Origin of the sequence: Candidatus Merdisoma sp. JLR.KK006 (assembly GCF_036941035.1) — a bacterium.
Lineage (GTDB): Bacteria > Bacillota > Clostridia > Lachnospirales > Lachnospiraceae > Laedolimicola.
Genome location: NZ_JAYMNS010000013.1, coordinates 57672 through 109876 on the forward strand (window position 1 = coordinate 57672; position 52205 = coordinate 109876).

Annotated in this window: 45 protein-coding genes, 2 pseudogenes, 1 riboswitch and 1 other annotated feature (1 of these 49 only partly in view); of the genes and pseudogenes, 41 read left to right on the forward strand and 6 right to left on the reverse strand. The window is 46.0% G+C overall.

What is annotated here, in order from left to right:
• Positions 1-177, reverse strand: partial view of an amidophosphoribosyltransferase gene (gene purF, locus VSQ61_RS11765; RefSeq protein ID WP_334344616.1) — the start only. Its footprint begins 1239 nt before the window's first position; the window shows 177 of its 1416 coding nt (coding positions 1-177); its start codon is at positions 175-177; its stop codon lies beyond the left edge, outside the window.
• Between the two features lie 114 nt (positions 178-291).
• Complete coding sequence (locus VSQ61_RS11770) at positions 292-2391, reverse strand: glutamine synthetase III family protein (protein WP_334344617.1); 2100 nt, start codon at positions 2389-2391, stop codon at positions 292-294.
• A gap of 266 nt (positions 2392-2657) precedes the next feature.
• On the opposite strand from VSQ61_RS11770, the gene VSQ61_RS11775 reads away from it, so the two are divergent.
• The 13 genes from VSQ61_RS11775 (at position 2658) to thiC (ending at position 16697) form a co-directional block, all read left to right on the forward strand.
• Entirely contained in the window at positions 2658-2963 is a 306-nt protein-coding gene (locus tag VSQ61_RS11775) for a hypothetical protein (RefSeq protein WP_334344618.1), read from the forward strand.
• A 56-nt stretch (positions 2964-3019) separates the two neighbouring features.
• Positions 3020-3601 carry an RNA 2'-phosphotransferase gene (locus VSQ61_RS11780; RefSeq protein ID WP_334344619.1) on the forward strand — a complete coding sequence of 194 codons (582 nt, stop codon included), beginning with the start codon at positions 3020-3022 and terminating at the stop codon, positions 3599-3601.
• A gap of 637 nt (positions 3602-4238) precedes the next feature.
• Positions 4239-4676, forward strand: a complete 438-nt coding sequence (locus VSQ61_RS11785; protein WP_334344620.1) for a hypothetical protein — start codon at positions 4239-4241, stop codon at positions 4674-4676.
• A 179-nt stretch (positions 4677-4855) separates the two neighbouring features.
• Positions 4856-5869: a YdcF family protein gene (locus VSQ61_RS11790; RefSeq protein WP_334344621.1), complete on the forward strand. Its 1014-nt coding sequence runs from the start codon at positions 4856-4858 to the stop codon at positions 5867-5869.
• Positions 5870-6049: 180 nt separating this feature from the next.
• Positions 6050-7996, forward strand: coding sequence for a methyl-accepting chemotaxis protein (locus VSQ61_RS11795; RefSeq protein ID WP_334344622.1), 1947 nt, complete (start codon positions 6050-6052; stop codon positions 7994-7996).
• 56 nt (positions 7997-8052) lie between these two features.
• Positions 8053-8305: a binding site (T-box leader), on the forward strand.
• A gap of 261 nt (positions 8306-8566) precedes the next feature.
• Positions 8567-9649 carry a TRAP transporter substrate-binding protein gene (locus VSQ61_RS11800; protein ID WP_334344623.1) on the forward strand — a complete coding sequence of 361 codons (1083 nt, stop codon included), beginning with the start codon at positions 8567-8569 and terminating at the stop codon, positions 9647-9649.
• Between the two features lie 238 nt (positions 9650-9887).
• Entirely contained in the window at positions 9888-10385 is a 498-nt protein-coding gene (locus VSQ61_RS11805; RefSeq protein ID WP_334344624.1) for a TRAP transporter small permease, read from the forward strand.
• Between the two features lies 1 nt (position 10386).
• On the forward strand, positions 10387-11646 hold the full coding sequence (locus VSQ61_RS11810; protein ID WP_334344625.1) for a TRAP transporter large permease: 1260 nt from the start codon (positions 10387-10389) through the stop codon (positions 11644-11646).
• Between the two features lie 82 nt (positions 11647-11728).
• Positions 11729-11837: riboswitch (TPP riboswitch) on the forward strand.
• A 298-nt stretch (positions 11838-12135) separates the two neighbouring features.
• Complete coding sequence (thiW, locus tag VSQ61_RS11815) at positions 12136-12645, forward strand: energy coupling factor transporter S component ThiW (protein ID WP_334344626.1); 510 nt, start codon at positions 12136-12138, stop codon at positions 12643-12645.
• Between the two features lie 4 nt (positions 12646-12649).
• A complete protein-coding gene (gene thiM / locus VSQ61_RS11820) occupies positions 12650-13489 on the forward strand; it encodes a hydroxyethylthiazole kinase (RefSeq protein WP_334344627.1) in 840 nt (279 codons plus the stop codon).
• A gap of 365 nt (positions 13490-13854) precedes the next feature.
• Complete coding sequence (gene thiE, locus VSQ61_RS11825) at positions 13855-14484, forward strand: thiamine phosphate synthase (protein ID WP_334344628.1); 630 nt, start codon at positions 13855-13857, stop codon at positions 14482-14484.
• Between the two features lie 85 nt (positions 14485-14569).
• On the forward strand, positions 14570-15364 hold the full coding sequence (gene thiD, locus VSQ61_RS11830; protein WP_334344629.1) for a bifunctional hydroxymethylpyrimidine kinase/phosphomethylpyrimidine kinase: 795 nt from the start codon (positions 14570-14572) through the stop codon (positions 15362-15364).
• 22 nt (positions 15365-15386) lie between these two features.
• The gene (gene thiC, locus VSQ61_RS11835; RefSeq protein ID WP_334344630.1) at positions 15387-16697 is read left to right on the forward strand and encodes a phosphomethylpyrimidine synthase ThiC; all 1311 of its coding nucleotides are present in this window, start codon (positions 15387-15389) and stop codon (positions 16695-16697) included.
• Between the two features lie 224 nt (positions 16698-16921).
• On the opposite strand, the gene VSQ61_RS11840 is transcribed toward thiC, so the two are convergent.
• Positions 16922-17827, reverse strand: a complete 906-nt coding sequence (locus tag VSQ61_RS11840; protein ID WP_334344631.1) for an Imm51 family immunity protein — start codon at positions 17825-17827, stop codon at positions 16922-16924.
• 335 nt (positions 17828-18162) lie between these two features.
• On the opposite strand from VSQ61_RS11840, the gene VSQ61_RS11845 reads away from it, so the two are divergent.
• The 9 genes and pseudogenes from VSQ61_RS11845 (at position 18163) to gatB (ending at position 32589) form a co-directional block, all read left to right on the forward strand.
• Positions 18163-18936, forward strand: a complete 774-nt coding sequence (locus tag VSQ61_RS11845) for a flagellin (protein WP_334344632.1) — start codon at positions 18163-18165, stop codon at positions 18934-18936.
• Positions 18937-19340: 404 nt separating this feature from the next.
• Positions 19341-19646 (forward strand): hypothetical protein, encoded by a 306-nt coding sequence (locus VSQ61_RS11850; RefSeq protein ID WP_334344633.1) that lies wholly within the window; start codon positions 19341-19343, stop codon positions 19644-19646.
• 290 nt (positions 19647-19936) lie between these two features.
• Positions 19937-21544, forward strand: a complete 1608-nt coding sequence (gene pyrG, locus VSQ61_RS11855; protein WP_334344634.1) for a CTP synthase — start codon at positions 19937-19939, stop codon at positions 21542-21544.
• Between the two features lie 114 nt (positions 21545-21658).
• The gene (gene gltB / locus VSQ61_RS11860; RefSeq protein ID WP_334344635.1) at positions 21659-26218 is read left to right on the forward strand and encodes a glutamate synthase large subunit; all 4560 of its coding nucleotides are present in this window, start codon (positions 21659-21661) and stop codon (positions 26216-26218) included.
• 4 nt (positions 26219-26222) lie between these two features.
• A pseudogene (locus VSQ61_RS11865) lies at positions 26223-27708 on the forward strand (glutamate synthase subunit beta).
• Between the two features lie 43 nt (positions 27709-27751).
• Entirely contained in the window at positions 27752-29080 is a 1329-nt protein-coding gene (aspS, locus tag VSQ61_RS11870; protein WP_334344636.1) for an aspartate--tRNA(Asn) ligase, read from the forward strand.
• Positions 29081-29234: 154 nt separating this feature from the next.
• Positions 29235-29525, forward strand: coding sequence for an Asp-tRNA(Asn)/Glu-tRNA(Gln) amidotransferase subunit GatC (gatC, locus tag VSQ61_RS11875; protein ID WP_334344637.1), 291 nt, complete (start codon positions 29235-29237; stop codon positions 29523-29525).
• A gap of 32 nt (positions 29526-29557) precedes the next feature.
• Positions 29558-31027, forward strand: a complete 1470-nt coding sequence (gatA, locus tag VSQ61_RS11880; protein WP_334344638.1) for an Asp-tRNA(Asn)/Glu-tRNA(Gln) amidotransferase subunit GatA — start codon at positions 29558-29560, stop codon at positions 31025-31027.
• A 131-nt stretch (positions 31028-31158) separates the two neighbouring features.
• Positions 31159-32589, forward strand: a complete 1431-nt coding sequence (gene gatB, locus VSQ61_RS11885; protein ID WP_334344639.1) for an Asp-tRNA(Asn)/Glu-tRNA(Gln) amidotransferase subunit GatB — start codon at positions 31159-31161, stop codon at positions 32587-32589.
• Positions 32590-32740: 151 nt separating this feature from the next.
• Here gatB and VSQ61_RS11890 read toward each other — a convergent pair whose 3' ends face one another.
• Complete coding sequence (locus VSQ61_RS11890; RefSeq protein WP_334344640.1) at positions 32741-33535, reverse strand: SDR family NAD(P)-dependent oxidoreductase; 795 nt, start codon at positions 33533-33535, stop codon at positions 32741-32743.
• Between the two features lie 81 nt (positions 33536-33616).
• Between VSQ61_RS11890 and VSQ61_RS11895 the strand changes: the two genes are divergently transcribed.
• Together VSQ61_RS11895 and VSQ61_RS11900 are read left to right on the forward strand one after the other, a co-directional pair.
• On the forward strand, positions 33617-33991 hold the full coding sequence (locus tag VSQ61_RS11895) for a MerR family transcriptional regulator (protein WP_334344641.1): 375 nt from the start codon (positions 33617-33619) through the stop codon (positions 33989-33991).
• Between the two features lie 56 nt (positions 33992-34047).
• Positions 34048-34554 carry a GNAT family N-acetyltransferase gene (locus VSQ61_RS11900; RefSeq protein WP_334344642.1) on the forward strand — a complete coding sequence of 169 codons (507 nt, stop codon included), beginning with the start codon at positions 34048-34050 and terminating at the stop codon, positions 34552-34554.
• A 238-nt stretch (positions 34555-34792) separates the two neighbouring features.
• On the opposite strand, the gene VSQ61_RS11905 is transcribed toward VSQ61_RS11900, so the two are convergent.
• Both VSQ61_RS11905 and VSQ61_RS11910 read right to left on the reverse strand, forming a co-directional pair.
• Positions 34793-35182 (reverse strand): hypothetical protein, encoded by a 390-nt coding sequence (locus VSQ61_RS11905; RefSeq protein ID WP_334344643.1) that lies wholly within the window; start codon positions 35180-35182, stop codon positions 34793-34795.
• 1 nt (position 35183) lies between these two features.
• Complete coding sequence (locus VSQ61_RS11910) at positions 35184-35405, reverse strand: helix-turn-helix transcriptional regulator (protein WP_334344644.1); 222 nt, start codon at positions 35403-35405, stop codon at positions 35184-35186.
• 171 nt (positions 35406-35576) lie between these two features.
• Here VSQ61_RS11910 and VSQ61_RS11915 point away from each other — a divergent pair, with 171 nt between their 5' ends.
• From VSQ61_RS11915 to VSQ61_RS11995, 17 genes and pseudogenes are all read left to right on the forward strand, one after another.
• Positions 35577-35984 carry a BlaI/MecI/CopY family transcriptional regulator gene (locus VSQ61_RS11915; protein ID WP_334344645.1) on the forward strand — a complete coding sequence of 136 codons (408 nt, stop codon included), beginning with the start codon at positions 35577-35579 and terminating at the stop codon, positions 35982-35984.
• Positions 35978-37483 (forward strand): M56 family metallopeptidase, encoded by a 1506-nt coding sequence (locus tag VSQ61_RS11920; RefSeq protein ID WP_334344646.1) that lies wholly within the window; start codon positions 35978-35980, stop codon positions 37481-37483. Before VSQ61_RS11915 ends, VSQ61_RS11920 begins: the two co-directional genes overlap by 7 nt.
• Positions 37484-37640: 157 nt before the next feature.
• Positions 37641-38342 (forward strand): response regulator transcription factor, encoded by a 702-nt coding sequence (locus tag VSQ61_RS11925; protein WP_334344647.1) that lies wholly within the window; start codon positions 37641-37643, stop codon positions 38340-38342.
• Positions 38339-39289 carry a sensor histidine kinase gene (locus VSQ61_RS11930; RefSeq protein ID WP_334344648.1) on the forward strand — a complete coding sequence of 317 codons (951 nt, stop codon included), beginning with the start codon at positions 38339-38341 and terminating at the stop codon, positions 39287-39289. Before VSQ61_RS11925 ends, VSQ61_RS11930 begins: the two co-directional genes overlap by 4 nt.
• 229 nt (positions 39290-39518) lie before the next feature.
• Entirely contained in the window at positions 39519-40451 is a 933-nt protein-coding gene (locus VSQ61_RS11935; RefSeq protein ID WP_334344649.1) for an ABC transporter ATP-binding protein, read from the forward strand.
• A complete protein-coding gene (locus VSQ61_RS11940; protein ID WP_334344650.1) occupies positions 40435-41142 on the forward strand; it encodes an ABC transporter permease in 708 nt (235 codons plus the stop codon). Before VSQ61_RS11935 ends, VSQ61_RS11940 begins: the two co-directional genes overlap by 17 nt.
• 108 nt (positions 41143-41250) lie before the next feature.
• Entirely contained in the window at positions 41251-42144 is an 894-nt protein-coding gene (locus VSQ61_RS11945; RefSeq protein ID WP_334344651.1) for a hypothetical protein, read from the forward strand.
• A gap of 718 nt (positions 42145-42862) precedes the next feature.
• A complete protein-coding gene (locus tag VSQ61_RS11950) occupies positions 42863-43840 on the forward strand; it encodes an Rpn family recombination-promoting nuclease/putative transposase (protein WP_334344652.1) in 978 nt (325 codons plus the stop codon).
• 91 nt (positions 43841-43931) lie between these two features.
• On the forward strand, positions 43932-44636 hold the full coding sequence (locus tag VSQ61_RS11955) for a response regulator transcription factor (RefSeq protein WP_334344653.1): 705 nt from the start codon (positions 43932-43934) through the stop codon (positions 44634-44636).
• On the forward strand, positions 44633-46372 hold the full coding sequence (locus tag VSQ61_RS11960) for a sensor histidine kinase (RefSeq protein WP_334344654.1): 1740 nt from the start codon (positions 44633-44635) through the stop codon (positions 46370-46372). The genes VSQ61_RS11955 and VSQ61_RS11960 overlap by 4 nt, the downstream gene beginning before the upstream one ends.
• 231 nt (positions 46373-46603) lie before the next feature.
• On the forward strand, positions 46604-47134 hold the full coding sequence (locus tag VSQ61_RS11965; protein ID WP_334344655.1) for a GNAT family N-acetyltransferase: 531 nt from the start codon (positions 46604-46606) through the stop codon (positions 47132-47134).
• A gap of 34 nt (positions 47135-47168) precedes the next feature.
• On the forward strand, positions 47169-48602 hold the full coding sequence (locus tag VSQ61_RS11970) for a phospholipase D-like domain-containing protein (RefSeq protein ID WP_334344656.1): 1434 nt from the start codon (positions 47169-47171) through the stop codon (positions 48600-48602).
• Positions 48603-48633: 31 nt separating this feature from the next.
• Entirely contained in the window at positions 48634-49392 is a 759-nt protein-coding gene (locus VSQ61_RS11975) for a hypothetical protein (protein ID WP_334344657.1), read from the forward strand.
• The gene (locus VSQ61_RS11980) at positions 49382-49528 is read left to right on the forward strand and encodes a hypothetical protein (RefSeq protein WP_334344658.1); all 147 of its coding nucleotides are present in this window, start codon (positions 49382-49384) and stop codon (positions 49526-49528) included. The genes VSQ61_RS11975 and VSQ61_RS11980 overlap by 11 nt, the downstream gene beginning before the upstream one ends.
• Positions 49529-49799: 271 nt before the next feature.
• A complete protein-coding gene (locus tag VSQ61_RS11985; RefSeq protein ID WP_334344659.1) occupies positions 49800-50273 on the forward strand; it encodes a PD-(D/E)XK nuclease family transposase in 474 nt (157 codons plus the stop codon).
• A complete protein-coding gene (locus VSQ61_RS11990) occupies positions 50257-51501 on the forward strand; it encodes a MalY/PatB family protein (protein ID WP_334344660.1) in 1245 nt (414 codons plus the stop codon). The genes VSQ61_RS11985 and VSQ61_RS11990 overlap by 17 nt, the downstream gene beginning before the upstream one ends.
• 1 nt (position 51502) lies before the next feature.
• Positions 51503-52205, forward strand: a pseudogene (locus VSQ61_RS11995) (triacylglycerol lipase); the annotation flags it as partial.

Below are 52205 nucleotides of genomic sequence, written 5' to 3' on the forward strand. Positions count from 1 at the left end.
GTCACAGACAGCGATACCGCAGGATTCCTGCCCCCGGTGCTGGAGGGAGGCAAGGCCATAGTAAATGGAGCCGGCCGCATCCGTTCCGTCCGGATTGTAGATTCCAAACACGCCGCATGCTTCCTTGATGCGTGGTTCTTCCATATGGTTTGTTGTTTCACAAAAATGTTCTTTCATATGAATCCTCGTTATGAACAATGTTATATTTCCTTTCTGAATACCTCAAGTGAACATGCATAAGCACGTTCACTTGAGAATAAAAGTAGGAGGTTTTTCAATTTATATATTGTGTTACAGAGAGAATAGAAGCTGATCGTAAGTAGGATAGGGAAGCATCGTATCCGGAATCAGGGCTTCCGCCTTATTTGCAGCTTCTGCCAGCTCATCCATTTTTCCAAGCAGCTCCAGATGACAGATCTGAGCAGCTTTTAAGGTATCCCCTGTGGATACGGCCTTTTCAATCAGAGCCTTCAGCTCCTTAAGCCCATCTGTGAGAGCAGCATAGGTCTTTGTAAGGCCGGATACAAGGGCTTCCTCGGAATCCATGGAAAGTCCGGGCATAAATGCCTTTTTGGAAGCGGCATTTTTGGCGGTCTCTCCTGCATAGGCATTGACTGCCGGCAGGAAATCCTTGGTCAGCATCTCATCTAAGGTACGGGCCTCAATCAGTACGGTCTTTGTATAGTTCTCCAACAGAATCTCATAGCGGGAGAAGATTTCTTCCTTTGTAAAAATGTGATGTCTGGTAAATAGCTCCACATTTTTATCCGCAATAAACCGGGGCAGGCAGTCCGGTGTGGATACCAGATTGTAAAGGCCCCGCTTTTTGGCTTCCTCCACCCATTCTTCTGAATAGCCGTTTCCGTTGAAAATGATCTTCTTATGCTTCTCAATAGCATTTTTCAAAAGTGCATGAACAGCCTGCTCCATGTCTTCCGGCTTTGTGCCCTCAAGCTCCTTGTAGAACTGGGACAGAGCCTCGGCAACGGCAGTGTTCAGTACAATGTTGGGCGTTGCTACGGAAGCGGAGGAACCCAGCATACGGAATTCGAATTTATTTCCGGTAAAGGCAAAAGGCGATGTACGATTCCGGTCGGTATTATCCTTTACAAAATGGGGCAGCACATGGGCGCCGATATCGATTTGGACGGCTTCCTGTTTCCCCATATGGGAATCATTCTCAATGGATTTTAAAACGGCAGTAAGCTCATCTCCAAGGAAAATGGATACGATGGCCGGGGGCGCTTCGTTGCCTCCCAGACGGTGATCGTTTCCTGCGCTGGCGGCGGAGATACGCATCAGGTCCGCATAGTCGTCAACAGCCTTGATAACTGCCATCAAGAATACCAGGAAAGGCAGGTTCTTGGCAGGCGTCCGTCCGGGATTCAGAAGATTTACGCCCTCGTTGGTGACCAGAGACCAGTTGTTGTGCTTGCCGCTTCCGTTGATTCCCTGGAAAGGCTTTTCGTGAAGGAGGCAGACCATGTTGTGCTTTTCGGCTACCTTTTTCATAATTTCCATGGTAAGCTGGTTGTGGTCTACGGCCACATTTGCGGTGTCAAAGACAGGGGCAAGCTCGTGCTGGGCGGGAGCTACCTCGTTGTGCTTGGTTTTTGCCGGAATTCCAAGCTTCCACAGCTCCACATCCAGATCGTGCATGTAAGCGGATACCTTTGGCTTTAAAGCGCCGAAGTAGTGGTCCTCCATCTCCTGGCCCTTGGGAGCCGGAGCGCCGAAGAGGGTTCTTCCGCAGAAAATCAGGTCTTTTCTCTTTTTGTACAGATCCTTGTCTACCAGAAAGTATTCCTGTTCCGGCCCGATGGTGGTGGAAACCCTTGTGACAGTATCATTTCCAAGAAGATGCAGTACCTTTACGGCTTCTTTGCTTAAAGCTTCCATGGAGCGAAGCAGGGGCGTCTTCTTATCCAGAGCTTCTCCGCTGTAGGAGCAGAAGGCTGTGGGGATGTATAGGGTCTTATCCTTGATAAATGCCGGAGAAGTCGGGTCCCAGGCGGTGTAGCCTCTGGCTTCAAAGGTGGCACGCAGGCCTCCGGAGGGGAAGCTTGAAGCGTCAGGCTCGCCCTTTACCAGCTCTTTTCCGGAGAAGTCCATAATAACCTCCCCCTCTCCGGCAGGAGCGATGAAGCTGTCATGCTTTTCCGCCGTGAAGCCGGTCATGGGCTGGAACCAGTGGGTGTAGTGGGTGGCGCCATTTTCTACGGCCCATTCTTTCATGGCTACGGCTACGGAGTTTGCCACGTCCAGCTCCAGATGGGTGCCGTTCTCAATGGTTTTCCGCAGGGCCTTGTACATATCCTTTGGCAGCTTGCTGCGCATGACCTTGTCGCCAAATATCATACTTCCGTATAATTCGGGGATTTCTTTGTTCATAATTTTCTTCTCCTCTCCTTTGGGATTCTGAAACAATCCCGGATCAAAAAAGGAGCCTCGGGCAGATGCCCAAAGCTCCGTTGCTTACGAAATGTAGTATACTCTAAAATTTTAGAATGTCAAGAGGAAATTTGAAAAAATTTTTTTGAATTTGATTTTAAATGCTCTTTGCTTTGCGGTGAATATACCTTGTATTGACGAGATAATTTGTGAATAATATAATGTTTTAAAGAAAGGGAACGATTACAAATAGGGGGGACATTTGCTTGAAAATAAATATTTTAGAAATTAAAGATATTGTCAATTGTGTATGTGACAAATTTATTGAAAATAACGGAAATTACCTTGAAACAGAACAGGATTATTTTTGGTATGTAGATATGGAGCAGGCACTTGATTTTCAAAAGAAACCCAGTTCTTTGTGCGTTGGCTCTTTGGAAGATGATTATAGGGCGTTAAAGGAAATTGTAAAGGATAAAAGAATTATAAATATTCTTGATTTGGACAGAGTATCCGACTTGTTTAAAATCATTTCTTATGAAGTGGAAAAGAGTGGAAGTAAGATGATGTAAAATGTTGCTGGTATAGCAAACAATTGTAAAGAAAAAAGAAAGGATATAGAGTAAATATGGGAAACGATCATTATAAAAAAATAAGCAAATTCATTAGCCTTGTCCTGCGTCACAATCCGGATGCGGCAGGGATCAGCCTGGACGATCATGGCTGGGCGGATGTAAAGGAATTGATTCAGGGGGTTAATGAAACAGGAAGAGCACTGGATTTAGAGACGTTAAAGGAGATTGTCCGCACCAATGATAAGAAGCGGTTCAGCTTTAATGAGGACGGTACAAAAATCAGAGCCAACCAGGGCCACAGCATTCAGGTTGATGTGGAGTTAAAGCAGGCCGTACCTCCAGACGTCCTGTATCATGGTACGGCGACACGATTTTTGGGAAGTATTTTGAATGCAAAGGAGGGACTGAGGGCGGGGAGCAGACTGTATGTTCATTTGTCAAAAGACTACGGTACCGCAGTGAAGGTAGGCATGCGGCATGGGGTTCCCGCAGTGCTTAAGGTTGATGCCAAAAGAATGATGAAAGAGGGATATACGTTTTATCTGTCAGAAAACGGGGTGTGGCTGGTGGAGAAAGTTCCGGTAAAATATTTGGAACGGGCACTGGAACCGGAGGAACCAAAGGCGGAGCCATAAATTTATGGTTTGCCGTGAGTGAAGACATAAATGATATTTTATGGATGGATATTGTTGAAATGGAGTATTATACTTTGGAGGAATGGAGAGCTTCATCAAGTTATAGGAATTTTGAGTGAGTATCTTAAATTATTACAAAAAGCGAGAGCTATAACTAAATGGACAGACGAGGAATTGCAAGGGATTTATGAATTTGAGCAGCCTGTAAACCTGAATACCTGATGTGATTAGATTTTATCACATAGGAAAAATATAAGGGATTATTTATAGTATGGAAAACATAGAACCTATACTGAGAGATTATATTAAAAATGTAGAAGCCGCATGCAGCAGCTTGTTAAAAAGTATCAACCGTTCCGAAAACATTGATTTAAGATTATGAGTGATGAAATATTAAAACATCTTTTTTAGCACAATATTATCAGACAGGATGGCAGTTTGGCTAAGATAAATAGAGATAAGCAATGAAAGAATCATATACAAAAAGAAGCAACTTTAGTTGCTTTTTTCTGCGAAAGTGTTATATTATACTTAGAGAAAGACCACTTTTATACAAAAAAGTAATGATATGGTATTTACGAAAACCGTACATGATGGATAAAAGGTTTGAAATTTAAGCTTTAAGTGGAGGTATTGTATGGAAAATGAATTTACAAAACCTGAGAGTCCCTTTCTGCTGCTGACAGAAGACGCAGATGGAAAGGTATCTTATTGCTGGTGGGATAATGAAGCGGGACTTCAGGAAGATGCGGTCAAAAGAAGAAAAGAGGGGGAACAGATCATCTGTGCAATCGAAATTTCTTCCAGCAGAGATGTAGAAATTCCGCCTGAGTATGGAGCGGCTGATTTTACCAAGGAAGTCAAGCCAGCTTATGATGATGCAAAAGAAAGAGGATTTGACAGCATTATTTTGGCAGTAGATACAGATACGGAACAGACCTATTATTTCTATGATATGGAGGATGGAATTCAGTGCAATGAATTTGATAGCTGCTTTGATGATCTGGATTCTGCCGTAGAAGCGCTATTTAAGGAAAGAATGGTTGGAAAGCCTGTAGATATTCGAATCGAATAGGTAATGTATTGAATATTTATACATAATTGCAGCGATTTTTAGATGACAATATAAGGAATTCTTGAGTGAAATAGAGAAATTTCCAAGTAAAATAGAGTGTAAAGTCTTTTGACGAATGATAAGGGCTTTACACCTTTTTTCATTTACCCCAAAAGCTGCATATGATAAAAGGAGCGATTATGTGGCAACTGACATTTTTAATATTTATACTGTCATTCTGTATTTTTGCAGGAATTATGCTGCGTGAGCCAAGGACCCTGTGGAGCGGCATTTCCTTTTTCCTGATGCTCATGTGGCTGGCGCTTTTTGTGCTTTTCTTTTTCTCGCAATACGCAGACTGGCTGGCAGAGCATAAGGCGGTTCTTACCCTGATGGCTGCTTTGTTCATTTCGGCATCTCTTTTTATTCTGGTTTTTCCGGTGCTTCTTATGATCCTGTTTTTTGTGGAGGGACTTAAAATTATCCGCCATGAGGGAAAGAAACCGTCCAATCTTTTATCTCTGCTGTTTTCTATCCTGCTCTGTGCTTACCTGTTTGTATGGCCGATGGTGGGGACCATGAGGAAAGACGCTTTCAGCACAAGGATCTATATGGCAGTCACGCTTTTCGTGCTGTATCTCTTGGCATTAATGGCCATGTATGCCCTTTCCGCCATTTTGAACCTGATTCATCTGAAAAGGAGGAGACGGTTGGATTATATTGTTGTCCTTGGATGCGGAATCAGAGGGAAGAAAGTAACGCCTCTGCTTGCGGCCCGGATAGACAAGGGCATAAGGCTTTTGCGGTACAATCCCAATGCCCGGATGATCCTCTCCGGCGGACAGGGACCGGGAGAGGAGATACCGGAGAGTGAGGCCATGGCAGTCTATGCAGTCCAAAAAGGCGTGGACAAGGATAGAATGATAATCGAACGGGAATCCGTATCAACAGAGGAGAACCTTTTATTTTCAAAAAGACTCATGGAGAAAGAGAAGCCGAAAATAGCGATTGTCACTACGGCATACCATGTGTTCCGTGCTTTGATCCTTGCCAGAAAGCAGGGAATGAAATGTGTGGGCTTTGGAGCTAAGACGAAATGGTATTTTACGCTAAATGCATGGATTCGTGAGTTTGTGGGGTATTTAAGCCTTACATGGAAAAGACATGCGATTGTCATGGCTGCGCTGGCGTGGTGTGTGCTGATGTTCACATAAAAAATGTCAGCTGCTTATCAGCATTTGCGGTCCTATTTCATAGAAACTAAAAATAGAATTGAATATTTTAAAACTTTGTGATAACCTATCATAGGAAAAAGCAGGATATGATGAATAGCCTGCCCTCAGCGGATTCACTTTTCCTGTTTAAAATATGATTAAACGAGAGGAAGATAAGACATGAAGTCGATCAAATCAAAAATTCAATTTAGTATGCTGTCAGTGGTATTGGTTGGATCAATATTGATCGGAGTAATCACAGCGATTTTAAACGCCAGGGGAATCGATGAGACGATGACCAAGACCCTGGGTCCTGCAACGCAGATGGCTGCGGATGCGGTAGAATGGCGGATGAATAACTATTGGACAGCTCTGCAGGAGGCGGCCGCCTCCGATATTTTCCGGGAGTCTGAGCCTACCGCTTCAGAATTAGTTCCTGTTCGTGATGATATAGCCAGCCGCAATGGCTTTCTCTATACCGGCAAGATGGCTGCGGACGGTTCTTCCTCCACAGGCTACAATTATGCCGAAGAAGATTATTTTAAACAGTGTAAGGAGACTATGAAGCCTTATATATCTGATATTATGAATGATGGCGAGCAGATGATCTTTCTGTTGGAAGTTCCCATTATTACTGACGGTCGTTTTGACGGCATCGTTTATGGCGGCATCGACGCTGACTTTTTGTCAGATATTGTCGTGAATCTGGCCATGGGCAACGACGGGGTGGCTTATGTGCTGGATAATAAGGGCAATGTTATCGGACACCGGGAGAGGTCCGTGGTGGAGGAAGGATCGAATATGATTGAGGCGGCCAAGACGGATTCCAGCGTTGCGGACGTGGCAGCAGTAAATCAGCGTATGATTCAAAGAGAGACCGGCTTTGGCAGTTACAATTTCTACGGAGACAATAAATTCGTGGGTTTTGCACCCATTGGAGGAAATCAGGAATGGAGCATTGCGATTGAGGCCAGCCAGCGGGAATTTAAATCCACGCTGGATCGAAGCATCCTGCTTACGGTGCTGGTAGTGATTCTGGTCGTAATTGCAACTTTCCCGGTGGCGGTAAAGGTTGGAAGATCCATTTCCGGTCCCATAGCAGCCTGCATTAAACGTTTGGAGGAGTTGGCGGACGGCGATTTGCAGACACCGACGCCTGTAGTGAAATCCAAAGACGAGACTGCTGAATTGACAAAAGCTCTGGATGAAACGGTCAGCCGGTTGAATGACATGGTACAGGATGTGTCCTATCATTTAAGCAAAATGGGCCAGGGAGATTTTCGTGAGGATATTACACGTACATATTGGGGAGACTTTATAGCAATTGAAAAATCCATCAAGGCAATCCACAGTTCCCTTAAGGATACGCTTTTCCAGATCAGTCAGTCTGCCGGAATGGTGGCGGACAGTGCCGGGGAGGTATCAAATGGTGCTCAGTCCTTAAGCCAGGGAGCGACCCAGCAGGCAAGTGCCATCCAGGAGCTCTCCACTACGGTTGCCAGCATTGCGGAAAATGCCCGTCAGACTGCGAAAGCGGCTGAGGAAGCGGGAGATTTTGTAAAGCAGGCAGGAGAGCAGCTTGGCATCAGTGTAGATTATGTAAAAGAACTGAATATGGCCATGGAGAAGATTTCCAGTTCATCCACGGAAATCAGCAAGATCATTGATGCCATTGAGAATATTGCTTTCCAGACGAATATTCTGGCTTTGAATGCTGCTGTGGAGGCGGCACGGGCAGGCAGTGCGGGCAAAGGCTTTGCAGTAGTGTCTGATGAAGTCCGCAACCTTGCTTCCAAATCCGATGAGGCAGCCAAGGCTACAAAAGAACTTATTGAAAGCTCTATTGCCGCAGTGATGGAAGGAGATCAGGTGGTGAACAAGGTGACAGATTCACTGGATAGGAGCAACTCGATTTCCCAAAATGTGACCACAAAAATGAATGCTGTCGTGGAAGCGGTAGAGAATCAGACAAATGCGATTTCTCAGGTTACAGAGGGGATTGACCAGATTTCCGCCGTTGTCCAGAGCACCTCGGCCACTTCAGAGAAAAGTGCCACAACTTCACAGGAGCTGTCCGACCAGTCCATACTGATGAATAATCTGGTACGCAAATTCCGGCTGAAATAATGGTTGACAAATAAAAAAGATAGGTATATTATAAATAAAATTGTATATTTGGTATATAAAATGTGTTGACAAGGAAGAGTACCGATTACGAGATCTTCAGAGAGCCATGGGGCGGTGTGACATGGCGGTTGGATTTTCGGGAAAATCCCCTTTGAGCAGTTTGACTGAAGAACAGCGAGGTTTGCGTAGGTCAAAACGGCAGACATCCGTTATCCTGTCGCTCATTAGCCCGTTGGCTGTTGAGACTGAGTGGCTGTTTTTACAGCAAGAAGAGTGGTACCGCAGAAGTTTATGGCTTTTGTCTCTTTGTGGAGACAGGAGCCTTTTTTATATCATAGGAAAGTCATCCGAACTTCCCCTATGATATAAAAAGCCCTCCAGGCAGGATCGCACTGCGGCGGAAAGGTAAAATGTCGCCAGAGCGACCCGCCGCAGGCGGAGAATCCTGCTTTGCAGGATTCTTATTCATGCATGAATATGCAAAAGAAAGTTTTGAGGTCATTTCTGCCGTTCCCTGACGGCAGTTGACATACATAAATAATTACTATTTTTTAAGGAGGAAGAATCGTTATGAAAAAAAATGTAAGATTCGTTGCTTTGGCTCTGTCAGCAGTCATGATGATGAGCCTTGTGGGCTGCGGCGGAAAAGAAGCCAAAGACAGCCAGACACAAGAGACACCTGCAGCTGCTGATGAGAACAGCGAAGCAGAGGGCAGTGACGAGGGGGCTGCAGAAGCCACAGATGCAACCGTACTTCAGCTTGGAACTACCGTAAATGAGCAGGACAGCTTCCAGGTAGCGGCAGAAAAGTTTGCCGAGCTGGTAGCAGAGAGAACGAACGGTGCATACAAGATTGAGATTTATCCCAACGGTACTCTGGGCGGCGAGAGAGATATGCTGGAGAGTATGCAGATGGATACTCTGGATATGGCAATTGTCACCAGCGGTCCTTTCATTAATTTCTCGGATGCAATGGGCGTTCTGGATATGCCTTATCTGTTTGGAAGCAATGAGGAAGCTTATGCGGTACTGGATGGAGAGATTGGCCGTGAGCTTCTTGATACACTGGAGAATTCCGGACTTAAGGGCCTTGCTTATGCAGAGCGTGGATTCCGTAACCTGACCAACAATGTAAAGCCGATTCAGTCTGCGGCAGATCTGAACGGACTGAAGCTTCGTGTTATGGAAAATGATGTGTATACTGCAAGCTTTAAGGCAATGGGTGTCAATGCGGATCCTATGGCATGGGCGGATGCACTGACCGCACTTCAGCAGGGTACCGTAGACGGACAGGAGAACCCCATCAATGTTATTTATTCCTATAAGCTGTGGGAGTCTCAGAAGTATGCAACCCTGGATCGTCATTCCTACTCTACCGCTATTATTACCATGAGTGCAAATATCTTTAATTCCCTGGATGCCGAGACCCAGCAGATTTTCCTGGATGCGGCACAGGAAGCGGCAGAGTTTGAGCGTGCATGGGTGGCTGAGCAGGAAGCGGATCAGCTTCAGGCTATGAAAGACAATGGTATGGAAGTTATTGAAGATCCGGATCTGGATTCCTTTAAGGAAGCCGTACAGCCTGTTTATGAGCAGTATTCCCAGTATGCAGATTATGTGTCAAGAATTCAGGAGGTTATCGCAGGGATGTAAGAAAAGCATCCGAAGCGGCGAACCGGATTTGACAGATCGCAAATCATAAGTAATAAATCATGAGATTGCCTGACCATGGATGAAATATGGTCCATGCTCAGGCAGTCAAAGTGAAAGCCGTATAGCTTACATGAAAGAACCTTATAAACCCGTTCTATGAGGTATTTCATGTGAGTTATATGAGTCCTTAAGGACGATTGGATGCAAAAGAACGAACTGTAAAAGGGGGAGTTTGATTTTGGTTATTGTTCGAGGTATTCATAAATTGAGTGATATTTTGGATAAGATCGCAGAGGTTATGATTGTGGTGATGCTGGGTGCCATGGTAATTATTACCGGTGCACAGATTGTCTGCCGTATCTTTTTTACTGCTCTGGCATGGAGCCAGGAGGCCACACGTTACCTTTTGATCTGGAGTACCCTGTTTGGAGCAGGCTGTGTGTATAAGAGCAGCGGTCATATTTCTATTTCCGTGCTCCAGGATGTTCTTCCGGGAAAGGCAAAAGATGTCCTGCAGATTGTGATACATGTGCTCTGTATGATCTTATTCGGCCTGATTGTGTTTTATGGGATTCAGTATTTTGGAAAGCAGGGGAACCAGCTTTCGGCGGCTATGCGTCTGCCTATGCGGTATGTTTATATCTGCATTCCCATCGGCTCCGGCCTGATGTTCTTTCATGCACTGGATGCGGCTCTTGGCTGTGTCATGCATTTATTGGGAAAGGAGGAAGCGTAAAATGGCGGCTTTACTTTTTATTGCATTTATTGTTCTGCTTATTTTAGGAGTTCCGGTGGCCTTTTCCATTGCACTTTCTTCTGTGGCAGTAATGACTAAGGGAGATGTGCCTCTCTTAATGATTGTGCAGCGTATGTTTACGGCTACGGATTCCTTTTCCCTGATTGCGGTTCCCTTTTTTATTTTTGCGGGGGATTTGATGGCAAAGGGAAAGGTTTCCAAGGTCCTGGTTGAATTTGCAGAGGCGTTGCTTGGCATGATTAAGGGCGGATTGTCCATTGTGTCTGTGCTTGCCGGAATGTTTTTTGCGGCCATCTCCGGCTCCGGTGCGGCGACAACGGCAGCTGTAGGTGCAACTTTGATTCCGGAGTTGAAAGTAAGGGGATACAATGAGTCAAAGGCGGCGGCATTGATTGCTGCGGCAGGAACTATCGGCGTTGTAATTCCACCCTCAGTTCCCATGGTGCTCTATGCGGTCATTGCGGAGGAGAGCGTGAATACCCTCTTTAAAAACGGCTTTGTTCCCGGTGTTTTGATGGGGATCATTTTGATTGCCATTTCTCTTTTTGAAGCTGCAAAGTTTAATTATCCCAAGGGAACGCCATTTTCCCTTAAGAATGTGGTGAAAACATTTCTCAAGGCTATCTGGGGTATTTTGATGCCGCTGATTATCCTGGGCGGTATCTTTTCCGGATACTTTACCCCCTCGGAGGCTGCGGATGTGGCGGTTATCTATGCAATCCTGGTATCCATTTTTGTTTATCGGGATATGGGGCCAAAGGAATTGTTTAACATCATGAAAGGCAGTGCCAAGACCTCTGCCGTTATTATGATTATTATTGCATGCAGCGGCCCCTTTGGATGGGTACTGGCGAACTGGAAGATCCCGGAGGCCATTGCAAATTCGGTTCTGAGCGTGTCCAGCAATCCGTATATTATTATGTTCCTGATTGCCATTATCATTCTGATTGCCGGCGTGTTTATGGAGACATCCTCGGCCATCATTATCTTGACTCCGGTATTTTTGCCCTTGGTTAAGGCTATGAATATCAGTCTGGTGCATTTTGGTATTGTGTTTGTTGTGGGAATTGCCATTGGCATGATCACGCCGCCGGTGGCCATCAACCTGTTTGTGGCTTCGGGCATTACGGGGCTGCCGATTGAAAAGATTGCCAAGTCAATTATTCCTTATCTGATTGGATTGATTTTGGTATTTTTCCTGATATTGTACGTTCCTATGCTGGTACCGGGGTTGATGTAAGTCTTTATACTTTATACTGGCATGATAATTTTAGCCTTGCCAAATCCAGCAAAAGGGTTTATAATGCTTTTTGTCAACAACATATATGGAAATGGGGAGCTGGCTGGAAGCCGGCTGAGAGGGAACTGGATTGTTCCGACCCACAACCTGATTTGGATAATGCCAACGTAGGGATACATAGTTAATGATGTAAGGAGGTGCCTGCGGCACCTCTTTTTATATCACCAGGAAAGGATGCCGTAACAAGGCTCCTTAAAAACAGGCAGTTTCCGAACTGCCTGTTTTTTTCCGGAATTTTGGCAGAACTCCAGTGCCACTTATGTGGTTAAGCGGTATACCTTTATGCACAAAAAGCATGTGCAGATCAGAGAAACACCCTGCGGGTATACCTTTATGCACAAAAAGCATGTGCAGATCAGAGAAACACCCTACGGGTATACCTTTATGCACAAAAAGCGTGTGCAGATCAGAGAAAGGAGTGATTGTATCATGAATCAAAACAATGCAACAAAGAAATTGGCAATGGCAGGCGTTCTGACAGCCCTGGCAGTTGCCGGGAGCCTGGTGAGCTTTCCGGTGGCAGGAAGCAAATGTGCCCCAATCCAGCATATGGTAAATGTACTGGCAGCCATTCTCCTTGGCCCTTGGTGGAGTGTGGGGATTGCCTTTTGTGCAAGCCTGCTTCGGAATCTGATGGGGATCGGAAGCCTGATGGCATTTCCGGGAAGTATGGTGGGAGCTTTCTGCTGCGGCATGGTCTATGGAAGGTTTAAGAATGTTCCTTTCACCTGTCTGGCTGAAGCAGCCGGAACGGGAATTTTGGGAGCCCTGGCAGCCTATCCGGTAGCAAAGCTTCTTATGGGGGCAGAACCGGCGGGATTGTTTGTCTATGTAGTTCCGTTCCTGGTTTCCACGGCAGCCGGAAGCATTCTGGCTTACCTGCTGGTGACTGTATTGGAAAAGGGAAAAGTCCTGGAACAGGTACAGGGGGTACGATAGCAGGATGGATGGGTATAAAGAGAATGGTCCGAAGATCCACTGTCTGACCAATCCGGTTGTGATGCAGGATACGGCCAATCTGCTGTTAGCAGCGGGGGGAAGTGCCATTATGGCTCAGGATCCGGAGGAAGCAGAGGAAATTACATCCTTTTGCCAGGCTACACTTCTCAATATTGGAGTCCCGGATGAGACGAAGTTTAAAGCCTGTATCTTAGCGGGAAAACGTGCAAACGCACTGGGACACCCTGTGGTGCTGGATCCCGTAGGTGCTGGATCCAGCAGATTTCGTCAGAAAGGGCTGGAACGGCTTCTTGCTCAAGTAAAGATCTCGCTCATTCGATGCAATCAGGAAGAGGCCTGTACTTTGCTTCGCATAAAAAACAAGAACTGTAATTCTTTTGGAGAAATGGAAATGTCTGGTGAAGAATCTCCAGAAAGGCTCACAAAAAGAACTGCGGGCGGAGTGGAAAGCCAGATTGCTCTTGAAGATTCAGAGCTTCGGATGCTGGCCGGACAATTGAGTGAAGCTTATTCCTGTGCTGTTCTTATAAGTGGAAAGAAAGATGCGGTTTCGGACGGAAAAGACACTCGCTTGATTGCCGGAGGATCGGAACGGATGAGTCGTCTTACAGGAGGGGGCTGTATGCTGTCAGCCCTGTGTGCTCTGTTTTGCGGTTATGGATATGAGCCCTATGCGGCGGCATGGAGGGCCGGAGAACTGTGGAAAGAGAGTGCCAGGAGGGCAGAAATGCACAGTTTGGGGACAGTTGGAATCGGAAGCTTCCACGCTTATTTGTTTGATGCGGTAGAAGAACTTTGCCATGACAGCAGCTTTACCCTTTAGTGCTGTCATGTGCTGGAAAGGGTATTGCGGAACTTTAAACAGCAATACCCTGACAGCGCCAGAACAATTTAAGGACACATGTTTTTGTGGCCGGAAATTGTTCTAGATAAGAGGTGCTGGAAAGGGTATTGCGGAACTTTAAACAGCAATACCCTGACAGTGCCAGAACAATTTAAGGACACATGTTTTTGTGGCCGGAAATTGTTCTAGATAAGAGGTGCTGGAAAGGGTATTGTGGAACTTTAAACAGCAATACCCTGACAGTGCCAGAACAATTTAAGGACACATGTTTTTGTGGCCGGAAATTGTTCTAGATAAGAGGTGCTGGAAAGGGTATTGCGGAACTTTAAATAGGAGGAAACAATTTGAGATTTGAAGCAGAAACCTTACGCCTGTATGCGGTAACAGATCGCCGCTGGTTAAAACAGGGAGAGACCCTTAAGGATACCCTGGAAGAGTTGCTGAAAGCAGGCGTTACCTGTGTACAGCTTCGGGAAAAAGAGACAGATGAGAGCTTCGTTGTGCAGGAAGCAGGAGAACTAAAAAAGCTGTGTGATCAATATGGCGTACCGCTTATCATCAATGACCGGCCGGATATTGCGAAAGCGGCAGGTGCTTCGGGTGTTCACCTGGGAACAAGCGATATGGATATCCGGCAGACACGGAAGCTGCTGGGCGGGGGATTTATCATTGGAGCCAGTGCTCACAATGTAAAAGAAGCCCTGGAAGCGGAGAATGCCGGAGCCGATTATATTGGCTGCGGAGCCGTATTTGGAAGCAGCACGAAAGAAAATGCAGCATTTCTTTCAAGGGAAGAGCTTGGAAAAATCTGTAGGGCCGTTACAATCCCGGTTGTTGCCATTGGCGGAATTACCAGGGAGAATGCCACCCAGCTTGCAGGAACAGGGATTGCAGGAGTGGCAGTTGTAAGTGCCCTGTTTGCGGCGGAAAACAAAACGGCTGCTGTCAGAGAATTTTTAAATCAAACACTTTAAGTCATAAAACAAAAATAAAGCGGTAGATTGGGGGTACCACTTTTTGTCGCAATAGAAAATCATGTTGTTAGCAAGGAGGATAAAGATGAATACAGCATTGACAATCGCCGGAAGTGATTCCGGAGGAGGTGCTGGTATCCAGGCGGATATTAAGACCATGACAGCCTATGGCGTATATGCCATGAGTGCCATAGGAGCCTTGACTGCCCAGAATACGACCGGCGTATACGGGATGATGGAGACACCTCCGGAGTTTCTTGGCAGCCAGCTGGATGCGATTTTTACCGATATTTATCCGGATGCGGTTAAGATAGGCATGCTGCCCTCGAAAGAAGGAATCCGGGTGGTTGGGGAAAAATTAAGGCAGTATCAGGGGAAGCATATTGTTCTGGATCCGGTCATGGCAGCGACCAGCGGCTTTCGGCTGATGGATGATTCGGCGGTTGCGGCCCTTAAGGAAGAACTATTTCCATTGGCGGAGCTGATTACTCCCAATATTCCGGAGACAGAGGTTTTAACCGGATTAACCGTAAGAACCCACAGGGATATGGAGCAGGCGGCCAGAAAGCTTTATGAGGACTGGCACATAAGCGTCCTCTGCAAAGGAGGGCATCTGTCAGATACGGCGGATGATCTGCTTTATGAAAAAGGACAGGCTTATTGGATTCGGGGCGGGCGGATTGATAATCCCAATACCCACGGAACCGGCTGCACCCTTTCCAGTGCAATTGCAAGCGGACTGGCACTGGGGATGGAGCTTCGGGAGGCGGTGGAGACGGCAAAGGCATATTTGACCGGAGCATTGAAGCACAGTCCGAATCTCGGGATGGGGAACGGCCCTCTAAACCATATGTTTGGAATCACAACATACCACAATTAAAAAGGATAAATGGAGGAAAAAGATGAATTCGTATACGACACAAATGGACGCAGCAAGAAAAGGGATTGTAACTCCGCAGATAGAGAGGGTGGCCCAAAAAGAACAAATGCCTGTAGAACAGCTTATAAAGCTTGTGGCGGAGGGAAAGGCTGCCATTCCGGCAAATAAGCATCATAAGTGTCTGGAACCTGAGGGAATCGGCAGTATGCTCCGCACCAAGATAAATGTAAACCTGGGCGTATCCAGAGATTGTAAGGATTACAAGATTGAGATGGAAAAGGTAATGAGTGCGGTTAAGCTGGGAGCGGAAGCCATCATGGATCTGTCCAGCCACGGCAATACTCAGCCTTTCCGCCAAAAGCTCACCCATGAATGCACCGCCATGATTGGTACGGTTCCGGTCTATGACAGCGTTATCCACTATCAAAGAGATCTGGCAACCTTAACAGCAAAGGACTTTGTAGACGTAGTCCGGCTCCATGCGGAGGATGGGGTGGATTTCGTAACGCTGCACTGCGGCATTACCAGAAAGACCATAGAGCAGATTCGCAGGCACAAGAGGAAGATGAACATTGTAAGCCGGGGAGGAAGCCTGGTATTTGCCTGGATGAGCATGACCGGGGAAGAAAACCCCTTTTACGAGTACTATGATGAAATCCTGGAGATATGCGAAGCCCATAACATAACCATTTCTCTTGGAGACGCCTGCCGTCCCGGGTGCCTGGCGGATGCCACGGATGTATGTCAGATAGAGGAACTGGTGCGTTTAGGAGAGCTGACCAAACGTGCCTGGGATCACAATGTACAGGTTATGGTAGAGGGACCGGGACATGTACCTCTTGATCAGGTAGCAGCCAACATGGAAGTGCAGAAAAGCATCTGCATGGGTGCTCCCTTTTATGTATTGGGACCTTTGGTGACGGATATTGCACCGGGCTACGATCACATTACGGCCGCCATAGGCGGGGCAGTGGCAGCCATGAACGGTGCGGCGTTTCTTTGCTATGTGACGCCGGCGGAGCATCTGGCACTTCCCAATGTGGAGGATGTAAAGCAGGGGATTATCGCTTCCAAAATTGCGGCTCATGCGGCGGATATCGCAAAGGGGATTCCCGGGGCAAGGGACAGGGACGATAAAATGGCCGAAGCCCGCCGCACACTGGACTGGGATGCTCAGTTTGCCTGTGCCCTGGATCCAGATACGGCCAAAGCAATCCGGGCTGCACGTCTGCCGGAGGATGATCACAGCGATACCTGCAGCATGTGCGGAAAGTTTTGTGCAGTGAGAAGTATGAATAAGGCTCTTGCGGGGGAATATATTGATATATTGTAACATGGGACAAATTTGAAAAAGGGGATGTCGCACTAAGGAAGTGTATACAGGATATAGTAGTATTCGCTTTGTAATAAATACTATATTTTGTATACCAAATCCTTGTTGCGGCAGCCCCTAAGATTTTTTTCAGACTTGCTGCTTGTATGTGCTGCTGTGATGGGGCGGCAGTTATTTAATTTTCATATAGCTACAATTCTACAAACTGGAGTCTAATACACAGTCTATGAAAGCTGACTCAAAAATTCTTCAAAGGCATTTGTATCCATAACAAATTTGTGAAAAGAAATCGAAAATTCCTTCAACATTTTTTTAGAGGAAGAAGTCATGGAAAATGTATCCGCTTCACAATCAAATCTGAAATTTTTATTAGAATGTATTCCCTGCTTTTTAATAAATTCGGATGCAGCTTTTTCCCAATCATATCCATTTCCTAACATATTATTCTTTGCAAAACAATCGCTATTTAACAAACCGACATCCAGGCTTAATGTATATCTTCCCGGTTCTGATATCCAGCTAAACGGAACAATCATTTCCTTTAGCTTTTTATCCACATCTCTTGGTTTTGGAAATTCTGCTTTCCGCTCATCAACTATCTGCTCATAATTCAAATCTACTACTCGTTCTTCAAGCACTGAACGAATCTTAACTTCAAGATCTGTACGAGAATGCATAATCCAGTAAGGTATTCCGGCTTCTTTCAATTCGATACATTGTTTTTTTGTAATATTGATTGTTTCTTTTCCTTTCCATATATGTCCTACAGGAGACAGAAACGAAATATTTTCATAATCTGAATCTCTCCACATATCATAATATGGATTGCTGAATATAGCTCGCCAACGCCCATTTTTAGAAAATGGATGTCCTACATGTTCAGGTGCAAACATTCTTCCCGATTGTATTATAGTATCAGGATTTTCGGGTATTTGCCCGGTATAAGAAAACACCTCTATCAAATCTACATTTCCCACCTGTATTTCAATCAATCTTCCAAAAGCATAAATATCATTTAAGGGAAATTTATATTTGCTATAATCAAGGGTATAATCATCATCATTGGATGGTAAAAAAAGAGGAATCATAAAAATATCACCCGGATTAACCTCTATTGTCTTTTTTCCCACAATCGAACCTCCTATCTCAAATACCTATTTGTGGATGGCTTTATTATAGTACTTTATTCCCCAAAATGAAATAGATGAGCATTATTCTGCTTCTTAAAAATATCAATCACATGGCTTGTAATACCTAACTGTATTTTCAATCATAGTATATAGAGGGTGGCTTTTGCAGAGAAACCACACAAATCAATGTTTTTTGAACAATAAAAACTGTAAATTTATCAAAAAATTGGTAATCTTTTTGAAAAATTTAACGATATAATATATATAGAAAGCTTTATTACAAAAATATGATACAGAATTTTTTGATTCTTATATCATCAATGGAGGTATCAAATATGAACGGCATTTCCGGAATCAGCACTACATCCCCTTACTTATATGGACAAATTGCAAGCGGGAACAGATTAACATCTGCGGCAAACGGCGCCGCCGAGCTGGCGATCACCCAAAAAGAAAACGCCCAGATTACAGGTATTAACACAGGCACAAAAAATCTTGACGACGGAGTCAGCCTGGTAAAAACTTCGGATTCTGCACTGGGCAGCATAACAGATTCTCTGCAGAGAATGCGTGAACTGGCACTTCGGTCCACCAGCAGCATACTGAATCCCTCCAACCGTGCGGCGATTCAGCAGGAGGTTGAACAGCTCAAAAAGGAGATCGACCGTGTGGCCAGCCAGACCAACTTCAACGGCATCCAACTGTTGGACGGCAGTCAGACCAATGGAATCACTCTGGTAGGCGATGCCTATGGGAGCGAGATCGGCATCAACGGTTCCGTTAATTCCACAATAGATGCCCTTGGACTTTCGGACTTTGATGTTACAAAGAGCTTTGATATCGGAGCAATTGATAAGGCTCTGGAACAGGTTACGGGAGACCGCAGCACCATGGGTGCACAATATAATAAGCTGGAATATGCAATTGATTATAACGGATATGCTTCCGAGAATCTGACAGCATCCATGAGCCGTATGGGAGACACCGATATTGCAAAGACACTGATGGAGCTAAAGCACCAGCAGACCATCCAGAGCATTACCATGATGCTCCAGAAAAAGAGCATGGCTCAGAAGGGACAGCAGATCCTGGGAGCACTTCAAGTGTAGGAGTTGGAAAGAATTTTGAGTAAAGAATTTGGAAAATAATAATTGACAGATTAATGTAAAGAGTACATAATATCTGTCTTTAAGAGTTGAATCAAAAAAATGGTGCTAAGCCGCAGTCTAAAACCTGTGACTTAGCATTTCTTATCTGTATTTGAGTAAGCTTCTTTAAACTTTATTCCATAATATAGGTGTATCGTGTTAATATATACAAAAGAGATGAAAGGAGTAAGAATTTAATTTTGTAAATGAAATATTAAAGTGAATATGATACATCCTTTGAACAATAGAGAAAATGTTAATAGGTTTATTTTAAGCTATGGACTTTAACAGAAATAGCAGCAATTATGAATGACAGAGTAATTGCATCTGAAAATCAATGTAAACAAGAATCAAAAGGAGAGATTATGAATATCGTAGAAAATCAGAGCAGAAACAGCTACACAGCGGGCTTTATGAAAAATATGGAAAAGAAGCAGGGAAAAAGCTTTACGGAAACAGCAAAAGAAAGCTTTTCCAGCACTCTTGCCAGTGAAAAAAAGAGTGCCGAAAAAGAACAGGATAAGGGCATTGGAACGGCTTCCGGGCAGGAAGCGAAAAAAGCAATGGAAGCATATCAAAAAGAGATACAGCAAGCATTGTTGCGAGATCAGGTTCGGGCATTTAGCGGCAGCAATAAGGAAAAAGAAAAAGGGCATACATTTTTGCCATAGAAAATGGACGATGCTCTGTGCATGGAGCCAGCTTATGGGAGACAAAGCATTTTTATGAGGAGGAATATGCATATACCAAGAGGATTGCATCTATACTGGAACAGCTTAAGGGCGGCGGAATAAAAGCTGAATCAGGTGTGTAAAATACCTGACTTTGATAAAAAAACAGTTGACAAATCAAAACTCAAGGTAGATAATAGAACGATAAATAAGAAATTACTGACAAAGGAGTCAGGAACCCATTTGGGTTTCTGGCTCCTTTTACGATTTATCTGGGAGGGATAAGGAAAATGGCAGTAAAATACGTCTTTGTCACCGGCGGTGTGGTTTCCGGTCTGGGAAAGGGAATCACCGCAGCTTCTCTGGGCAGGCTCTTAAAGGCCAGAGGATATCAAGTGACCATGCAGAAATTCGATCCATACATCAATGTGGACCCGGGGACCATGAATCCCATTCAGCACGGGGAGGTCTTTGTAACTGATGACGGCACGGAGACCGACCTGGATCTGGGGCATTACGAACGCTTTATCGATGAATGCCTGGATCAGAATTCCAACGTGACCACGGGAAAGATATACTGGTCCGTGCTTCACAAGGAGCGAAGAGGTGACTACGGCGGGGGAACCGTACAGGTCATTCCCCATATTACCAACGAGATTAAGAGCCGTTTCTATCATGAAGAGAGCCAGGAACAAACCCGAATCGCCATAATCGAAGTGGGAGGAACCGTAGGAGACATTGAGAGCCAGCCTTTCTTAGAGGCCATCCGCCAGTTCCAGCATGAGATCGGCCATGAAAATGCCATTTTGATCCACGTAACCCTGATCCCCTATCTGAAAGCATCCGGGGAATTGAAAAGCAAGCCCACCCAGCAGAGCGTCAAGGAGCTTCAGTCCATGGGCCTGTGGCCGGACATTCTGGTATGCCGGAGCGAGCATATGATCCCCGAGGAGCTGAAAGCCAAGATAGCCTTGTTCTGCAACGTACCCAAGGATCATGTACTTCAAAACATAGATGTAGAATACCTTTACGAAGCCCCCCTTGCCATGGAAGAAGAACACCTTGCAAAAGTCGTATGCGAATCCTTAAAGCTTCCCTGCCCGGAACCGGATCTCACCGACTGGAAAGCCATGGTTCACAACCTTAGAAATCCCATACACGAAGTCGAGATTGCCATCGTAGGAAAATACATTCAGCTTCATGACGCCTACCTAAGCGTGGTAGAAGCACTAAAGCACGGAGGGATCTCCGAACGGGCGGACGTAAAGCTCCGGTGGATTGATTCCGAAGAGTTAAGGGGCGAAAACGCAGACGTGATGTTAAAAGGTGTACAGGGAATCCTTGTTCCCGGCGGCTTCGGAACCAGAGGAACGGAGGGAAAGATCACAGCCATCCGGTACGCAAGAGAAAAGAAAATTCCGTTCCTTGGCATTTGCCTTGGAATGCAGATGGCCATTGTGGAATACGCCCGGCACGTACTGAATTATCCCGATGCCAACAGCATCGAGCTAAATCCCAATACCCAGCATCCAATCATCACCCTGATGCCGGATCAGGACGGAGTAGTGGACATAGGCGGAACCCTGCGTCTGGGAGCCTACCCCTGCATTCTAAAAGAGGGAAGCCTTGCAGAAAACCTTTATAAAAAAAGAGAAATCAGCGAACGCCACCGCCACCGATACGAGGTAAACAATGCCTACCGGGAGAGACTTGAGGAACACGGCATGATCCTGTCAGGCTTATCCCCGGACGGAAGAATCGTAGAAATGATGGAACTAAAAGATCACCCCTACTTCATAGGCACCCAGGGCCATCCGGAGCTAAAATCAAGACCCAACCGGGCACACCCACTATTCAAGGGACTGATTCATGCAGCAGTTACATGCAGCCAGCAATAAAAGCACCACCGCATTTTCAGGAAAAAGCCCAAAGCAGAAGTCTGAAAAAACTACCATATCCCAAAACCGGCACAGGAAAATCGTGTCACTTCCCAAAACCAGAGGAGAGAGATTATGAAAGAGAGAGAAAAAAAAGAAAATCAAGGCTTATACCGGCAGCAATTTGAACACGACAACTGCGGCATCGGTGCCATCGTGAACAGCAAAGGTCTAAAGAGCCACAAAACCGTAGAAAACGCCCTCCGCATCGTAGAAAACCTGGAGCACCGTGCCGGAAAGGACGCAGAGGGGAAGACCGGAGACGGCGTAGGCATCCTGCTTCAGATCTCTCACCGCTTCTTCAAAAGAGTCTGCACGGAAGAAGGAATATCCCTGGGAGAAGAACGGGAATACGGCATCGCCCAGCTTTTCTTCCCCCAGAACGAACTAAAGCGGAACCAGGCAAAAAAGATGTTTGAGATCATCGTGGAAAAAGAGGGCCTGGAGCTTCTGGGCTTCCGTGAGGTTCCCGTCTATCCCCAGGTCTTAGGCCATGCGGCCAGGGAATGCATGCCCCATATCGTCCAGGCATTTATCAAAAAGCCGGGAAACGTAGAAAAGGGCCTGGAATTTGACCGCAAGCTCTACATAGCAAGGCGGGTATTCGAGCAGAGCAACGACAACACCTATGTGGTGTCCATGTCCAGCCGCACCATCGTCTACAAGGGCATGTTCCTGGTGGGGCAGCTCCGCACATTCTTCGGAGATCTCCAGGACCAGGACTACGAATCCGCCATAGCCATGGTACACTCCCGGTTCAGCACCAACACCAACCCAAGCTGGGAGAGAGCACATCCCAATCGTTTCATGGTCCACAACGGCGAGATCAACACCATCCGGGGCAATGCGGACAAGATGCTTGCCAGGGAGGAAACCATGGAGTCCGGCCATTTAAAGGGCGAGCTTCACAAGGTACTTCCGGTGGTCAATACCGACGGCTCCGATTCCGCCATGCTTGACAACACCCTGGAATTCCTCGTTATGAGTGGAATGGATCTGCCCCTGGCCGTCATGATCGCCATTCCCGAGCCATGGAGCAACAACAAGACCCTTTCCCAGGATGAGCGTGATTTCTATCAGTATTACGCAACCATGATGGAGCCATGGGACGGACCCGCATCCATTGTATTTTCCGACGGCGATCGTCTGGGAGCAGTTCTGGACCGGAACGGCTTAAGGCCCTCCCGCTACTATGTGCTGAAAAACGGCGATCTCATCCTTTCCTCCGAGGTAGGAGTTCTGGAGGTTCCCGAGGAAGAGATCGTATTAAAGGAACGGCTTCATCCGGGAAAAATGCTTCTGGTAGACACCCTTAAGGGAGAGATTCTCCAGGATGAGGAATTAAAGGAGATCTACACCACCAACCAGCCCTACGGGGAATGGCTGGATCAAAACCTGGTGGAGCTGAAAGACCTGAAGATTCCCAATATTTCGGTAGAAACTTACGATTCCACCAAGAGAAAGCAGCTTCAGAAAGCCTTTGGATATACCTATGAGGAATATAAAAACTCCATTCGGAACATGGCTCTAAACGGCGGAGAGGGAATCGCTTCTATGGGCGTGGACACCCCTCTGGCGGTCCTTTCCGGGAAAAAGCGTCCCCTCTTTGATTACTTTAAGCAGCTTTTCGCCCAGGTAACCAATCCTCCCATTGACGCCATCCGGGAGGAAATCGTAACCAGCACCACCGTGTATGTGGGAAAGAAAGGAAATCTTCTGGAAGAAAAGGCGGAAAACTGCCAGGTCTTAAAGATTAACAATCCGATTTTGACCAATACGGATATGCTGAAAATCAAGCACATGAAAAAGGACGGATTCCAGGTTGCAGTCGTTCCCATTACCTATTACAAGAGCACACGGCTTGACCGGGCCATTGACCGGCTCTTTGTGGAGGTTGACAAGGCCTATAAGGACGGGGCCAATATTCTCGTGCTGTCGGATCGGGGCGTGGATGAGAACCATATGCCCATTCCCTCCCTGCTGGCCGTGTCCGCCGTTCATCAGCATCTGGTAAATACAAAGAAGCAGACCTCCCTGGCTCTGATTCTGGAATCTGGCGAACCCAGAGAGGTGCATCATTTTGCCACGCTGCTGGGCTATGGTGCCTGTGCGGTCAATCCCTATCTGGCACTGGACACCATTGGAGAGCTTATTGAGGAAAATCTGCTCGGCAAGGATTACTATGCCGCCATTAACGATTACAATTCCGCCGTTCTTCACGGAATTGTGAAGATTGCATCCAAAATGGGGATTTCCACCATTCAATCCTATCAGGGAGCCAAGATCTTTGAAGCCATCGGCATTTCCGAGGAAGTGATTACGAAATATTTTTCCGGAACCGTAAGCCGGGTAGGCGGCATCGGCATAGAGGACATTGCGGCACAGGTAGACTATTATCATACGAAAGCCTTTGATCCTCTGGGACTTGAGACGGACCTTACCTTAGACAGCCTGGGGAAGCATAAGAGAAGAAGCGGTGGGGAAGAACACCGCTATAATCCGGAGACGATTCATCTTCTGCAGCAGTCCGCATGGACGGGAAACTATGAATTGTTCAAGGAGTACACCGGCAAGGTGGATCGGGAGCAAAGCGGCTACCTGCGAAGCATGATGGACTTCTGCTATCCGGAAAATCCCATTCCACTGGAAGAGGTGGAGCCGGTAGAAGAGATTGTAAAGCGATTTAAGACGGGTGCCATGTCCTATGGATCCATTTCTCAGGAAGCCCATGAGACGCTGGCTGTCGCTATGAACCATCTTCACGGAAAATCCAATACCGGGGAGGGCGGAGAGAGCGACGAGCGTCTGGACTCCGCAGGAAGTCCGGAGGATCGCTGCTCGGCAATCAAACAAGTGGCATCGGGACGTTTCGGTGTTACAAGCCGCTATCTGGTCAGTGCCCGTGAGATTCAGATTAAGATGGCACAGGGGGCAAAGCCTGGGGAGGGCGGACATCTTCCGGCCAAAAAGGTGTATCCCTGGATTGCGAAGACAAGGCATTCCACCCCCGGCGTGAGCCTGATTTCTCCGCCGCCCCACCATGATATTTACTCCATAGAAGATTTGGCACAGCTTATCTATGATCTGAAAAATGCCAATAAATATGCGGATATTTCTGTAAAGCTGGTGTCAGAAGCTGGTGTGGGAACCGTGGCTGCCGGTGTGGCAAAGGCCGGTGCACAGGTTATCTTGATTTCCGGCTATGACGGAGGTACGGGAGCCGCACCGGAGAGCTCCATCCACAATGCAGGGCTGCCCTGGGAGCTTGGCCTTGCGGAGACCCACCAGACCCTGTTAAAGAACGGCCTTAGAAACCGGGTCCGCATTGAGACAGACGGGAAGCTTATGAGTGGCCGGGATGTGGCCATTGCGGCCCTTTTGGGTGCGGAGGAATTCGGCTTTGCCACGGCACCCCTGGTGACCATGGGCTGCGTGATGATGCGTGTCTGCAATCTGGATACCTGCCCGGTGGGCGTGGCAACTCAGAATCCCGAGCTTCGGAAGCGTTTCAAGGGAAAACCGGAATATGTGGAGAACTTTATGCGGTTTATTGCAAGAGAGCTTCGGGAATATATGGCAAGGCTTGGCCTGCGGACCATTGACGAGATGGTGGGAAGAACCGATCTCTTAAGGGAAAAGGAACATACTGCTTCTCCCATGGCTTCCAGGCTGGACTTAAGTGAGATTTTAAACAATCCATTTGGAAAAGAGGAAGCTTCTGTAACCTTTACACCCTCTAAGGTTTATGACTTCCAGTTGGAGCGTACATTGGATGAGCGTATTTTGCTGAAAAAGCTGAAATCAGCGGTGGAAAAGGGTTCGAAAGCTTCCGTTGATCTGAAAGTGGGAAATACGGATCGTGCCTTTGGAACCATTCTTGGTGCAGAGATTACCAGATGCCACAAGGAGGGTCTGCCGGAAGATACCATTACGGTGTCATGTACGGGAACGGGCGGACAGAGCTTTGGAGCCTTTATCCCTAAGGGCCTGACCCTGACCCTCTGCGGGGATACCAATGACTACTATGGAAAGGGACTTTCCGGCGGGAAGCTTGTGATTTATCCGCCTAAGAACCGTGGTTATAAGGCGGAGGAAAATATCATTGCGGGAAATGTGGCACTGTACGGTGCAACCAGCGGAAAGGTATTTATCAATGGCGTGGCCGGAGAACGGTTTGCCGTGCGTAATTCCGGTGCATATGCGGTAGTCGAGGGTGTGGGCGAGCATGGCTGTGAATATATGACCGGCGGCCGGGTGGTGGTTCTTGGAAGAACCGGGAAAAACTTTGCCGCAGGCATGAGTGGCGGTATTGCCTATGTGCTGGATGAAGACAGCCATCTTTACCGGAACCTGAATAAAGACATGATTTCCATTGAAAAGGTGGAAAATAAGTATGATGTACAGGAATTAAAGACCCTGATCGAGGAGCATGTGGCGTCTACAGGCTCTGAGCGGGGAAGCCAGATTCTTTCCAGGTTTGAGGAATATCTTCCCAGGTTTAAGAAGATTATTCCCTATGATTATAAGAGAATGATTGCTCTGTCCTCCAAGCTGGAGGAAAAGGGCATGAGCACCCAGCAGGCACAGATGGAAGCCTTTTATGAGAGCTTCCAGAATAAGGAAACGGAGGAATAAGCAAATGGGAAAAGCCACAGGATTTTTGGAGTATGAGAGAGAAACGGCACAGGTGGAAGATCCTCTGGAGCGAATCCGCCATTTCCGGGAGTTCCGCACGCCCCTTTCCCTGGAAGCACAGGAGAGACAGGGGGCCAGGTGCATGGAATGCGGAGTTCCCTTTTGTCAGAACGGGGAGATGCTGGCAGGCATGGCTTCCGGCTGTCCTCTGCACAATCTGATTCCGGAGACCAATGATCTGGTGTACACCGGGAACTGGAAGCAGGCTTATGAGCGTCTTAGCAAGACCCACTGCTTTCCGGAATTTACCTGCCGGGTGTGTCCGGCCCTCTGTGAGGCGGCCTGTACCTGCAATGTGAACGGGGAGCCTGTGTCTGTTAAGGAAAATGAACGGGCCATTATTGAGCATGCCTACGAGAACGGCTGGGTGGTTCCAAGACCGCCCAGGGTGCGGACGGGAAAGCGGGTTGCCATTGTGGGAAGCGGTCCCTCGGGACTTTCTGCGGCTCAGCAGCTCAACCGCCGGGGGCATCTGGTGACGGTGTATGAACGGCGTGATCGCATCGGCGGCCTTTTGCGGTATGGGATTCCCAATATGAAGCTGGATAAAAAGATTCTGGATCGGCGGATCGAGCTTATGAAAGCGGAGGGGGGTTGTATTTGAGACCAATGTGGATGTGGGAAAGGATATTTCCCCTGAGGAACTGAAGCAGAATTTTGATCGGATTTTGCTGGCCTGCGGTGCTGCCAATCCCCGGGATATCAATGTGCCCGGGCGGGATAGTGGAAATATTTATTTTGCCGTTGATTTTCTTACTTCTGTGACGAAGAGTCTGCTGGATTCGAATTTGAAAGATAAGGCTTATGTGAGTGCTCAGGGAAAGCATGTGCTGGTGATTGGCGGCGGCGATACGGGAAATGACTGTGTGGGGACTTCCATTCGGCTTGGGGCTAAGTCGGTGACGCAGCTTGAGATGATGCCAAAACCCGGAGAGACGAGAAGTGCTTCCAATCCCTGGCCCCAGTGGCCCAGGGTCTTAAAGACGGATTACGGCCAGGAGGAAGCCATTGCGGTTTTTGGGCATGACCCCAGGATTTATCAGACTACGGTGAAAGAGTTTTTGAAAGATAAAAACGGGAATGTGAAGAAAGCGGTGATTGTGAATCTGGAGCCGAAAAAGGATGAGAAGTCCGGGAGGATGATGATGGTTCCCGTGGAGGGAAGCGAGCAGACGATTCCGGCGGAGCTGGTGCTGATTGCGGCAGGATTTCTGGGGAGCCAGGCTTATGTGACGGATGCTTTTGGGGTTGAGGTGGATCCGAGGACCAATGTGAAGACGGATGCCGGAGGGTATGAGACGAGTGTGCCGGGGGTCTTTGCGGCCGGGGATATGCATCGGGGGCAGTCGCTGGTGGTTTGGGCGATCCAGGAGGGCAGGCAGGCTGCCCGGGCTGTGGATGAGTCGTTGATGGATTATACGAATCTTTGAAGACATTGTATTTGGATTGATTTTTTAAAGGGGAGATTTATCTATGGATTTTATTGAGGTTGTGAGGAAGAAAGTGGCCGGGGATTTGGAGGACTTTCTTTTGGCGGATGAGGGTGCGGTGCTGGTTTTGGAGGGTGCCGTTCACAGTGTTCGTGATATGGGTGAGATTGCTTTTGTGGTTTTGCGGCGGCGAGAGGGACTTATCCAGACGGTTTTGGAGAAAGGGAAGACGGGGATTGCTCTGTCGGAGATTCGGGAGGGGGATTTTGTCCGGGTTACCGGGACGGTGAAAAAGGAGGAACGGGCACCTTATGGCCGGGAGCTTCGGCTTGTGAGTGTTTTCCATCTTTCCCATTCGGCGGGGCCTTTGCCGCTTCCCATTGATAAGTGGAAGCTGAATACTTCTTTGGAAGCTAAGCTGAACCGGAGGTCTTTGTCGCTGCGGAATGTTCGGGAGAGGGCGAAGTTTCGGATTCAGGAGGGGCTTGTAAGGGGCTTTCGGGACTTCCTTTATGGCCAGGGCTTTACGGAGATTCATACGCCTAAGGTGGGGGCTAAGAGTGCTGAGGGTGGTGCAAATCTTTTTAAGCTGTCTTATTTTCACCGGCCGGCGGTGCTTCAACAGAGTCCCCAGCTTTATAAGCAGATGATGGTTGGTGTTTTTGACCGGGTCTTTGAGACGGGACCTGTTTTTCGTGCGGAGAAGCACAATACGAGACGGCATTTGAATGAATATACCAGCCTGGATTTTGAGATGGGTTATATTGATGGCTTTTTGGATATCTGTGAGATGGAGACGGAATTTCTCCGGTATACGTTTGGGCTTCTTAAGAGGGAGTATGAAAAGGAATTAAGCTTGCTTAAGGTGGAGCTGCCGGGGACGGATCGGATTCCTTATGTGCGGTTTGACAAGGCGAAAGAGTTGATTGCAGAGAAGTATCATCACAGGATTCGCAATCCCTTTGATCTGGAGCCGGAGGAAGAAGAGCTGATTGGGCGGTACTTTAAGGAAGAGTATGATGCGGATTTTGTGTTTGTGACCCATTATCCATCGAAAAAGCGGCCTTTTTATGCCATGGATGATCCGGAGGATGAACGGTTTACCCTGAGCTTTGATCTTTTGTATAAGGGATTGGAGATTACCACTGGGGGACAGCGTATTCATGACTGGCAGGCTTTGACGGAGAAGCTAAAGAAGCGTGGTATGACGGAGGATGGCCTGGAGCAGTATCTGGATACGTTCCGTTACGGAATGCCGCCCCATGGAGGGCTTGGAATTGGCCTGGAACGGCTTACGATGCAGCTTTTGGGTGAAGAGAATGTGAGAGAAGCCTGTCTCTTTCCCAGGGATATGACCAGGCTGGAGCCTTGATTCCTGCGGACGAGGAGCAAATATCCTGCTGCTTGCTGCAAAGGATTTGGCTTTATGTTGGCTCAAATTTTGGTATAAGGCTGGAATATTTGCCAAATGATATAGTCAAAGACCTTGCGGCTGTAAAAGATGTAGATTGAAATAGGAGCATACTATGGGCAGAAGAATTGATGATGCAACGATGGATAATGTGGAACTTCTGGCAAAGCTGACCCTTGAACCAAAAGAGCGTGAGAAAGTCCGGGAGGAAATGGAGCAGATCCTGAATTATGTGGAGAAGCTGAATGAACTGGATACGGAGAAAGCGGCTCCTTTGGTTCATATTTTGCAGGAAACCAATGTGTTTCGGGAGGATGCGGTGACGAATGGAGACGGTCTTGCGGATGCCATGTCCAACGCACCGAGGAGCAAGGACGGACAGTATATGGTGCCGAAAACCTTTTAGATATTACGGAACTGGAATAGGAGGTACTTAGTATGGAACAGCTTTTTCATATGTCTGCCCTGGAGCTGGGGCAGAAGATCCGAACCGGCGATCTTAAGGTGAGGGATGTTGCCCTTTCTTATATGGAACGAATCAAAGAAATAGATCCGACGATTCATGCTTTTCTGGCTCTCAATGAAAACAGACTGGAGGAGCGTATCACGGAGGTGGAGACCGGAATTCGGGAGGGCCGTTATACGGGGCCTTTAGCCGGTGTTCCGGTGGCGGTCAAGGATAATATCTGCACCAAGGGTCTTCCTACTACCTGTGCATCCAAAATGCTGGAGGATTTTGTCCCTGCCTATGATGCGGAAGCAGTAATGCGGATGGAAGCAGAGGGAATGATTCTGCTGGGAAAGACCAATATGGATGAGTTTGCCATGGGGAGCACCACAGAGACCTCTTATTTTCAGATAACGGTAAATCCCTGGAACAAGAACCATGTACCGGGCGGTTCCTCAGGCGGCTCCTGTGCGGCGGTTGCTGCCGGGGAAACTCCCCTGGCTCTGGGATCGGATACGGGAGGTTCTATTCGCCAGCCCTCTTCTTATTGCGGCGTATGTGGGCTGAAGCCTACCTATGGACGTGTGTCACGCTATGGACTGATCGCTTTTGCATCCTCCCTGGATCAGATTGGTCCTGTGGGGAAGACCGTGGGTGATTGTGCGGCACTGTTTGAAATGATAGCCGGGAAAGATGCAAAGGACAGTACCAGCAGCAATCATCCTTTGGAAAATGGGAAAGACCTGGTTTCCGGCAGCTTACGGGGAATGCGAATCGGAATTCCGGAGGAACTGGCGGATGGCATTGACGCAGAAGTAAAGAAAGCGATTCTGGACGCAGCACAGGTAATGAAAGAAAACGGAGCACAGGTGGAGACGTTTTCTCTGGGGCTTACGGATTATCTGATTCCTGCTTACTATATTATTGCCTGTGCGGAAGCCAGCTCCAATCTGGAACGGTTTGACGGTGTAAAATACGGCCACCGAAGCAAGGATGCAACAGAGCTTCATGAGATGTACCGGAAAAGCCGTCAGGAGGGCTTCGGTGCGGAGGTAAAGCGTCGGATTCTTCTGGGATCCTTTGTGCTTAGCTCCGGCTATTATGATGCTTATTATCTGAAAGCCTTAAAGGCAAAGGCTCTTATTAAGCAGGAGTTTGATAAAGCCTTTGAGCAGTATGACTGCATTCTGGCCCCGGCAGCACCGTCTACGGCTCCCAAGGTGGGGATCAGCTTATCGGATCCCCTTAAGATGTACCTTAGCGACATTGATACGGTGGCCGTGAATCTGTGCGGTCTTCCTGCTATCAGCGTACCCTGCGGAATGGACAGCAAGGGACTGCCTATTGGCATGCAGGTGATCGGAGACCTCTTCCAGGAAAAGAAGATATTAAAGGCAGCAGCGGCCTACGAAGCACTTCGGGGAGCATTTCCTGCGGCCTGGGATACGGCGGAACTATAACGGGACTTTAACAGCAATATCCTGTCAGTGCACAGAAGAAATTACGGACACATGTATTTGTGGCCGGAAATTCTTCTATACAAGGGTGTACTGGCAGGATATTGCGGAACTATAAATAGGAGGCATTTTTTATGGCAAAGCAATATGAGACAGTGATAGGCCTGGAGGTTCATGTGGAGCTGTCTACGGCTACGAAGATTTTCTGCGGCTGTTCCACAAAGTTTGGCGGCAGGCCCAATACCCATACTTGTCCGGTGTGTACAGGAATGCCGGGTTCTCTTCCGGTTTTGAATAAAAAGGTGGTGGAATATGCCTTAAAGCTGGGCCTTGCTTTAAACTGTCAGATCAATCAGAACTGCCAGTTTGACCGGAAGAATTATTTTTATCCGGACAATCCGCAGAATTACCAGATCTCTCAGCTTTACCTGCCAATCTGCCATGACGGATACCTGGAAATTGCTGTTTCCGGTGAGAAAAAGAAAGTTCGGATTCACGAGATGCATATGGAGGAGGATGCCGGAAAACTGGTCCATGACGAGTGGGAGGATTCTTCTTTGGTTGATTATAACCGAAGCGGCGTGCCCCTCCTTGAGATCGTGTCAGAGCCGGATATGCGAACGGCGGACGAGGTGATTGCTTATCTTGAGAAGCTTCGGATGCTCTGCCGGTATCTTGGAGTTTCGGACTGCAAGCTTCAGGAGGGTTCCATGCGTGCGGATGTGAATCTTTCCGTCAGGGAGGTGGGAAGCCAGAAGCTTGGCACTCGAACGGAGATGAAGAACCTGAATTCCTTTAAGGCCATTACCCATGCCATTGAGGGGGAGAGGGAACGTCAGATTGAGCTTCTCACGGAGCACCGGGAGGTGGTGCAGGAGACACGGCGTTGGGATGACAATAAGGAATCCTCCTATGGGATGCGTTCCAAGGAGGATGCCAAGGATTACCGGTATTTTCCGGATCCGGATTTGCAGCCGGTGGTGATCTCAGATGCCTGGCTTGAGGAACTTCGGGATTTGCAGCCGGAATTTCAGGAGGAACGGGAGAAGAGGTTTCAAAAGGAGTATGGTTTGCCGGAGTATGATGCGGGGATTCTAACACAGTCCAGGCATTTGGCGGATATATTTGAGGATGTGGCAAGGCTTAGCGGTCATCCCAAGAAGACGGCCAACTGGCTGATGGGAGAGGGCTTACGAATCTTAAAAGAGAAAGGGATGGAGCCGGAGGAGCTTTCCTTTACACCGGAGCATCTGTCGGATCTGATTCTGGCCGTGGAGCATGGTGAAATCAATCATGGCAATGCACGTCTTGTATTTGAGCAGATTCTGGAAGCGGATGTGGAGCCTGCCGCTTATATGGAAGAGCATGGAATGAAAGTGATTACGGATGACGATGCACTTCTTACGGCGGTGGATGAGGTTTTGGCGGAGAATCCGAAAGTTGTGGAGGAATTCCACAGCGGTAAGGAGAAAGTCTTTGGTTTCCTGGTTGGACAGGTGATGAAGAAGATGAAAGGTAAGGCGGATCCCGGGAAAGTGAATGAAGCTTTGAGGGGGCGGATTTAGGGAGTTTTTGAACTGAGACAGGGCGGTGTCTGGTTGTGACCGGACTGTTTATGTGAAACAGCAGAATATGCGGGATAGAAATGTTATGGGGCTGTCAGGAAATAAGACAGCCCCATATGATGGTGGTCTTGCGGTTTCCGGTATAGATTTTTTATTTGTCCATTTTTTGATTACGATTTGAGTTCCCGGCATAATCAAATTGTGGCTCTTTAAGCTCGAATACAAAATTTTCTCTGTTCACTACACCTACCACTTTGTCGCTATCATAAAGTTTAAGCAAAAATTCGGCCACCTGTGTACCGGTATGATATGTGCCAAAGACCTTATCATAATCATATTCGGTTACATGATTAGCGACTTTTCCGAATTCCGTCTTAGTTGCTGCCGGAGCTAATACTTTTGCCTGCATTTTGCAGTCATTTTCCTTTAATTCCCATGCCAATCCCTCGGTAAATGTGCTGACATAAAATTTGGACGCACAATAAGTAATAGCTGCAGGTACGATCGTATAGCCGCCGGCAGAAGAAATATTGATAAGCTGTGTTCCCTCTACATCTTTGAAATCCCGCACAAACAGTGAAGAAAAAACCGTGAGGGCTTCCACGTTTAAGTGAAGCATTTGTGTGATTTTGTTCAAGTCCTGATGACTTACGGTGTCGTAGTTTCCAAAACCGGCACTGTTAATCCATGTCTGCAACGGATACTTCTTAATTTCTTCATACAGCCGAAAAACATTGTCTGGAATGGATAAGTCCGTAGCCTTGATTATAATATTCAATGCCGGATAGCAAGATAAGATTTCCTGTTTTAATGCTTCGAGTCTGTCTTTTCTGCGGGCTGCTAAAATCAGATGACTGCCACGTCCTGCAAATGCCTTTGCCGCTTCATACCCGATACCTGAACTTGCTCCGGTGATTACGGTATATTTTTCTGTGTTGTGAATCATTTACAAAACCTCCCCGTTTTTGATATAATGCAAGCATACAATGTAGAGTGAACTCTATGTCAAGAGATGGGAAGTGATTTTTTGAAATATTCCATAGGTGAATTTTCAAAGCTGACAGGTTTAGGCATACATACCTTGCGTTACTATGAGCAGGAACATTTAATCACACCAGGGCGTAATTCCGGCAACCGCCGTTGCTATACGGATCGGGATCTGGCCTGGATTGATTTTATCAAGCGGTTAAAAGACACGGGTATGCCAATCAAAGAAATCCGGCATTACGCTGAATTGCGTGCAAAAGGTGAACCTACTTTGCCTGCAAGAATGGAAATGCTCATTTCTCACCGAAAAGCTCTGGGTGAACAAATCAATCAATTACAAGAACACATGAATAAATTAGACGAAAAGATTGAATTTTATCGGCGGGAAATTGGATGTATTACAAAGGAAACATGATTCTGGGAAATACTTTTGATTACGAAGACTGAGCCATTTATGAGGATAATAGCAGGATGGAGACAGAAGATCTTATTCTTGGGAAAGCAAAATATGAGGATTGGAGATCTATATACCATAATGTCTGGTCCAGGCCGGAGACGGCAGAGTATATGGTATGGAAAGTGACGGTAAATGAGGATGAAGCCAGGGAGAGGATACGTAGGACAATCACATGGCAGGGGACCCATGATGCATGGCTGATCTATGAGAGAGACAGCGGGCAGGCCATTGGTTTTGCAGGAGTGGAGGAAACAGAGCCGCATATTTATCATGAGACTGGTATTGCTTTGGGGCCGGAGTATGTGGGAAAGGGATATGGGAAGCAAATACTGTGTTTATTGATGGAATACTGTGTTTCTTTAGGCGGGCAGGAATTTTATTATTCTACACGGGCAGGGAATCTTGCTTCAAAGGCTCTGGCATTGTCCTGCGGACTGACTTATCAGTATTCGGAGCAGAAGACAGACTCATGCACTGGGAAAACTTATGAATTGGAGATTTATAAAAAGGATCTGAACTGATATGTATGCCGTATGTAAAAGGACGGACGATTGGGGAGCAACAGAAAAACTCCATATTTATGCCACATGAAAAAGAGCAGACAGTTGGCAGATAACAGAAGAATCAGTAATCGGATATGACCTCCATGTGTATACGGTAATCCCTGTTATCTTTGATGTTTTTCAACCACAGTATACAGGTAAATCCACAAAACTACAAATTGGAGATCATTGCATATTGTCTGTCACCTTTCTTCGGTTAATGTCTGTCAAAATATTTAAAACAAACCACATAAACGACTTGGCTTAGCAAAAAGATACTTATGGCAATCATGCAGCCTGCCATATCTGCTTTGCAGATGGCAGAATACAAAGCAAGAACAATAAAACCTATATTGGCAAATTCAGATACAAGAGTATATGCTTTGCCGTTAATAAGCACATTCCTTTCATCCTCATCCATGATTCTGGCACGACCAATTTTATGGACAAAGTGTTCAAACAGAAAATCCACAATGCCATAAGCTATGAGGGCAGAACCGGCAGAAACAATAAAAGCTGCAGGAAATCCCTTTATAAGACTAAAAGGCAATGCCAGAATACCAATACCAATCAATAAACACGCAAAAATCTTCTTACTTTTTCTCATGTCAATCCTCCTCAAAATGAAATAATTCTTCAATCCTTAATCCAAATATTTTAGCCAGCTCATGTGCCAGTAAAACGGACGGATTGTATTGCCCTTTTTCCAATGAAATAATCGTTCTGGATGATACCTTGACTAAATCAGCAAGCTGCTGTTGAGTAAGCTGTTTCTTTATTCGGCATTCTCTTACATTGTTTGATAGCAGTGCAGGAACTTCTTTTTTCAATCCTTGTCTCCTATGTATGAAATAAACTTCATGTGAATTTTATTTCATATTATCATTTGGATATGCTTTTGTCAACAATATTTTCCGTGTACAAGGACATTATCTCGCTTGACAACTTTATTATACAGCTGTATAATATATTATACAAATGTATAACCAGGAGAAAACTTTATGATCAATACCACAAAAAAGCTGGGAGAAGCCGAGCTGGAAATCATGCAGGTCATCTGGAAAAAAGAAACTCCGGTCACTTCCAACTACATTTTAAAAGAACTTAAAGGGCAAAGAAAATGGCAGCTTTCCACTCTGATGACCTCATTAACACGCCTGTCCAACAAAGGATTTGTAAGTTGCGACCGTTCAACAGGAAGCAATCTCTATACCTCTCTTATTTCCGAAAATGAATATAAGGCCAAAGCCAGCAGGCACTTTCTTGAGAAGCTGTATAACAATTCCATCCAAAATATGATAGCTGCCCTGTACAGTGATAAAGCTATCAAGAATTCGGATGTGACAGAGCTTCGAAGATTTCTGGACGAAATAGAAGCGGAGCATTCCGGGGAGGATGAGCAATGCTGACAAACCTGTTTCTTTCCGTTTTGGAAATATCCCTGTCAGTCAGTCTGATTGTCGCTGTACTGCTTCTGTTTTCGCCCCTTTTAAACAGACGGTATGCTTCCAAATGGAGCTATTGGATCTGGATCTTTCTGGCTCTGCGTCTTGTGATTCCCTTTCATCTAATACAGGGACAATCGGTTACAGCCCTTTTCCAAAGAAAGTCCCCAAGCACATCTGTTTCAAAAGAAACCTCACCGGATATTGCTTCTGACGAGACGGTCTTAAGTCCCATGACGGTTGAACTGCCGCCCCAATTGACAGCACCAATCCTGCTCCGGACGGAAAGGAGCAATATCCCCATCACCTTGCTGGATATCGCAGCCCTCCTCTGGTTGGCCGGATGCCTGTGTTTTCTGTCCGTCCATCTGGTAAGCTATCTCCATTATAAAAAATGGCTGCTAATAAGGGGATCGGCCCTAAAGGACAAAAAGATCTGGGAGCAGCTATTGGCATTGGAACAGGAATTACAGGTGGATATGATAGATTTAATTGAATCCCCCAGAGCATCCAGCCCTATGATCATAGGATTTCGGATGCCTGTTCTGGTTCTTCCAAAGGAAAAATACACCTCAGAGGAACTCTATTTTATCTTAAAACATGAGTTGATTCATCTGAAACGCAGGGATGTATACAAGAAGCTTCTTTTTGTAATTGCAAATGGAGTACACTGGTTTAATCCCTTAATCTGGCTGATGCAGAGAAATGCCCTTATGGATATGGAATTGTCCTGCGATGAGATCGTTGTGCAGGGAGGGGATTATACCCTGCGGAAAGCATACACGGAAACCCTGTTTTCCACACTTCACAGGCACTGTACCAGGAAAACTCCTTTATCAACACAATTTTATGGAGGGAAAGATATTATGAAAAAGCGTTTTCTTAACATTTTAGACAAAAAGGGAAAGAAAAATGGGGCGGGCCTGTTCCTGTGTGCCATTGTTTTCACATTCATTTTCGGAATGCTCATAGGCTGTACGGTAACAAAGGAAGCTGCCAACGATACGGATGACACAGCTAATCCGCCAAAAACGGAAGAACTTCCCGTGGATAAAGAAGAGGAAATCATTGATGAGGAGACTTATAGCACTCCCGCCGAAAACGGCGATCCTGCTGCCGAGATTCCCCAAAACGGACAAATCTACGGCTATATCTCTGAATTTAACAGTGATTCCATCACCCTGGATCGGAAGCTTTGGGTAACTATGGAAAGCGAGGACTGGAAGCCGGAGTATAACGAGGATGCAGGCTTTGAGGTTGTTGACGCAGAAAATGACGATATCACATTCCACATCCATAAGGACTGTACTTACTCTGCCCTTAAAAATCACCACGATCCGGTAACAGAGCTTAACAGGGAAGAATTTGAAACTTATCTGCGGGATATGGAATATCCCATTCTCTGGGTTATGGAACTGGAGGACGGGCAGATTAAAAATATTTCGGAGCAATATCTTCCATAAGCAGGAAAATAGCCAGATATTACGGAGCGGATTGAAAAGCAGGGAGGTATATGATAGTATAAAAATCAGAGGATCTGCATATAAGAAACGAAAGGGCTGTCCCAGGGGGGCAGCCTTTCGCAGTAAATTTAAAAATACAAGTAGGAGAACCGCAGCCATGAACAAATATAAAATCCTGCTGGTGGAGGATGACAGGGAAATCAGCGAAATGCTGAAAAACTATCTGACAGCAGAAAACTATGAAGTAACCTGCGCTTTTGACGGTCAGGAGGCATGTGACAAGTTTGACGCTTCCCCCTGCCATCTGGTGCTTTTGGATCTCATGATCCCCAAAATCAGCGGTATTGACGTAATGCAGCATATCCGAAAAACCAGCTTTGTTCCCATTATAATCCTTTCTGCAAGGGATACGGAGGGAGATAAGATGCTGGGCTTAGGTCTGGGGGCGGACGACTACATTACAAAGCCCTTTTCCGTGGTAGAGCTTCTGGCAAGGATAAAAGCAAACCTGCGCAGGACCACCCAATATGACAATGCAGCCATTTCTGCCCCGTCTATCCTTACGGCAGGAGAACTTCAGATGAATTTGTCAGATTACACCCTGACCAAAAAAGGAAAGAAAATCGATCTGACAGCAAAAGAATTTGAAATCTTAAAACTGCTTCTTAAAAATCCCCAAAAAGTCTATACCAAAGAACAAATCTATTCCCTCGTCTGGAAAGACGCATATTGCGGCGATGAAAATGCCGTAAACGTACATATGAGCAGGCTGCGGAACAAAATAGAGGACGATTCCCGGAATCCAAAATATGTAGTTACCGTCTGGGGAATCGGCTACAAGCTGGGAGAAAGCCTATGAACGGCGGGGTAGTCCTGTTTTTTCTGTGTCTTATCATTTGCGTTCTCCTTGGCATCATCCTGTATCAGCAATGGGTATTTCGTACCGGAACTCAGAGAAAAATACGGGAAATTCACAAAAAGCTACAGGAAATCATAGCATCGGACAGCAGTGAGTCCATTATGGTTTTCACGGACAATCACGAGCTTCAGGAACTGGCGGCGCAAATCAACGACATACTGGAACACCACAGGAAAGCAAAGGCCGACTACAACCGTTCCGAAATGGCATCCAAAAAAATGCTCTCCAACATTTCCCATGACATGAAAACACCCATGACAGTGATCCTGGGCTATCTGGAAATCATGCGGCTGAATGGCAAAGCCACAAAGGAAATGCTGGCAAAGACGGAGGAAAAAGCCGGAAGCCTAATGGAGCTTATAAACCAATTCTTTACCCTGGCAAAAATAGAAGCAGGCGATATGGACTTGGAGCTTTCCAGGATAGATATTTGCGAAATCTGCCGGGAAAGCATTTTGGATTTTTACGAAATATTGACAAAGGCGGATTTTCAGGTGGATGTCCGCCTGCCGGAATCTGCCGTTTACATTCAGGGAAACCGGGAAGCTTTAGAGCGTATTTTATTAAATCTTATTTCCAATGTAATCCGCTACGGCTCTGAGGGAAAATATCTGGGCCTGCTCCTTAGAACGGAAGAAAAATATGTATGCATTGATGTGGTTGACAAAGGGAAAGGAATTGAAAAAGCCTTTGCAGAGCACGTGTTTGATCGACTTTTCACCCTGGAGGATTCCCGAAGCCGCAGCGTACAGGGCAATGGATTGGGGCTGGCAATCGCTAAAAATCTGGCATTGCAGCTGGGAGGGGAGCTTTCCCTTGAGAGCATTCCCTATGAAAAAACCGTATTTACAGTGAAATTAAAAAATAGCTGCGAAAGAAATTTGTAAGATTTATTCAAGAGTTTTGAAAAATGGAGCTGCTATTATGATAAGTGTAAGGAGTCACTTGTTAAGAAACACCCTGCGGGTATCCCTTTATGCACAAAAACATGTGCAAATCAAGGAAACACCCTGCGGGTATCCCTTTATGCACAAAAAGCATGTGCAAATCAAGGAAACACCCTGCGGGTATCCCTTTATGCACAAAAACATGTGCAAATCAAGGAAAGGAGAAAATATGTCTTTTATTTTACAGACAAACAATCTTACAAAGATCATAGGCGGAAAAGAACTGGTGAGAGATGTAAATCTTCACATGAAAAAAGGCGAGATCTACGGCTTCCTTGGACCCAACGGGGCCGGCAAGACTACGGTAATGAAAATGCTTGCCAACCTGTGGAAGCCCACAAAAGGAACCATAGCGATCTTTGGAGAAGCCCTCACTCCACGGTCTTATGAGGTATTAAAGCGCATAGGAAGCATCATTGAGTTTCCTACCTTTTACGAGCATATGACAGGGTATGAAAACCTGAAGCTCCATTGCGAGTATATGGGCTACTATCATCATGGAAGCATCAGAAATGCCCTGGATCTGCTGGATTTGACAGATGCGGCGGCAAAGCCCGTGAAAAATTATTCCCTGGGTATGAAAGAACGCCTGGGAATTGCAAGAGCCATTCTTACGAAGCCGGAGCTTCTGATTCTGGACGAGCCCGCAAACGGGCTTGACCCGGCAGGCATGAAGCAGATTCGGGATCTGCTTAAGAAGCTGTGCACGGAATATGGAACTACCATTATGATATCCACCCACATTCTGTCTGAGATCGAAACCATCGCTGACACTATCGGCCTTATTCATCAAGGGCGGATGATAAAGGAAATCGGTATGAAAGAAATCGAGAAAATGAGTCTGGCATATATCGAACTGTCGGTGCAAAGGCCCAAGCAGGCGGCTTACGTGCTTTCTGAAAAGCTTGGCCTTGCAAACTTTCGGATTGACGGGGACGGGCAGATTCGCATTTATGACAGCCATATTTCCTCACAGGAGCTATTAAAGGCTTTCACTTCAAATGAAGTAGAAGTAACCGCACTTGGAAAAAAAAGCGAGACTTTGGAAGACTATTTTCTGAAAATGACAGGGGAGGCGGCAGCTCATGTTAAAATTAATTAAACTGGAATGGAAGAAAAACCATATTGGAAAATACATAAGAAACGCAGTCCTTTTGGCCGGAATTCTCTGCCTGTTTCTTTTTGCCCTTGCCTACCTTGGAATTGCCAATGACCCGGAACTGGGCGTGCCGGATACGGCCCCGGGCATGGGAAACATGTCCTCATCCATTGAACTGCTCACAAGCATGTCATTCCTCGTCTTTACCAGTGCCATGTTGTCTTCCTTTATAGTAAGCGCATATCAGAACAAAACAATGAATTTAATGTTTTCCTATCCCATCAAACGGCAGAAAATTCTTATTTCCCAGATGCTTGCGGTCTGGATCTTTAGCTTTGGGGCATTGACGCTGACAAAGCTGGTGATTTACGGTTGTATGCGGATAGGCAGCCGGTACATGGTATCGGCATTCCCCATTGACTATGATATGGCAAGTCCGGGGTTTTACATGCAGCTTATTGTGAAATCCGTCGTTATTGTTACCATGAGCTTTATTTCCCTTTTTGTGGGGCTGAAAATGAGATCCTCGAAAGCTGCCGTTATTACGTCATTTTTGCTTATCTTTCTGACACAGGCAAATATCGGCGATCTGACCATGAGGAACAATGCCGTATTTCCTGTGATATTGACCATAATTTCACTGGTATTTGCATTTTTTTCGACTTACAGAGCAGAGATGAAAGATTTGATGTGATGCTTGTTTGTCTGCAAATTTTCACGAATTACTATTTTTAAATCTTGACTGTTAAAATAGGCCGTATTATACTTTTGTAAACAAAAGCCAAAAAGGAGTTGTATCATTATGTTCAATTTGTTTGGAAAAAAGGAAAGTTCCCCAAAGGATCGTCTGGCAGAGTGCCAGCGCAAGCATGATTGGGCAGGACTTGCGAGAGCCTATTACCAGTTAGGCGTGGATGCCTTGAATGAAGGAGATCTGAACAAAGCCAATCTGTGGCTTCATCGGGCGGATACCATCTACAGCGCCAGAGATGAGGTTTACAAAAAAGTCGGAGAAGAGCTTGTGGACGACTGCTCCGAGCGTATCGGAGAATTGGAGGATGCCCCTCTTTTATATAATGATGTGCCTGCCCTGATAGAGGAAAAATCCGAGGGGCTGCGGTATGAAAAGGTGCGGGTGTGGGGCCTGCTGTCTCTGGCAAGGCTGGTAAGATTAGGTGAACAGTTAGCTTCCCTGCCCGGCTGTGAGGCGCTTGGAAAGCTTGGATGGGCAGTGGATACCGTACTAAAGTCCTTTCAGGGGCCCCTTACAAAAGAAGAGTTTCAGGGGCTTCGTGATCTGGGCAGTGCACTCTATCAGTTGGGAGATGATCCGGCTTTCTGGGGAATGGGCAGTGAGATTCCCGTATCCGGCGGTGCGCCTTTCCAGGTTTTTGACTTTAACGGACTGATGGGAATTCATCTGGAGATAGATGCCTATCTGGACAGTCATCTTGGAATGCTCTGTGCCCTTGCGGACGAGGAAGAGCCGCCTGCTCCGGAGACAGGAATCATTGCAGGCGCTCTTATGCCGGATTACTACATTCGAACCGGCATGGGCAAGCCGGAGGAAAATCCCCGGATTCAGGCTGAGCTTCAGCGAATCTGGAGCGACTATGAGTTTGCAGGATCTGACATTACCTGGGAGATGATAGGGGCAAGGGTTGCGGAGTATAAGAAATTGGATATTTTGGCGTAGGAATTTTCAAAAGGTGATTTTACGATTCTGCTTTTGATAATTGTAAAATTGAAAAATGTAGTGGAAGCATAGCTTTCGTTATTAAAAAGCGTGTTTCTGTGGCAGTTAAATAGCATTTGCATAAGAGGGTGTAAGGTCTTTTGGAGGATGAAAGATATTGCACCCTCTTAATTTTAGCAGAAGTAAGGCCGGAATCGGGGAAAATTAGGAGTGCAGCTAAGTATATTTAACATGGGAAGAGCCAGTGAAAATTGTTCTTGTAATTATCAAATTATCATACAAGTGTCAACGATGTTACGTTCACGGTCATGGTGTTTACAGTAACCCAACGATTACTTGACACATACCGTAGAAAAATTTAACTTGCTATTTGAGAGCATTTCATGTATACTGACCTCATCAAAGGATTCTAAGAAATTTTCGGACGTTTCTGTCAGAAAAATCCAAAAGATGACAACTAATTTTAGGAAGAAGAAAGATATTGTATCAATTAGGGAAATCTTTTATAATGAAAGTAATCATACTGTTGTCAGAATCTTTCTTCTTGGGAGATATCTTATGGGTATCCCTTTATGCACAAAGACCATGTGCAGAGCTAAGGAAACACCCTGCGGGTATCCCTTTATGCACAAAAACCATGTGCAAATTAAGGAAACACCCTGCGGGTATCCCTTTATGTACAAAAACCATGTGCAAATTAAGGAAAGGAGAAAGCAGTATGAGTGATGAGACATTTTTAATGAAACCAAAGGTGGATTTCTGCTTCAAGGAGCTGATGGAGGACGCAGAGATCCGTAGAGGATTTATTTCTGCATTGTTGGGGGTGAAGCCTGATGAGATTGAGGGGACAGAACTTCTTCCTACTCATTTAAGGAGGGAACACGAGGAAGATAAGCTGGGGATTTTGGATATCCGGGTTTACATTTATGATAGGACAAAGGGCGGGGACAGTTCCTTGAATGAAAGAATCCAGATGGATTTAGAGATTCAGCTTGCACCTTTTTCTTTATGGCCGGAACGTTCCGTATTCTATCTGGCTAAAATGTTTACAGGGGAGATTAAAAAGGGAGAAAGCTATGATGTGCTGCAGAAATGCATCCATGTAGGGATTCTGGATTTTCTTCTTTTCCCGGAGGATGAGGAATTCTATTCCCGTTTCCATCTCTGGGAGGATAACAGGCGGCGGATGTATACGGATAAGCTGGAGATACATATTCTGGAGCTTCCCAAGCTTAAAGAGAGGAACTATCCGGAAACCGAGGTTTTGAACTGGGCCCGTTTTTTCAATGCAGAGCATAAGGAGGAATTTGAGATGGCAGCAGAAGCAAGTCCATATATCGAAAGAGCCTATGAGAGATTGACGCAGCTTAGTGGGGATGAGATGAAACGTTTGGAATATGAAGCCCGTGAAAAGGCCATCCGTGACCACAATTATCTGATGAAATATAATCTGGAGCTGGGAATGAAGAAAGGCATGGAGGAAGGGCGGAAAAAGGGGCTGGAAGAAGGTCTGGAGGAAGGAAAGAAAGAAGGTCGTAGAGAGGGTATAGAGCAAGGGGCTAAAGCATTAATAGAAATCTGTCAGAGCAGTTCTTTTTCAAAAGAGGATACATTGACCGGGCTGATTGAAAAGCTTTCCATTTCCAAAGACGAAGCAGAACAATATTTAAAAAGGTACTGGAGACTTGAATCATAATCACATTCCGTTCTTATAACAGGACAGAGCTGACAAACAAAAGGCTCCCTATGGATACAAAAAAGATATATTCCCATGGCAAAATAAGCTTATGGACGGAAAGGATGGGAAAGCTTTGGAGCATAATATCGGACATAGGCTTTTAATTGTGGAGGATGACTGCCTGATGGCAGAAGGAGCAGCAGATTATTTTATCAGCAAGGGCTGGGAGGCGGATGTGGCTGAAGATGGGGAACTGGCACTGGAGCTTTTGGAGCAAAAAAGCTACCACCTGATTCTCTTGGATGTCATGATGCCGGGAATGAACGGCTTTTCCGTATGCCGCAAGATCCGCAGAAACAGCGATGTGCCCATAATATTCATCACGGCCCGGGTATTGGAGGAGGATAAGCTCAATGGCTATTCCTTAGGAGCGGACGACTACGTCACAAAGCCGTTCTCACTTCCTGTGCTCCACGCCAAAGCCATGGCATTGATTGGAAGAATCCAGGGAAACAGTCAGATCCTTAAGGCGGGAAAATTGAGCGTAGATGTGAAAAGCCACAAGGTATGGAACCGGGACAGACTTTTGAAGCTGCCCCCAAAGGAATACGAGATGCTGATATTCTTTCTTGAGAATCCCGGAAGAATCTACAGCAGAGAACAGCTTTTAATCCGCTTCTGGGGCTATGATTTTGACGGAAATGAGAGAGTTGTAGACAATCACATCAAAAAGCTTCGAAAAGTCATAGGCGACTGCGGCTGTACCATAAAAACCGTTCGAAAATCAGGATATCGAATGGAGGTAGAAGCTTGAAAGTAAAAATGAGTAAAAAAAGACGCCGGCTGATGAAGCCTGTAGTGGCAGGATTTGCTGCGGTATATCTGATGATTATGCTGCTTTCCACCTATCTGGTAAAGCTGCAGTTTGAAAATGACTATGAGGATACCCTAAAAGAAACTTTGTCAAATGTACAGCAAAGCATCTATGCTCAGGAGTATGATCCGCCCGACACATGGGATGACACGGCAAAGCAGATCTGGTATCAATCTATTACAAACGCTTACCTTTACCCGGGTGAAGAATTTATAAAGCTTTCCTTTGCTGTTTATGATGAGGAGGGAGAACTTCTTGCAAAGAGCGAGAATACCATCGGAACCGCTATGACTCCTATGGATCAGATTTTTTCTCAGGATGATAAAGAAGCTCTGGCAGGATATGAGGGTGAAAACGGTGAATTATATAATAAACTGGAACCGCCCAAATATGAAATATTAGCCAGAGAAGGGAGCGAGGGTAATCCTTACGAGATTGCTGTCTGGGAACTTGTTTGGAAAAAGAGAGAACAGCTGGAAAAGAAAGACAGCTATGTACACATCTATAACATGAGCCCTTATACCGATTATTTTGGAGAGGTTTATTATCCTGATATTGAGAATCCGCCATTGGTCTGGTATGAGACTGATAGAAAACAAGTATGGAATCGTACTATAGAAGAAATAGATACCGATCATCTTCTCGAATTCAGCCATGCAAATTTAAGCTTACCCTATATTAATTTGGGATATAAAAACTGGGAGCAATGGGACAAAAGCCTCTTTTTACATGGCTTTCCGGAAAAAACGGATCTTTCGGGGTGGGACTATGGCAGTCCGGCTGCCGGAAGCTCATCCTGGTTGTTTCGCAAGTCAACCATTATACGGCTTGCCCCTAATCCGGAGAGCAATTTTAACCGCTATATTGAAGCCCATATGGAAAGCTATCCATGGCTTGCTGCTATGGATTATATGAAATACCTCTATATAGCAGGTTTTGTGCTGATTCTTGTATGCATGATAAAGATTATCTATTCCGCCAATAAGCTCTACGATCAGCAGGAAGCATTGGAGGAAACCAGAAGAGACTTTATCAACGCCATAGCCCATGAGCTTAAAACGCCTCTGGGAATTATCCGGAATTTTGCGGAAAATCTGCTGGAACATAACATGGAAGAAAAACGGGAATATTACCTTATGCAGATTGTGGGCCAGACGGAGGAGATGGATCGCCTGGCAGGTGAAATGATCTTCATATCCCGGATGGACTCGGAAAAGCTGGTGCTCCAAAGAGAAAATCTGTCCATAGGAGATCTGATAGAGGAACAGCTTACCCGCCTAAAGCCCTTGATAGAAGAAAAGCAGCTGCAGGTGGAAATACAAAAAGAACAGGACTTTCAGGTAGAGGGTGACAGGGATTACATGTCCAGAGCCGTTTGGAATCTTTTAGCCAATGCAACTGATTACAATATACCGGAGGGCAAAATCCTTATTACCTTAAATGAGAAAGCATGTACCATTGAAAATACAGGCACGCCCTTAAGCGAAGAGCAGTTAAACCATGGATTTGACCTCTTCTACAGCCAGGATAAGAGCCGTTCCGCCAAGGAGGGGAAGCATATGGGGCTGGGGCTGTATTTGGCAAAAAAGATATTGGAAAAGCATGCTCTTGAAATTACTTTGGAGAATACAAAGAGAGGGGTACAGGTGGTAATTTCAGGGGAGTCAATACGGTAATGAAGCCCAGGCTCCCTCCCTGATAACAAGGTAGGTATCATCCTCTCTGATAAAAAAAGTAAAAGCCCCGTGAAGTCCTTGTTTTCAGGTTTGCATATATATGATAAAATGTAGTTACTGTTCGATGTATCACAGTTGTGTCAGAGTCAAAAGTAAGAATATGATGTGACATGAGATTTACATTACAAACTGCTATATATGGATGAGATTTAGAAAAGAGAGGGAACGGCAATGGACAGGATTCAAAAAGCAGCCTATAGCGATATTTCACAGGTGGCTCAGATTTATGAACATATTTTAGATAAGGAGGAGCAGGGCGAGACTACAATCGGCTGGATTCGGGGTGTATATCCCACGAAGAGGACAGCACTTGAGGCTCTTGAAGCAGGAGAGCTGTTTGTGATGCTTCAGGATGAAACCGTAGTTGCAGCAGCTAAGATCAACCAGAGCCAGGTTCCGGAATATAAATATGCCTCTTGGAAATATCCGGATGCACCAGAGGATCAGGTAATGGTTTTACATACTCTCGTGGTAGATCCGGCCTTTTCAGGAAAGGGATATGGAACTGAATTTGTAAGCTTTTATGAGGAGTATGCGTTAAAGCATCATTGTCATTATCTGCGTATGGATACCAACGCCCGTAATCTGGCGGCTCGCAGGCTGTACAAGCATCTGGGCTACAGGGAAGCGGGGATTGTTTCCTGCATATTTAACGGGATTCCGGATGTTCAACTGGTATGTCTTGAAAAACTGCTGAAGTAATTAGGCCGTACGGATTCTTTATAAGGAGCAGGAGATGAAACAAAAACCACTGATAAAGGTAATTATATGTATTATATTGGGAGCTCTGCTCTACTTGATTGTGGGATCCACAGCTCCTTTTCTGCATTTTCCGGAAATCACTTCGGAGACAATGGCAGACTTTGATACGGCCGCCTTTCGGCGGGGCGTCCCCGGGGTTGACAGGGCAGCGATCCTTGAGACAAATGAAAGTGCCTGGGAGGAACGAATCCGCCTGCTTTCAAAGGCACAGAAGCGAGTGATTCTTTCCACCTTTGACATGCGTCCTGACGAGAGTACAAAAGATATTTTGGCCATATTACTTGCCAGGGCGGAGAAAGGCGTTCAGGTTCGGATTCTGGTAGACGGATTCAGCGGCGCCATACGAATGGAGGGACAGGAGTTGTTCTATGCCCTTTCCTCCCATCCAAATGTGGAGATCCGCATTTACAATCCTTTAAATCCTTTATTACCCTGGAAGCTTCAGGGACGGATGCACGATAAATATGTTATTGTGGATGACAGGGCTTACATTCTTGGAGGCCGCAATACGTTTGACTATTTTATCGGCAATTATACGGACAAAAATGTGAGCCGTGATCGGGAAGTTCTTATTTTTAATACGGAGCCAGGAAGCGGGGAAACCTCGATTCATGAGTTGGCGGCTTATTTTGAAAGCGTCTGGAACCTGGAAGTGTGCAAGCCTTTCCATAATACGGAAGGTTTGGCAGAGAAAGCGAAAGTACGAGAGCAGAGAACAATGCTGGCTGCCCGTTATGAACAGCTTTTGAATGACTATCCTCAGCTTTTTGATGAAAGCTGGGATTACCAGGAACATACATATGCGGCAGGAAGCATTCATTTAATCTCTAATCCTACGGAAATTTACGCCAAGGAGCCGGTGGTTTTTTGTAAGCTGACAGAGCTGATGAAAGGAGCCAGGGAACGAATCATAATTCAATCTCCCTATGTGGTTTGCAATGATTATATGTGCGAGCAGCTTTCCCTGTTAAAAGAAGCGGTTCCCAATACAAGGATTCTTTTAAATTCCGTAGAAAACGGCGATAATTTTGTGGCTTCCAGCGATTATATTCGAAACAAAAAGAAGATCATTGCCACAGGGATTCCCTTATATGAATATGACGGAGGAATCTCCAATCATGGAAAAAGCATTTTGATTGATGATGATTTATCCATTATCGGATCCTACAACATGGATTTGCGAAGCTCTTATCTGGACACGGAATTGATGCTGGTGATTGAAAGCAAAGAGCTGAGTCAGGAGTTGGAGGGTTATATGAATGAAATGGCGGCAGACAGCCGAATGGTACTCCCAGACGGTTCCTATGAGGTGCCTGACCACATAACGGTAGAAAAGGTTCCCCTTTGGAAACGTATGGCATGGGGGATTGTCGGCTTTCTTTTACAGCCTTTCCGTATGCTGATCTGATGGGGAAGGCAACTTACAGGAGCATTAACAAATGAATAAAAAGAATTTATTTCATTTTATACTTGGCTTGATTTTTATTGCCATCCTGGTTCTTGAGTCACATTTTCATGGTATTAATTCATTGCTGATGAAACATTTGGATTCGGCTGCAAAAGATTATTTTGGAGAAGAGACGGAACTTATGGACATGAATAAAAGCATGTATACTTACCGTACCTATAGTGTTCATGAGCCTGAAAGGGAGGTCTGTTTTTGGACCGTACGAAAAAACTTCCGGGAAAATAATCTGTCAGAGCAGCTAATGAAAATAGATGCCTTTGATTTTTGGTCGCATAAGGATCGGAATGTCTTATTCGCAAGTCCTTATGAGTCTTGGGCAGGCATAGAGAAAGCAGCTTTGGAAGAAGCGGCGGAAACGGCAGCAGACGCAAGGGCTCTTCCAATGTATTTAAGCTTTTCTATTGCTTCCAAAGAAGAGCTTTTCACATGTGCCGCTGAAATTGAGGAATGGATGATTTATGCTCTGGAGGATAACAGATACCTTTTGACGGGGGATTCCAAAGAAGGAGTTTGGAAATCACCTCTGCATGAATTTCAGGTTTGCATAGAGGATAGAAGCTTTTGGATAGATTTCTCAAATATCTGGATTGGAAAAGACGTACCTTATAATTTTACGGAAGCATTGACAGAACTGATGGAACAAAAATATGACGAGCTTTTTCCGCCGGCATTTGAGAATGAAGCTTCAGCAGAAATCAGCAAGCCGGAAAAATTGGAAAGTGGAAATTGATTTTCAAGATGAGAATCATGGATGCATTGCGGGAATTTATAGTGATATGGAAGTCAATCAATATAAGAAAAATATCTATGTCACGGAGGATGGGGGAAAAACTTTTGTTTTAACAGGGGAGGGACAGCCTCGATAAATAGTATTTGTATCAGAGGGTGTAAAATCTTTTGGAGAATGAAAGAAGTTACACCCTTTTATTTTAGAAGAAGTAAGACTGGAATTAGGAGAAATTAGGAGTGCAGTCGTGTATACTGACCTCATCAAAGAATTCAAAGAAATTTCGGACATTTCTGTCAGAAAAATCCAGAAGATAACAAGTAATTTTAAGAGCTGATTTTAGGAAGAAGAAAGATATTGTATCAATTAGGGAAATCTTTTATAATGGGAGTAATCATACTGTTGTCAGTATGCTTCTGCCTACTCATATAAGGCGAGAACATAAAGAGGATAAGCTGGAGATACATATTCTGGAGCTTCCTAAGCTTAAAGAGAGGAACTATCCGGAAACCGAGGTTTTGAACTGGGCCCGTTTTTTCAATGCAGAGCATAAGGAGGAATTTGAGATGGCGGCAGAAGCAAGTCCATATATCGAAAGAGCCTATGAGAGGTTGACGCAGCTTAGTGGGGATGAGATGAAGCGTTTGGAATACGAAGCCCGTGAAAAGGCTATCCGTGACCACAATTATCTGATGAAATATAATCTGGAGCTGGGGATGAAGAAAGGCATGGAGGAAGGTCGGAAAAAGGGGTTGGAAGAAGGGCGAAGAGAAGGTATAGAGCAAGGGGCTAAAGCATTACAGGATAGAACTGACAAACAAAAGACTTCCTATGGATACAAAAAAGATATAGATAAGGAGACCGGCTATGAATTACGATTTTGACAAACGAATCGATCGCAGAGGGACAAACTCCCTGAAATGGAATGTACCGAAAGAAGAGCTTCCCATGTGGGTGGCGGATATGGACTTTGAGACGGCTCCGGAGATTCAAAAAGCCATTATGGAGCGGGCAGCCCATGGTGTATTCGGATATTCCATCGTTTCCAAGGAGTGGAACAGCGCCTATGTGAGCTGGTGGGAGCGCCGCCATAGCTTTCATATGGAGCCGGACTGGCTGCTTTTTTGCAGCGGAGTGATCCCGGCTGTTTCCGGTGTCATAGGCAGACTGATGAAAGAGGATGAGAAGATCCTGATCCAGCCGCCGGTTTACAATGGTTTTTATCATGTAATAAAGAGAAGCAAAAAAGCACTTGTGGAAAATCCATTGGTGTATAACGGAAAATCATATGAGATGGATTATGCGGATCTGGAACAAAAGCTTGCGGATCCCAAGGTTTCCCTTATGCTGCTGTGCAATCCCCAGAATCCGTCCGGACGGATTTGGACGAAGGAAGAGCTTCTGCAGGTTGGAGAACTGTGTGCAAAATATCATGTAACCGTTGTTTCGGATGAAATCCACTGTGACATTACGGATCCAGGCTGCCGCTATACGCCTTTTGCATCAGTCTCGGATGCCTGTCGGGATAACAGTATCACCTGCATTGCCCCTACCAAGACCTTCAATCTGGCAGGGCTTAAAACTGCGGCTGTGGTAATTTCGAATAAAGAGCTTCGAAAACAGGTGCAAAAAGGCATTCAGGCCAATGAAGCCTCTGAACCGGATTCATTTTCTGTGGAAGCGGCAATTGCGGCATTTACCAGAGGGGAACCCTGGCTGGAGGCTTTGCGAGCATATATTTGGGAAAATAAAAAATGTGTGGAGGATTTTCTAAAAAAAGAGCTTCCTTGGGTGCATATGATTTCCGGGAAAGCCTCTTACCTTGTATGGCTGGAATATTCCGCATTAGACAGAATCCATTCATCCCAAAACCTGGAGCAAGATGAGATGCCGGCTGAAACGAAGGAGAGGGAAGAGAATAACAGAAACTTTGCCGGCTTTTTGAGGAAACATGCCGGATTGTATCTGATGGATGGAAGAGAATACGGCGAAAATGGCAGCTCTTTCCTGCGGATGAATATCGGCTGTCCCAGAAGCTATGTAACAGAAGGACTTACCCGTTTAAAAAAGGGCGCGGAGCTATTTAAAAGCATGAATGAAATGAGAGATTGAGATGAAAAAGACACTCAAGCGCTGTGTTCTGGCGCTGTTGCTTCCAGGTATGTTAAACTTCATATTATTATCTGACGCAGCCAATCAGAGAATGGCCGCATCACAGGTGCCTCTTGTTATTCGGATTGGGCTTTTGATTACCCTTGCGGTATGCTTTGGTTTGCTCTACCTTGGACTTCTTGTTATGCCGGCTTTTGATTCCGTGAAAACGGGCCTGCGGGTTCGGATGATGCTTGGAGGGCGAAGCCTGGTGTACGAAGGGCTCTATTCAATAGGGGCCCAGACAGCGGTTTTTGTCATCTTTTACATACATAAGGCAGGCCCTTATGACTTTAGCAATGGGATTCTAATTGCAAATGGAATTTTAGCGGTTGCGGGCGCTTTTCTGCTGATTGGAGTGGGAGCGCTGCGGATTTTCTGTACCTCCCGCCGGCTGAGCATTGGAAGACGTGTGGTGATGCTCCTTACCATGTGGATTCCGCTGGTGAATCTCTTTGTGCTCCTTTATGCATGCCGTCTGGTCTACGAGGAATACGATTTTGAACGGGAAAAGGTATTACTTCGGGAGCTGCGGGTGGATTCGGAGCTTTGCAGGACCCGTTATCCCCTGCTGATGGTTCACGGAGTTGGTTTTCGGGATCTAAGATATTTCAACTACTGGGGCCGGATTCCGGCGGAGCTTAGGCGAAACGGCGCTGTTATCT

Coding starts and splice junctions, on each gene's coding strand:
- gltB (WP_334344635.1), top strand. CDS start 21,659: ATGAAAGAGAGAGAAAAAAAAGAAAATCAAGGCTTATACCGGCAGCAA.
- VSQ61_RS11780 (WP_334344619.1), top strand. CDS start 3,020: ATGGGAAACGATCATTATAAAAAAATAAGCAAATTCATTAGCCTTGTC.
- thiM (WP_334344627.1), top strand. CDS start 12,650: ATGGATGGGTATAAAGAGAATGGTCCGAAGATCCACTGTCTGACCAAT.
- thiD (WP_334344629.1), top strand. CDS start 14,570: ATGAATACAGCATTGACAATCGCCGGAAGTGATTCCGGAGGAGGTGCT.
- VSQ61_RS11915 (WP_334344645.1), top strand. CDS start 35,577: ATGATCAATACCACAAAAAAGCTGGGAGAAGCCGAGCTGGAAATCATG.
- VSQ61_RS11955 (WP_334344653.1), top strand. CDS start 43,932: ATGGACGGAAAGGATGGGAAAGCTTTGGAGCATAATATCGGACATAGG.
- VSQ61_RS11800 (WP_334344623.1), top strand. CDS start 8,567: ATGAAAAAAAATGTAAGATTCGTTGCTTTGGCTCTGTCAGCAGTCATG.
- VSQ61_RS11975 (WP_334344657.1), top strand. CDS start 48,634: ATGAATAAAAAGAATTTATTTCATTTTATACTTGGCTTGATTTTTATT.
- VSQ61_RS11970 (WP_334344656.1), top strand. CDS start 47,169: ATGAAACAAAAACCACTGATAAAGGTAATTATATGTATTATATTGGGA.
- VSQ61_RS11990 (WP_334344660.1), top strand. CDS start 50,257: ATGAATTACGATTTTGACAAACGAATCGATCGCAGAGGGACAAACTCC.
- VSQ61_RS11890 (WP_334344640.1), bottom strand. CDS start 33,535: ATGATTCACAACACAGAAAAATATACCGTAATCACCGGAGCAAGTTCA.
- gatA (WP_334344638.1), top strand. CDS start 29,558: ATGGAACAGCTTTTTCATATGTCTGCCCTGGAGCTGGGGCAGAAGATC.
- VSQ61_RS11845 (WP_334344632.1), top strand. CDS start 18,163: ATGAACGGCATTTCCGGAATCAGCACTACATCCCCTTACTTATATGGA.
- aspS (WP_334344636.1), top strand. CDS start 27,752: ATGGATTTTATTGAGGTTGTGAGGAAGAAAGTGGCCGGGGATTTGGAG.
- thiC (WP_334344630.1), top strand. CDS start 15,387: ATGAATTCGTATACGACACAAATGGACGCAGCAAGAAAAGGGATTGTA.
- VSQ61_RS11920 (WP_334344646.1), top strand. CDS start 35,978: ATGCTGACAAACCTGTTTCTTTCCGTTTTGGAAATATCCCTGTCAGTC.
- thiW (WP_334344626.1), top strand. CDS start 12,136: ATGAATCAAAACAATGCAACAAAGAAATTGGCAATGGCAGGCGTTCTG.
- VSQ61_RS11905 (WP_334344643.1), bottom strand. CDS start 35,182: ATGAGAAAAAGTAAGAAGATTTTTGCGTGTTTATTGATTGGTATTGGT.
- VSQ61_RS11940 (WP_334344650.1), top strand. CDS start 40,435: ATGTTAAAATTAATTAAACTGGAATGGAAGAAAAACCATATTGGAAAA.
- VSQ61_RS11965 (WP_334344655.1), top strand. CDS start 46,604: ATGGACAGGATTCAAAAAGCAGCCTATAGCGATATTTCACAGGTGGCT.
- VSQ61_RS11950 (WP_334344652.1), top strand. CDS start 42,863: ATGAGTGATGAGACATTTTTAATGAAACCAAAGGTGGATTTCTGCTTC.
- VSQ61_RS11900 (WP_334344642.1), top strand. CDS start 34,048: ATGGAGACAGAAGATCTTATTCTTGGGAAAGCAAAATATGAGGATTGG.
- VSQ61_RS11770 (WP_334344617.1), bottom strand. CDS start 2,391: ATGAACAAAGAAATCCCCGAATTATACGGAAGTATGATATTTGGCGAC.
- VSQ61_RS11795 (WP_334344622.1), top strand. CDS start 6,050: ATGAAGTCGATCAAATCAAAAATTCAATTTAGTATGCTGTCAGTGGTA.
- pyrG (WP_334344634.1), top strand. CDS start 19,937: ATGGCAGTAAAATACGTCTTTGTCACCGGCGGTGTGGTTTCCGGTCTG.
- VSQ61_RS11930 (WP_334344648.1), top strand. CDS start 38,339: ATGAACGGCGGGGTAGTCCTGTTTTTTCTGTGTCTTATCATTTGCGTT.
- VSQ61_RS11925 (WP_334344647.1), top strand. CDS start 37,641: ATGAACAAATATAAAATCCTGCTGGTGGAGGATGACAGGGAAATCAGC.
- gatB (WP_334344639.1), top strand. CDS start 31,159: ATGGCAAAGCAATATGAGACAGTGATAGGCCTGGAGGTTCATGTGGAG.
- VSQ61_RS11790 (WP_334344621.1), top strand. CDS start 4,856: ATGTGGCAACTGACATTTTTAATATTTATACTGTCATTCTGTATTTTT.
- VSQ61_RS11935 (WP_334344649.1), top strand. CDS start 39,519: ATGTCTTTTATTTTACAGACAAACAATCTTACAAAGATCATAGGCGGA.
- VSQ61_RS11985 (WP_334344659.1), top strand. CDS start 49,800: ATGCTTCTGCCTACTCATATAAGGCGAGAACATAAAGAGGATAAGCTG.
- gatC (WP_334344637.1), top strand. CDS start 29,235: ATGGGCAGAAGAATTGATGATGCAACGATGGATAATGTGGAACTTCTG.
- VSQ61_RS11945 (WP_334344651.1), top strand. CDS start 41,251: ATGTTCAATTTGTTTGGAAAAAAGGAAAGTTCCCCAAAGGATCGTCTG.
- VSQ61_RS11810 (WP_334344625.1), top strand. CDS start 10,387: ATGGCGGCTTTACTTTTTATTGCATTTATTGTTCTGCTTATTTTAGGA.
- VSQ61_RS11785 (WP_334344620.1), top strand. CDS start 4,239: ATGGAAAATGAATTTACAAAACCTGAGAGTCCCTTTCTGCTGCTGACA.
- VSQ61_RS11850 (WP_334344633.1), top strand. CDS start 19,341: ATGAATATCGTAGAAAATCAGAGCAGAAACAGCTACACAGCGGGCTTT.